Annotated in this window: 55 protein-coding genes (2 of these 55 cut by a window edge); 26 read left to right on the top strand and 29 right to left on the bottom strand. The window is 71.0% G+C overall.

Going from position 1 to position 55,933, the window contains the following annotated elements; all coding sequences use genetic code 11:
* The 3 genes from OG917_RS24170 to OG917_RS24160 form a co-directional block, all read left to right on the top strand.
* Window positions 1-692 carry the 3' portion of a sensor histidine kinase gene (locus OG917_RS24170; protein WP_328319706.1) on the top strand. 886 nt of this gene lie to the left of the window's left edge, so the window shows 692 of its 1,578 coding nt (coding positions 887-1,578); its start codon lies off the left edge, out of view; the stop codon is at window positions 690-692.
* Window positions 689-1,363, top strand: coding sequence for a response regulator (locus tag OG917_RS24165; RefSeq protein WP_328319705.1), 675 nt, complete (start codon window positions 689-691; stop codon window positions 1,361-1,363). The genes OG917_RS24170 and OG917_RS24165 overlap by 4 nt, the downstream gene beginning before the upstream one ends.
* 182 nt (window positions 1,364-1,545) lie before the next feature.
* Window positions 1,546-2,220, top strand: coding sequence for a helix-turn-helix domain-containing protein (locus OG917_RS24160; RefSeq protein WP_328319704.1), 675 nt, complete (start codon window positions 1,546-1,548; stop codon window positions 2,218-2,220).
* A 52-nt stretch (window positions 2,221-2,272) separates the two neighbouring features.
* Here OG917_RS24160 and OG917_RS24155 read toward each other — a convergent pair whose 3' ends face one another.
* Window positions 2,273-3,298, bottom strand: a complete 1,026-nt coding sequence (locus OG917_RS24155; RefSeq protein WP_328319703.1) for an ATP-dependent 6-phosphofructokinase — start codon at window positions 3,296-3,298, stop codon at window positions 2,273-2,275.
* A 353-nt stretch (window positions 3,299-3,651) separates the two neighbouring features.
* Here OG917_RS24155 and pta point away from each other — a divergent pair, with 353 nt between their 5' ends.
* From pta to pyk, 3 genes are all read left to right on the top strand, one after another.
* Window positions 3,652-5,751, top strand: coding sequence for a phosphate acetyltransferase (gene pta, locus OG917_RS24150; RefSeq protein ID WP_328319702.1), 2,100 nt, complete (start codon window positions 3,652-3,654; stop codon window positions 5,749-5,751).
* The gene (locus OG917_RS24145; protein ID WP_328319701.1) at window positions 5,748-6,953 is read left to right on the top strand and encodes an acetate kinase; all 1,206 of its coding nucleotides are present in this window, start codon (window positions 5,748-5,750) and stop codon (window positions 6,951-6,953) included. Before pta ends, OG917_RS24145 begins: the two co-directional genes overlap by 4 nt.
* An 81-nt stretch (window positions 6,954-7,034) precedes the next feature.
* Entirely contained in the window at window positions 7,035-8,468 is a 1,434-nt protein-coding gene (gene pyk, locus OG917_RS24140) for a pyruvate kinase (RefSeq protein ID WP_328319700.1), read from the top strand.
* Between the two features lie 130 nt (window positions 8,469-8,598).
* Here the strand turns inward: pyk and OG917_RS24135 are convergent, their stop codons facing one another.
* The 6 genes from OG917_RS24135 to OG917_RS24110 form a co-directional block, all read right to left on the bottom strand.
* Window positions 8,599-9,177, bottom strand: coding sequence for a dihydrofolate reductase family protein (locus tag OG917_RS24135; protein WP_328319699.1), 579 nt, complete (start codon window positions 9,175-9,177; stop codon window positions 8,599-8,601).
* Window positions 9,119-10,105 (bottom strand): hypothetical protein, encoded by a 987-nt coding sequence (locus OG917_RS24130; RefSeq protein ID WP_328319698.1) that lies wholly within the window; start codon window positions 10,103-10,105, stop codon window positions 9,119-9,121. Before OG917_RS24130 ends, OG917_RS24135 begins: the two co-directional genes overlap by 59 nt.
* Before the next feature lie 234 nt (window positions 10,106-10,339).
* A complete protein-coding gene (locus OG917_RS24125) occupies window positions 10,340-11,722 on the bottom strand; it encodes a hypothetical protein (protein ID WP_328322132.1) in 1,383 nt (460 codons plus the stop codon).
* Window positions 11,712-12,299, bottom strand: a complete 588-nt coding sequence (locus OG917_RS24120) for a DUF6114 domain-containing protein (protein WP_328319697.1) — start codon at window positions 12,297-12,299, stop codon at window positions 11,712-11,714. Before OG917_RS24120 ends, OG917_RS24125 begins: the two co-directional genes overlap by 11 nt.
* Window positions 12,300-12,393: 94 nt before the next feature.
* Window positions 12,394-13,038 carry a DUF6230 family protein gene (locus OG917_RS24115; RefSeq protein WP_328319696.1) on the bottom strand — a complete coding sequence of 215 codons (645 nt, stop codon included), beginning with the start codon at window positions 13,036-13,038 and terminating at the stop codon, window positions 12,394-12,396.
* Window positions 13,039-13,649: 611 nt separating this feature from the next.
* The gene (locus OG917_RS24110) at window positions 13,650-14,624 is read right to left on the bottom strand and encodes a tetratricopeptide repeat protein (protein ID WP_328319695.1); all 975 of its coding nucleotides are present in this window, start codon (window positions 14,622-14,624) and stop codon (window positions 13,650-13,652) included.
* A gap of 384 nt (window positions 14,625-15,008) precedes the next feature.
* Here OG917_RS24110 and OG917_RS24105 point away from each other — a divergent pair, with 384 nt between their 5' ends.
* Window positions 15,009-15,632: a TetR/AcrR family transcriptional regulator gene (locus OG917_RS24105; RefSeq protein WP_328319694.1), complete on the top strand. Its 624-nt coding sequence runs from the start codon at window positions 15,009-15,011 to the stop codon at window positions 15,630-15,632.
* Window positions 15,633-15,753: 121 nt separating this feature from the next.
* Here the strand turns inward: OG917_RS24105 and OG917_RS24100 are convergent, their stop codons facing one another.
* Window positions 15,754-16,761, bottom strand: a complete 1,008-nt coding sequence (locus OG917_RS24100) for a GDP-mannose 4,6-dehydratase (protein ID WP_328319693.1) — start codon at window positions 16,759-16,761, stop codon at window positions 15,754-15,756.
* Complete coding sequence (locus tag OG917_RS24095; RefSeq protein ID WP_328319692.1) at window positions 16,736-17,890, bottom strand: UDP-N-acetylglucosamine--N-acetylmuramyl-(pentapeptide) pyrophosphoryl-undecaprenol N-acetylglucosamine transferase; 1,155 nt, start codon at window positions 17,888-17,890, stop codon at window positions 16,736-16,738. The genes OG917_RS24100 and OG917_RS24095 overlap by 26 nt, the downstream gene beginning before the upstream one ends.
* Window positions 17,891-17,954: 64 nt before the next feature.
* Between OG917_RS24095 and OG917_RS24090 the strand changes: the two genes are divergently transcribed.
* Window positions 17,955-18,674, top strand: coding sequence for a response regulator transcription factor (locus OG917_RS24090; protein ID WP_328319691.1), 720 nt, complete (start codon window positions 17,955-17,957; stop codon window positions 18,672-18,674).
* Window positions 18,671-20,068 carry a HAMP domain-containing sensor histidine kinase gene (locus OG917_RS24085; protein ID WP_328319690.1) on the top strand — a complete coding sequence of 466 codons (1,398 nt, stop codon included), beginning with the start codon at window positions 18,671-18,673 and terminating at the stop codon, window positions 20,066-20,068. The genes OG917_RS24090 and OG917_RS24085 overlap by 4 nt, the downstream gene beginning before the upstream one ends.
* A gap of 125 nt (window positions 20,069-20,193) precedes the next feature.
* Here the strand turns inward: OG917_RS24085 and OG917_RS24080 are convergent, their stop codons facing one another.
* The 5 genes from OG917_RS24080 to OG917_RS24060 form a co-directional block, all read right to left on the bottom strand.
* Window positions 20,194-21,894 carry an acyl-CoA mutase large subunit family protein gene (locus OG917_RS24080; protein ID WP_328319689.1) on the bottom strand — a complete coding sequence of 567 codons (1,701 nt, stop codon included), beginning with the start codon at window positions 21,892-21,894 and terminating at the stop codon, window positions 20,194-20,196.
* 72 nt (window positions 21,895-21,966) lie between these two features.
* On the bottom strand, window positions 21,967-22,305 hold the full coding sequence (locus OG917_RS24075) for a DUF3817 domain-containing protein (RefSeq protein WP_328319688.1): 339 nt from the start codon (window positions 22,303-22,305) through the stop codon (window positions 21,967-21,969).
* A 97-nt stretch (window positions 22,306-22,402) separates the two neighbouring features.
* Window positions 22,403-22,909 carry a MarR family winged helix-turn-helix transcriptional regulator gene (locus OG917_RS24070; RefSeq protein ID WP_328319687.1) on the bottom strand — a complete coding sequence of 169 codons (507 nt, stop codon included), beginning with the start codon at window positions 22,907-22,909 and terminating at the stop codon, window positions 22,403-22,405.
* A gap of 117 nt (window positions 22,910-23,026) precedes the next feature.
* On the bottom strand, window positions 23,027-23,320 hold the full coding sequence (locus tag OG917_RS24065; RefSeq protein WP_164266645.1) for an MTH1187 family thiamine-binding protein: 294 nt from the start codon (window positions 23,318-23,320) through the stop codon (window positions 23,027-23,029).
* Window positions 23,317-23,664, bottom strand: coding sequence for a DUF3817 domain-containing protein (locus OG917_RS24060; RefSeq protein WP_164266646.1), 348 nt, complete (start codon window positions 23,662-23,664; stop codon window positions 23,317-23,319). The genes OG917_RS24065 and OG917_RS24060 overlap by 4 nt, the downstream gene beginning before the upstream one ends.
* 221 nt (window positions 23,665-23,885) lie before the next feature.
* Here OG917_RS24060 and OG917_RS24055 point away from each other — a divergent pair, with 221 nt between their 5' ends.
* The 4 genes from OG917_RS24055 (at window position 23,886) to OG917_RS24040 (ending at window position 26,542) form a co-directional block, all read left to right on the top strand.
* Complete coding sequence (locus tag OG917_RS24055) at window positions 23,886-24,494, top strand: AIM24 family protein (RefSeq protein WP_328322130.1); 609 nt, start codon at window positions 23,886-23,888, stop codon at window positions 24,492-24,494.
* Window positions 24,494-25,144 carry an AIM24 family protein gene (locus OG917_RS24050; protein ID WP_328319686.1) on the top strand — a complete coding sequence of 217 codons (651 nt, stop codon included), beginning with the start codon at window positions 24,494-24,496 and terminating at the stop codon, window positions 25,142-25,144. The genes OG917_RS24055 and OG917_RS24050 overlap by 1 nt, the downstream gene beginning before the upstream one ends.
* Complete coding sequence (locus tag OG917_RS24045) at window positions 25,141-25,917, top strand: AIM24 family protein (RefSeq protein ID WP_328319685.1); 777 nt, start codon at window positions 25,141-25,143, stop codon at window positions 25,915-25,917. Before OG917_RS24050 ends, OG917_RS24045 begins: the two co-directional genes overlap by 4 nt.
* Window positions 25,918-26,068: 151 nt before the next feature.
* Window positions 26,069-26,542 (top strand): MarR family winged helix-turn-helix transcriptional regulator, encoded by a 474-nt coding sequence (locus OG917_RS24040; RefSeq protein WP_328319684.1) that lies wholly within the window; start codon window positions 26,069-26,071, stop codon window positions 26,540-26,542.
* A 99-nt stretch (window positions 26,543-26,641) separates the two neighbouring features.
* On the opposite strand, the gene OG917_RS24035 is transcribed toward OG917_RS24040, so the two are convergent.
* Together OG917_RS24035 and OG917_RS24030 are read right to left on the bottom strand one after the other, a co-directional pair.
* Window positions 26,642-28,099: a sensor histidine kinase gene (locus OG917_RS24035; RefSeq protein WP_328319683.1), complete on the bottom strand. Its 1,458-nt coding sequence runs from the start codon at window positions 28,097-28,099 to the stop codon at window positions 26,642-26,644.
* On the bottom strand, window positions 28,096-28,758 hold the full coding sequence (locus OG917_RS24030) for a response regulator transcription factor (RefSeq protein WP_328319682.1): 663 nt from the start codon (window positions 28,756-28,758) through the stop codon (window positions 28,096-28,098). Before OG917_RS24030 ends, OG917_RS24035 begins: the two co-directional genes overlap by 4 nt.
* A 118-nt stretch (window positions 28,759-28,876) precedes the next feature.
* Here OG917_RS24030 and OG917_RS24025 point away from each other — a divergent pair, with 118 nt between their 5' ends.
* Window positions 28,877-29,488 (top strand): PepSY domain-containing protein, encoded by a 612-nt coding sequence (locus tag OG917_RS24025; protein ID WP_328319681.1) that lies wholly within the window; start codon window positions 28,877-28,879, stop codon window positions 29,486-29,488.
* A gap of 63 nt (window positions 29,489-29,551) precedes the next feature.
* Here OG917_RS24025 and meaB read toward each other — a convergent pair whose 3' ends face one another.
* Both meaB and OG917_RS24015 read right to left on the bottom strand, forming a co-directional pair.
* Window positions 29,552-30,547 carry a methylmalonyl Co-A mutase-associated GTPase MeaB gene (meaB, locus tag OG917_RS24020; protein ID WP_328322128.1) on the bottom strand — a complete coding sequence of 332 codons (996 nt, stop codon included), beginning with the start codon at window positions 30,545-30,547 and terminating at the stop codon, window positions 29,552-29,554.
* An 82-nt stretch (window positions 30,548-30,629) separates the two neighbouring features.
* Entirely contained in the window at window positions 30,630-31,829 is a 1,200-nt protein-coding gene (locus tag OG917_RS24015) for an acetyl-CoA C-acetyltransferase (RefSeq protein ID WP_328319680.1), read from the bottom strand.
* A gap of 134 nt (window positions 31,830-31,963) precedes the next feature.
* Here OG917_RS24015 and mce point away from each other — a divergent pair, with 134 nt between their 5' ends.
* The 7 genes from mce to OG917_RS23980 all read left to right on the top strand — a co-directional run bounded on the left by mce (window position 31,964) and on the right by OG917_RS23980 (window position 41,484).
* On the top strand, window positions 31,964-32,434 hold the full coding sequence (gene mce / locus OG917_RS24010) for a methylmalonyl-CoA epimerase (protein WP_328319679.1): 471 nt from the start codon (window positions 31,964-31,966) through the stop codon (window positions 32,432-32,434).
* A 176-nt stretch (window positions 32,435-32,610) separates the two neighbouring features.
* Window positions 32,611-36,330 (top strand): polarized growth protein Scy, encoded by a 3,720-nt coding sequence (scy, locus tag OG917_RS24005; RefSeq protein WP_328319678.1) that lies wholly within the window; start codon window positions 32,611-32,613, stop codon window positions 36,328-36,330.
* Between the two features lie 114 nt (window positions 36,331-36,444).
* The gene (locus tag OG917_RS24000) at window positions 36,445-37,383 is read left to right on the top strand and encodes a cellulose-binding protein (protein WP_164267514.1); all 939 of its coding nucleotides are present in this window, start codon (window positions 36,445-36,447) and stop codon (window positions 37,381-37,383) included.
* 196 nt (window positions 37,384-37,579) lie between these two features.
* Window positions 37,580-38,566 carry an ABC transporter ATP-binding protein gene (locus tag OG917_RS23995; RefSeq protein WP_328319677.1) on the top strand — a complete coding sequence of 329 codons (987 nt, stop codon included), beginning with the start codon at window positions 37,580-37,582 and terminating at the stop codon, window positions 38,564-38,566.
* 2 nt (window positions 38,567-38,568) lie between these two features.
* Complete coding sequence (locus OG917_RS23990; RefSeq protein ID WP_328319676.1) at window positions 38,569-39,336, top strand: ABC transporter permease subunit; 768 nt, start codon at window positions 38,569-38,571, stop codon at window positions 39,334-39,336.
* A 169-nt stretch (window positions 39,337-39,505) separates the two neighbouring features.
* Window positions 39,506-40,624: an ABC transporter ATP-binding protein gene (locus OG917_RS23985; RefSeq protein ID WP_328319675.1), complete on the top strand. Its 1,119-nt coding sequence runs from the start codon at window positions 39,506-39,508 to the stop codon at window positions 40,622-40,624.
* Complete coding sequence (locus tag OG917_RS23980) at window positions 40,621-41,484, top strand: ABC transporter permease subunit (RefSeq protein WP_328319674.1); 864 nt, start codon at window positions 40,621-40,623, stop codon at window positions 41,482-41,484. Before OG917_RS23985 ends, OG917_RS23980 begins: the two co-directional genes overlap by 4 nt.
* Before the next feature lie 33 nt (window positions 41,485-41,517).
* Here OG917_RS23980 and OG917_RS23975 read toward each other — a convergent pair whose 3' ends face one another.
* The gene (locus OG917_RS23975; protein ID WP_328322126.1) at window positions 41,518-41,850 is read right to left on the bottom strand and encodes an ATP/GTP-binding protein; all 333 of its coding nucleotides are present in this window, start codon (window positions 41,848-41,850) and stop codon (window positions 41,518-41,520) included.
* A gap of 219 nt (window positions 41,851-42,069) precedes the next feature.
* Here OG917_RS23975 and OG917_RS23970 point away from each other — a divergent pair, with 219 nt between their 5' ends.
* Complete coding sequence (locus tag OG917_RS23970) at window positions 42,070-43,101, top strand: LLM class flavin-dependent oxidoreductase (RefSeq protein ID WP_328319673.1); 1,032 nt, start codon at window positions 42,070-42,072, stop codon at window positions 43,099-43,101.
* Between the two features lie 72 nt (window positions 43,102-43,173).
* Here the strand turns inward: OG917_RS23970 and OG917_RS23965 are convergent, their stop codons facing one another.
* Entirely contained in the window at window positions 43,174-43,566 is a 393-nt protein-coding gene (locus OG917_RS23965; RefSeq protein ID WP_164267472.1) for an SCO5389 family protein, read from the bottom strand.
* A 214-nt stretch (window positions 43,567-43,780) separates the two neighbouring features.
* Between OG917_RS23965 and nucS the strand changes: the two genes are divergently transcribed.
* Entirely contained in the window at window positions 43,781-44,452 is a 672-nt protein-coding gene (nucS, locus tag OG917_RS23960) for an endonuclease NucS (RefSeq protein ID WP_164267471.1), read from the top strand.
* Between the two features lie 81 nt (window positions 44,453-44,533).
* Here nucS and OG917_RS23955 read toward each other — a convergent pair whose 3' ends face one another.
* The 4 genes from OG917_RS23955 to OG917_RS23940 form a co-directional block, all read right to left on the bottom strand.
* Window positions 44,534-47,110 carry an ATP-binding protein gene (locus OG917_RS23955; protein WP_328319672.1) on the bottom strand — a complete coding sequence of 859 codons (2,577 nt, stop codon included), beginning with the start codon at window positions 47,108-47,110 and terminating at the stop codon, window positions 44,534-44,536.
* 195 nt (window positions 47,111-47,305) lie between these two features.
* Window positions 47,306-47,629, bottom strand: coding sequence for an STAS domain-containing protein (locus tag OG917_RS23950; RefSeq protein ID WP_164264323.1), 324 nt, complete (start codon window positions 47,627-47,629; stop codon window positions 47,306-47,308).
* A gap of 146 nt (window positions 47,630-47,775) precedes the next feature.
* Entirely contained in the window at window positions 47,776-48,624 is an 849-nt protein-coding gene (locus OG917_RS23945; protein ID WP_328319671.1) for a 3-hydroxyacyl-CoA dehydrogenase family protein, read from the bottom strand.
* 130 nt (window positions 48,625-48,754) lie between these two features.
* Window positions 48,755-49,390: a TetR/AcrR family transcriptional regulator gene (locus OG917_RS23940; RefSeq protein ID WP_328319670.1), complete on the bottom strand. Its 636-nt coding sequence runs from the start codon at window positions 49,388-49,390 to the stop codon at window positions 48,755-48,757.
* Between the two features lie 101 nt (window positions 49,391-49,491).
* On the opposite strand from OG917_RS23940, the gene OG917_RS23935 reads away from it, so the two are divergent.
* Genes OG917_RS23935 through OG917_RS23925 form a run of 3 tightly spaced genes read left to right on the top strand, consistent with a single transcriptional unit; the run spans window position 49,492 to window position 51,663 of the window.
* Complete coding sequence (locus tag OG917_RS23935) at window positions 49,492-50,304, top strand: ABC transporter ATP-binding protein (RefSeq protein WP_328319669.1); 813 nt, start codon at window positions 49,492-49,494, stop codon at window positions 50,302-50,304.
* Window positions 50,305-50,316: 12 nt separating this feature from the next.
* Entirely contained in the window at window positions 50,317-51,066 is a 750-nt protein-coding gene (locus OG917_RS23930; RefSeq protein ID WP_328319668.1) for an ABC transporter permease, read from the top strand.
* Between the two features lie 24 nt (window positions 51,067-51,090).
* Window positions 51,091-51,663 (top strand): cob(I)yrinic acid a,c-diamide adenosyltransferase, encoded by a 573-nt coding sequence (locus tag OG917_RS23925; protein ID WP_328319667.1) that lies wholly within the window; start codon window positions 51,091-51,093, stop codon window positions 51,661-51,663.
* Between the two features lie 51 nt (window positions 51,664-51,714).
* Here OG917_RS23925 and OG917_RS23920 read toward each other — a convergent pair whose 3' ends face one another.
* The 5 genes from OG917_RS23920 to atpA form a co-directional block, all read right to left on the bottom strand.
* Window positions 51,715-52,161, bottom strand: coding sequence for a DUF2550 domain-containing protein (locus tag OG917_RS23920; RefSeq protein WP_328319666.1), 447 nt, complete (start codon window positions 52,159-52,161; stop codon window positions 51,715-51,717).
* A 118-nt stretch (window positions 52,162-52,279) separates the two neighbouring features.
* Window positions 52,280-52,654 carry a F0F1 ATP synthase subunit epsilon gene (locus OG917_RS23915; RefSeq protein ID WP_328319665.1) on the bottom strand — a complete coding sequence of 125 codons (375 nt, stop codon included), beginning with the start codon at window positions 52,652-52,654 and terminating at the stop codon, window positions 52,280-52,282.
* 131 nt (window positions 52,655-52,785) lie between these two features.
* The gene (atpD, locus tag OG917_RS23910) at window positions 52,786-54,237 is read right to left on the bottom strand and encodes a F0F1 ATP synthase subunit beta (protein WP_328319664.1); all 1,452 of its coding nucleotides are present in this window, start codon (window positions 54,235-54,237) and stop codon (window positions 52,786-52,788) included.
* Window positions 54,238-55,167, bottom strand: a complete 930-nt coding sequence (locus OG917_RS23905; RefSeq protein WP_328319663.1) for a F0F1 ATP synthase subunit gamma — start codon at window positions 55,165-55,167, stop codon at window positions 54,238-54,240.
* 20 nt (window positions 55,168-55,187) lie between these two features.
* Window positions 55,188-55,933 carry the end of a F0F1 ATP synthase subunit alpha gene (gene atpA / locus OG917_RS23900; protein WP_328319662.1) on the bottom strand. 850 nt of this gene lie beyond the right edge of the window, so only the last 746 of its 1,596 coding nucleotides appear in the window; the start codon falls outside the window, past its right edge — the gene reads right to left on this strand; its stop codon occupies window positions 55,188-55,190.

Raw genomic sequence — 55,933 nt, 5'->3', positions numbered from 1 at the left:
ACAGCCGCCCGGTCTCCTCGGGCGAGCACCGCGGCACGGTCGTCACCCTGCGCGACCGCACCGAACTCCAGGCGCTCGCCGGTGAGCTGGACTCCGAGCGCGGCTTCACCCGGGCGCTGCGCGCACAGGCCCATGAGGCGGCCAACCGGCTGCACACCGTCGTCTCGCTGATCGAGCTGGGACGGGCCGCTGAGGCGGTGGATTTCGCCACCGGGGAACTGGAGCTGGCGCAGGCCCTCACCGACCGGGTGGTGGGCGCGGTGGACGAGCCGGTGCTCGCCGCGCTGCTGCTCGGCAAGGCGGCGCAGGCCAACGAGCGCGGGGTCGAACTCGTACTGGCCGAGGACAGCGTCCTCGACGAGGGGCTGCTGCCCGCCCGCGATCTGGTGACGATCCTGGGCAACCTGATCGACAACGCGGTCGACGCCGCCCAGGGCAGCGACGGCGCCCGGGTCACGGTGGCGGTCCGCGCGGCCGGCGGTGAGCTGCTGATCCGGGTCCGCGACACCGGCCCAGGGGTCTCCCCGGGCGACGACGTCTTCCGGCTCGGCTGGTCGACGAAGAGCACCGGCCGCGGTCTCGGCCTGGCCCTGGTCAGGCAGACCGTGCAGCGCGGCGGGGGTACGGTCACCGCGGCGGGCGCGGAGTTCGTCGTACGGCTGCCGGTCCGACAGGAGGTGACCCCGGCGTGATCAGGGTGCTGGTGGTCGAGGACGACCCGGTGGCGGCGGACGCCCACGAGCTGTACGTGGGCCGGGTCCCCGGCTTCACCGTCACGGGCACGGCGCACTCCCGGGCGGAGGCGGTACGGATCCTGGACCGCACCCCTGTCGACCTGCTGCTGCTCGATCTGCATCTGCCCGACGGCCACGGCCTGCAACTGGTCCGCTCGCTGCGCGCCGCGGGACACACCGCGGACGTCATCGCGGTGACCTCGGCGCGCGATCTGGCCGTCGTACGGGAGGGGGTCTCGCTCGGGGTGGTGCAGTACGTGCTGAAACCGTTCACCTTCGCCACCCTGCGCGACCGCCTGGTGCGGTACGCGGACTTCCGCGGGGCTGCGGCGGGCGAGGCGAGCGGCCAGGAGGAGGTGGACCGGGCCCTGGCCACCCTGCGCACCCCTGAACCGGCCTCGCTCCCCAAGGGCCTGAGCGCCCCCACGCTGGAGGCGGTGACCCGCACCCTGCGCGGGGCCCCCGACGGGACCACGGCCACCGCGACCGCCGAGGCGGTCGGCATCTCCCGGATCACCGCGCGCCGCTATCTGGAACACCTGGTGACCACGGGCCGGGCCGTGCGCCGGCCCCAGTACGGACAGATCGGCCGGCCGGAGCTGCAGTACCGGTGGCTGAGCCATGCGTAGCGGCCCGCACCGGCTGCCGTCGCCGGGGCCCGGGCGGCTCTCCGCCCCGCGCACGTGCCGGTGCGTTACGTCCTGATCGCCCCGGCCGCGGGGCACCGCCCCGTCCCGTACGTTTCTCCACATACCGAGACTGTGCGAACAAACCGTATTCGCGGGGGCACGCTTGCCCTTACCGTGTGCCCGTGCACCAGACCCCGCCCTTCGATGCCCCCGCCGCGCGCCGTCTGCGTGAGGCGCTGGGCATGGCGCCCGGCCATGTCGCTTACGGGCTGCGCGCCCAGTACGGCCTTCTCGTCACCCCCGACGTGGTGGCCGCCTGGGAGCGGGGTCTGCAGGCACCGAGCGCGCGCGAGCTGACGGCGCTCGCCGGGGTCCTCTGGTGCTCCCCCGGCGACCTGCTGGTCGAGGCGGTCACCCTGCGGGAGCACCGGCTGGCCCGGGGGATGGCGCCGGAGGACGTGGCCCGGCAGGTCGGGATGGACACCGGCGCGTATCTCAAGGCGGAGGAGTCGGGCCGCTGGCGCGGCAACGAGCGCCAGTCGGCTGCGCTCGCCCAGGCCCTCGCGCTGACCCCGGCGGCCTTCCTCACGGCCACCGGCCGCGACGGCGAGCTGGCCGGCATCCTGACCGGCGCGGTGACGACCCGCTGGCAGGCTCATGTACGGGCCACGGCCAAGCTCGTCCCGCTCCCCCGCCCCGAGCTGGAGAAGCTGCTGGAGCGGCTGCACTCCGACTACCAGTCCCTGATGGTGACGACCCTCAACTGGGGGTCGACGGAGGCCGCGGGGACGGGGGACGCGGGCCGGGCGTTCCTGGATTCGATCGTGGTGCGGTTCTGGGAACTCGCCGGGGGCTGAGCCGGCCCCCGCCGGGCCCCGGGCCGGCAGCCCCCGGAGCAGCGGACCGGGTCTAGAAGACCGATTCCGCCTCGTACATCCGGCTCTCGTCGACCGTCTTCAGGTGCGTCACCGCGTCCGCCAGCGGCACCATCGCGATATCGGTGCCGCGCAGCGCCGTCATGTTGCCGAAGTCGCCGCGGTGCACCGCCTCCACCGCGTGCCAGCCGAAGCGTGTGGCCAGGACGCGGTCGTACGCGGTCGGGGTGCCGCCGCGCTGCACGTGGCCGAGGATGACGGGCCTGGCCTCCTTGCCGAGCCGGGTCTCCAGTTCGACGGCGAGGCGGGTGCCGATACCGGCGAACCGCTCGTGGCCGAACTGGTCGATGACGCCCTTCTCGTACGGCATGGAGCCCTCGGCCGGGTGCGCGCCCTCGGCGACGCAGATGACGGCGAAGCGCTTCCTGCGGGCGAAGCGCTCCTCGACCATCTTCACCAGGTCGTCGACCTCGAAGCGGCGCTCGGGCAGGCAGATGCCGTGGGCGCCGCCCGCCATGCCGGACTCCAGGGCGATCCACCCCGCGTGCCGGCCCATGACCTCGACGACCATCACGCGCTGATGCGACTCGGCGGTGGTCTTCAGCCGGTCGATCGCCTCGGTCGCGACGCCGACGGCCGTGTCGAAGCCGAAGGTGCGGTCCGTGCCCGAGATGTCGTTGTCGATGGTCTTGGGGACGCCCACCACGGGCATCCCGGCGTCGGAGAGCATCCGGGCCGCGGTGAGGGTGCCCTCCCCGCCGATCGGGATGAGCGCGTCGATGCCGTACCGCTGGGTCAGCTCGGCGCAGTTCTCCGCGGCCTCGCGCAGCCGGTCGCGCTCCAGCCGGGCGGAGCCGAGGATGGTGCCGCCCCGGGCGAGGATGCCGCTGACCGCGTTGAGGTCGAGGGGCCGGTAGTGGCCGTCGAGCAGGCCCTTGAAGCCGTCCTCGAAGCCGATGACTTCGTCGTTGTGCCCGGCCACGGCACGGTGCACGACCGACCGGATGACGGCATTGAGACCGGGGCAGTCGCCGCCCGCGGTGAGGACTCCGATGCGCATCGTGCTGATTCTCCTGCTCCTAGTGGTACCTGCGAGCCGTGCCGATTCTTCCACGCCCGGCCGCCCGTGGGGCGTGCCCGGCGGTCCCGTGGACCGGCCGGGCGGGGCGGAGCGACGTGGACAGGCGGCCCGGCCAGCCCCGAGGGTACTGTCAGAAGGGCGTGCCGGGCCGCTGCGGGCGGCCCCCCGCAGCCCGGCGCCACCGCCCGGTACGGCCCGGAGACCGCGGGCCGGGGCCGGTGAGGACCGCGGGGTCCACGAGACCGCGGGGCCCGCGGGAACCACGGACCCCATCGAAGACCGCGAGACCCCGAAGGCCTCGAAGACCGCTGGACCAAGGACGGAGATCACGCGTGACGCGCAGCGTGTACGTGACCGGGATCGATCGCGGCGACGGCCGCCAGGTCGTCGAGCTGGGGGTCATGGAGCTCCTCACCCGCCAGGTGGACCGGGTCGGGATCTTCCGGCCGCTGGTGCACGACGCGCCGGACCGGATGTTCGAGCTGCTGCGGTCCCGCTACCGGCTGAGCCAGGACCCGGCCTCGGTGTACGGCATGGACTACCACGAGGCATCCGCCCTCCAGGCCGAGCTGGGCACGGACGAGCTGGTCTCGCGCCTGGTCGGCCGCTTCCACGAGGTGGCCCGCGACTACGAGGTGGTACTCGTCCTCGGTACCGATTTCTCGGCCACCCAGCTCCCCGACGAGCTGGCCCTGAACGCCCGGCTGGCGAACGAGTTCGGCGCCTCGGTGATCACGGTCGTCGGCGGCAAGGGGCAGACGCCCGAGTCCGTACGCGCCGAGACCCGCAACGCCTACCGCGCCTACCAGGGGCTGGGCTGTGACGTCATCACCATGGCGGTGAACCGGGTCGCCCCCGGCGACCGCGACGATGTGGCCGGGCAGCTCGCCGGACAGCTTCCGGTGCCGTGCTCGGTACTGCCCGACGAACCGGCGCTGGCCGCGCCGACGGTCGCGCAGATCAGCCAGGCGCTGGGCGGCACGGTCTTGCTCGGTGACGAGGCGGGGCTGGCCAGGGACGCGCTGGACTTCGTGTTCGGCGGGGCGATGCTGCCGAACTTCCTGAACGCGCTCACACCCGGCTGCCTGGTCGTCACCCCCGGCGACCGGTCGGACCTGGTGGTCGGCTCGCTCGCCGCACACAGCGCGGGCACCCCGCCGATCGCCGGGGTGCTGCTGACCCTGGACGAGCGACCCGTCGATGCGATCCTCGAACTCGCGGGCCGGCTGGCGCCCGGCACCCCCGTGGTCGCCGTGTCGGGCGGGTCGTTCCCGACCGCGGGTGAGCTGTTCGCCCTGGAGGGCCGGATGGACGCGGCGACCCCGCGCAAGGCGGAGACCGCGCTGGGCCTCTTCGAGCGCCATGTGGACACCGCGGAGCTGCTGGACCGGCTGTCGGTGGCCCGCAGCGGCCGGGTCACCCCGATGATGTTCGAGCACGATCTGCTGGAGACCGCGCGGGCCGACCGCCGCCGGGTGGTGCTGCCCGAGGGCACCGAGGAGCGGGTGCTGCGCGCCGCGGACATCCTGCTGCGCCGCGGGGTCTGCGACCTGACGCTGCTCGGCGATCCGGAGACGGTCCGCAAGCGCGCCGCCGACCTGGGCATCGACCTGTCGCAGGCCGATGTCACCGACCCGGAGACATCGGAACTGCGCCAGCGGTTCGCCGAGGTGTACGCGGAGCTGCGCGCGCACAAGGGCATGACCGTCGAGCTGGCCCACGACGTGGTCGCCGACGCCTCGTACTTCGGCACGCTGATGGTCCAGGAGGGCCTGGCCGACGGCATGGTCTCGGGCGCGGTGCACTCGACGGCCGCGACCATCCGGCCCGCGTTCGAGATCATCAAGACGAAGCCGGACGCATCGATCGTCTCGTCGGTGTTCTTCATGTGCCTCGCGGACAAGGTGCTGGTGTACGGCGACTGCGCGGTCAACCCCGACCCGGACGACAGGCAGCTCGCGGACATCGCGGTCCAGGCGGCGGCGACCGCGGCCCAGTTCGGTGTGGAGCCGCGCATCGCGATGCTCTCGTACTCGACCGGCACCTCGGGTTCCGGTGCGGACGTCGACAAGGTACGCCGGGCCACCGAGCTGGTCCGGGCCGCCAGACCGGATCTACTGATCGAGGGGCCCATCCAGTACGACGCCGCTGTCGAGCCGTCCGTGGCGGCGACCAAGCTGCCGGGGTCGGCGGTCGCGGGACGGGCCAGCGTACTGATCTTCCCCGACCTCAACACCGGCAACAACACCTACAAGGCCGTGCAGCGTTCGGCCGGCGCCGTGGCGGTCGGTCCGGTGCTCCAGGGGCTGCGCAAGCCCGTCAACGACCTGTCGCGGGGCGCGCTCGTCGAGGACATCGTCAACACCGTCGCGATCACCGCGATCCAGGCTCAGGGCGAGGACCGGAGCCGCGCCCAGGAGGAATCCGTATGACCGCCACCCGTGTTCTCGTTCTCAACTCCGGCTCCTCGTCGGTGAAGTACCAGCTCCTCGACATGGCGGACGGCAGCCGTCTGGCGATGGGCCTGGTCGAGCGGATCGGTGAGGAGACCTCACGGATCAAGCACACGCTGCTCGCGGACGGCGGCACGGCCCGTGAGCGGACCGGACGCATCGCCGACCACACTGCCGCGCTGGAAGCCGTCGCGGCCGAGCTGGACACCGACGGACTCGGCCTGGACTCCCCGGAGCTGGCGGCGATCGGGCACCGGGTGGTGCACGGCGGGCTGAAGTTCACCGAGCCGACCGTCGTGGACGACGCGGTGCTCCAGGAGATCGAACGGCTGGTGCCCGTCGCCCCGCTGCACAACCCCGCCAACATCACCGGCATCCGTACCGCCCGCGCCCTGCGCCCCGACCTCCCCCAAGTGGCCGTCTTCGACACCGCGTTCCACACGACGATGCCGGAGTACGCGGCCCGGTACGCGATCGACGTGGAGACCGCGGACGCCCACCGCATCCGCCGGTACGGCTTCCACGGCACCTCGCACGCGTACGTCTCGCGCGAGGCCGCCGCCCTGCTCGGCCGGACCCCCGGGGAGACCAACGTCATCGTGCTGCACCTCGGGAACGGCGCGTCGGCGTCCGCGGTGGCCGGCGGCGTCTGCGTCGACACCTCCATGGGGCTGACGCCGCTGGAGGGCCTGGTGATGGGCACCCGGTCCGGCGACATCGACCCGGCCGTGATCTTCCATCTGACCCGGGTGGCCGGAATGTCCGTCGACGAGATCGACGCGCTGCTCAACAAGAAGAGCGGCCTGGTCGGGCTCTGCGGGGACAACGACATGCGGGAAATCGTCCGCAGGACCGACGAGGGGGACCGGTCGGCCCAGCTGGCCTTCGCCATTTACGTACAGCGGCTGAAGAAGTACATCGGGGCCTATACCGCGGTACTCGGGCGGGTGGACGCCGTGGCATTCACCGCGGGGGTCGGCGAGAACTCGGCCCCGGTGCGTGCCGCCGCCGTCGCGGGCCTGGAGGGGCTGGGCCTCACGGTCGACGCCGGGCTCAATGCCGTACGTTCCGACAAGCCCCGTTTTATTTCTCCGGAGGGGGCCCGGGTGGCCGTCACCGTGGTTCCGACAGACGAGGAACGCGAAATCGCGCAGCAGGTCTACGCCTTGGTGAAGAGTTGACACCTGAGCACCACACCGCCCATTTGTACTTTCCACCAGACGGAATATTCCGCAGGGAAACAAACCGATAGGATCCGCCTCATGCGCCGTTCCAAAATCGTCTGCACACTGGGCCCAGCCGTCGACTCCTATGAGCAGCTGAAAACGCTCATCGAGGCCGGCATGAATGTGGCCCGTCTGAATATGAGCCACGGGTCCCACGCGGAGCACGAGGAGCGGTACCACCGCGTCCGGAAGGCTTCGGAGGCCACGGGCCGCGCCGTGGGGGTGCTGGCCGACCTCCAGGGCCCGAAGATCCGCCTGGAGACCTTCGCCGAGGGCCCGGTCGAGCTGGTGCGCGGTGACGAGTTCACCATCACCGCCGATGACGTCCCCGGTGACAAGACCATCTGCGGCACCACCTACAAGGGGCTGCCGGGCGATGTCACCAAGGGCGACCCGATCCTGATCAACGACGGGAACGTCGAGCTCAAGGTCGTCGAGGTCGAGGGTTCCGAGGTCAGGACCATCGTCATCGAGGGCGGTGTCATCTCCGACCACAAGGGCATCAACCTGCCCGGTGCCGCGGTGAACGTCCCGGCCCTGTCCGAGAAGGACATCGACGACCTGCGGTTCGCGCTGCGGATGGGCTGCGACCTGGTCGCCCTCTCCTTCGTGCGCGACGCGAGCGACGTCATCGACGTGCACAAGATCATGGACGAGGAGGGCCGCCGGGTCCCCGTCATCGCCAAGGTCGAGAAGCCGCAGGCGGTCGCCCACATGGAGGGCGTCGTCGCGGCCTTCGACGGAGTCATGGTCGCCCGTGGCGACCTGGCCGTCGAGTACCCGCTCGAAAAGGTCCCGATGGTGCAGAAGCGCCTCATCGAGCTCTGCCGCCGCAACGCCAAGCCGGTGATCGTCGCGACCCAGATGATGGAGTCGATGATCACCAACTCGCGCCCGACGCGCGCCGAGGCGTCCGACGTCGCCAACGCCATCCTCGACGGCGCGGACGCGGTCATGCTCTCCGCCGAGTCGAGCGTGGGCGCGTACCCGGTCGAGACGGTCAAGACCATGTCGAAGATCGTGGTCGCCGCCGAGGAGGAGCTGCTCTCCAAGGGCCTGCAGCCGCTGGTGCCCGGCAAGAAGCCGCGCACGCAGGGCGGTTCGGTGGCCCGTGCGGCCTGCGAGATCGCGGACTTCCTGGACGCGAAGGCGCTGGTCGCCTTCACTCAGTCCGGCGACACGGCCCGCCGTCTCTCCCGGTACCGCACCTGCCAGCCCATCCTGGCCTTCACGACGGACGAGGCGACCCGCAGTCAGCTCGCGCTGAGCTGGGGCGTCGAGTCCTACGTGGTCCCGCACGTGGACAACACGGACGCGATGGTCGACCTGGTCGACGCCGAGCTGCTGAAGCTGAAGCGCTACAACGACGGCGACCGCATGATCATCACCGCGGGCTCGCCCCCCGGTGTCCCCGGCACCACCAACATGGTCCGGGTGCACCACCTGGGCGGCGAGGACACCCAGAGCTGACCCGGCTCCGCGCCGTACGGCTGTGGCCCGCGCCCTCCTGAGAGGGCCGCGGGCCACAGCCGTCTCCGCGCACGTCCGCAGGGGCCACCGGGCAGGCGGCCCGAGGCCGGTCCGGGGGCCGACCCGGCCGTCACCCGGGTGCGGCCTCACTGGGCTTCCGGTAGTGCAGGACGACGACCCCGTTGCCGAAGGTCCGGGTCTCCACGAGGTCGAGACCGACGGTGGTACCCGCGGCCGGGAAGAGCGGGGTGCCGCCGCCGATGAGCACCGGGTGGACGTAGATACGGAACTCGTCGATCAGCCCGTGCGCCAGGAAGGACGCGGCGAGACCGGCACCGCCGAGCGCGAGGTCCCCGCCGGGCAGGGCCTTGAGCGCCCGCACCTCGTCGGGGACCACCTCCCGTACGACGGTGGTGTTCCAGTCGGTGTACTCCAGGGTCCTGGAGTACACGGTCTTGGGCATCTCGCGCCAGAGGGCCGCGAACTCCTTCACCACGGCGCTGCAGCCCGGGTCGGCGTCGGCGGTCGGCCAGTAGTCCGCCATCAGTTCATGGACGACCCGCCCGTCCAGGAAACCGCCCATCGTCGCCAGGTAGGCGTTCATGTGGCGGTGGAGTTCGTCGTCGACCCGGTGCCAGCCGATGTCCCGGTCAGGGCCCTCGATGTATCCGTCCAGGGAGGTCGACATCATCAGGATGATCTTTCGCACGGCGGTCCTCACAGGGGTCGGGCCGGAATGACGCAGGCGGGCCGGACAATACGCCCGCGCGCCCCGGAAACCCGGTCACCCCGCCACGGCCCCGGGGGGCCCGCCGCCGCCGTCCGTCCGCCGGGACCGGACCGGTGGGCTCGCCGCCCGTCCGCCGGGACCGGACCGAGACGAGCGCGCCGGCGACCACCGCGAGCCCCACGGCCAGCAGATGCTCCCGCCCCGCGAGATTGGGCCTGAGCACCGACTGCACGACGATCACCCCGCTCGTCAGCACGCCGAACACCGGCGCGCGCCGGACCACGGCCAGATACGCGAAGAGCCCGGCCACCGCGGCGGAGGGGCCGGTGTCGAGGACGTGCGCGGTCCCTGGCGGCAACCCCAGCGGGCCGTGTCCCAGCGCGATCATCGCCCGTGCACCCAGGGTGCCCGCGAGGGAGGTGCCGCAGGCGATCAGCAGGGTCCGGCCGCGGCCGATGAGGAGTTCGGCGAGCGCGACAGCGAGAAACAGTCGGGGCAGCCCCGCCCACACGGGCAGCCCGGGGTCGGCGAGGACCAGCGAGACCGGGGTCCGCAGCAGGACCAGCGGGAGCGGCAGATCGCCCCGGACCTCGCCGGTCAGCCGTATCGCGAGGGCGCCCGCGTGGGTCCGCAGCAGCTCATGGACGACGATCACCGACAGGACGGCCAGCACGCCCAGCGCGACCCCGGGCGCCCCGCGCCGACGGAGCGTCCGCCACGGCTGGACCGCGATCCGCAGCCACTCGCCGCGCAGCAGGTCCTTCCCGGACGCCGGCAGGCGCTTCACGTACGCCGCAAGGCCCCACCCGCGGGCGGCGGACCGGCCTGGGCCGGGGGGCAGCAGGACCCGCTCGGCGGGCCCGCTCCCGTCGTCGCCGGTCGTACGGCAGCCGTCGACAGCCCCCACCGCTCACTCCCCCACGCTCCCCGCCCGTCACCCGGACGCACGGATCCCTGTCCGGTCCTCGTACACAGGTCCGGCAAGGGCGATTCTGCCCCACGGGCCGTCTCCGCGTGCCGGACACCGGCCGCCGGCGGACCGCACCCGGCCCCTCCGGCATACGGCTGTGGCCCGCACCCCCGGTCGGGGGGTGCGGGCCACAGCCGTTCCGCGGCTCCCGGACGTTCTCGCGCCGGCGGGTCAGGCGCCGGTGAAGTAGTTCTGGAGACCGGGCACATGGAGCGTGCCGCCGAACTGGCCTGCCTGCTTCACCGTGACGTTCGTGAAGAACGCGAACGGCACGTTGATCGGCGGCGGGGAGTCGGGGCTGAAGGTGATCGGGATGAGGCCGAAGAGGTTGCCCTTCAGCGACTCCGTGTACATCGTGACCTGCCCGTCGCGGATGGTCGACGTCGAGCCCGATGCGGCCTTCACATGGCCGGTGGCCCCGTTCGGGCCGACGGTCGTCTGGTGCAGGTCCTTGATGTCCAGTGAGGACGAGGTGAACTTGAGGACCTTCTTGATCTTGCCGCTGCCCGTCCTGACCTCGACGATGCCCTTGTAGTCCAGGCCGTTGAGGGTCAGCATCGAGCTCTTCAGCGTCCACGGGTCGTCGGGCAGGGCAGGGATGCCCGGTTCCAGATCGGCCGCGGCGAGCGCCTTCGGGTCGGCGGTCGGGCACGGGTAGGACGGCTTGGCGCCGTCCGGAATGGCGGTGTCCTTCTTGGGGTCGAGACCCTTGACGCCCGAGGGGAGGTCCTTGACCGACTTGCCGGCTTCGGCTGCGGCCTCGCGGATCTTCTCGGCGGTCTTGTCCGCCGTGCTCTTCGCCGCCCCGGTGAGCTCGCCGGCCTTCTTCGCCGCGGAGTCCCCGGCCTTCTCGTCCGCCGCCTTCTTCTCGGCGGCTTTCTTCTCGGCCGCCTTCTTCTCGGCTGCCTTCTTCTCGGCCGCCTTCTTCTCCGCCGCGGTGGGCGAAGCGGAGGAGGACGGGTCCGGGGACGGGCTCGCCGTGTCCTTGTCCGGGTTGAAGAGGTGCTTGAGGGCGTCGCCCACGCCCAGCGGATCCAGCGGGTTCTTCGACTGCGTCGCGGCCGGTGACGAGCCGGCCGAGGACGCCGCATCGTCCGATGCGGACGAACCTGACGAACCAGCCGCGGATTCCTGGGACTTCTCGCCGGACGCGCCCGCCGAGGGCGTGGCCGACGGGGACGGAGTGGCCGGGGTGCCGGCGGCCTTGTCGTCCTTACCGGCCTTGTCGTCCTTCTTGGCCGCGTCGTCCGACGCGCTGCTGGAGGGGCTCGGTGAGTCCGACGGCTTCGCCGAGGGGCTCGGGTCGTCGGAGCGGGACACACACGGTCCGGCCGCGAACGGGATGTCGCCGTGGTCGTCGGCCATCGCCAGCTTGGGGGTGAGACCCATCCCGACGAACACCGCGGTCGGCATGGCCGCCAGGGCTATCGCCTTGCTCGCGGGTATGTGCAGCTTCGTCAGCAGTGACTTCCTGGGGGCCGCGTGACGGCCCCCTCTTCTCTCCCGGATGTCGTCGCCTTCGGTGGAACTCAGCTGCGCTTCGTCACCCCGCACGGTGCCTCCCACCGTTGGCATCCACTGTCGTGTCCTTGTCGTACGCGGCCGACTGCTGCTCGGGGACGGCCGGTGCCTGGCCGAAGGCGGAGAAATCGTCCGCGGGAGCGGTGCCTTCGGGCGTACTTCCGTGCGGGGTCCCATCGACGGAACCGCCCTGGGCGGGCACCGCCGGATCAGCGTTCGGCTTGGCGGGTGCCCAGGAGAGCGAGAGCGCCCCGCCGATCATCGACAGCAGGAAGCCGACGACGAAGCCACCGATGTTCGCCACCGGGAGGGAGATCAGCGCCAGCAGGATCGCCGCTATCCCCGCGAACACCCGCACGACGCCGTGGAACCACATCGTCAGACCGAGCGTGACGAGCAGCACGCCGATGATCAGCGATCCGGCACCCGCGGTGGTGGACATCGCCAGCGTCACATTGCCGAGGTGCATGTTGGCGTACGGGAAGTAGGCGATCGGCACGCCTCCCACCATGGTGAACAGGCCCGCCCAGAAGGGACGGTTTCCCCGCCATGCGCGGAAGCGAAGCCGCCAGTGGGTGAAATCGCGGGAACCTGTGGACTCGGCGCTCATGGAAAACAGCTCCCTGGTACCGGTGTTGCTCTGAGAAGTAGGGGGGTTCGGGCGGCCGCAGTACCGCGCGGGTACTCCGGCCGCCCGGGCGTGCTTAGTAGCACTCCTTGACGCCCGACTTGAGCCTCAGGCTCAAGTTGCTGAGCTTGAAGGTGCCGGCCGTGGTCGCCCATGCCGTCTGCTTCACGTGCTGCAGCGTCGCCTCATCGGCGCGCTGCGCGAAGCCGTTCGGGTTGACGGCCTTCTCCGTGCCGTGCTCGATGCCCGTCTTGTTCGACGGGTCACCGGCCGCAACACCGATGTCGATGTTCTTGAACGTCGCATCCGCGTCGAGGCTCGCGACGTCGAGGTACAGATTCGTCGCCTCGACCGGCCTCTTGGCCTTGGTGCCCGCGTGCAGCTGCAGGGTCACGCTGCCCAGGCCGAACGGCAGGTTCGGCGTGACAACCGACTGACACATGTTGTTGATCGTGGCGCTGCTGAAGCCCGACACGGCCACCGCGTGCGCGGCGTCCTTGCCGTTCAGGTCCTTGCCCGTCGCGACACTGCCGTACTGGACGAAGTCCTGGCCGACCAGCTGGTCGGCACTGACCTTGAAGCTCTGTCCGGACACGCTGAACGAAGCGGCGAGCGCACCCTGCGCGAGGCCTACGCCCACCGCAGCGGTGGCGACCACGCTCGGCACCATGACAAGCGCGAACCGCTTCCATCTGGTTCCGCCACGTACCTGGGAACTCACTTAGTTTCCTCCTTCTCGGACGTACATCTCCGGATCGGGTTCGAAGCCCGTCCTGGGATGGGAGAAGTGCTACGTCCTCGGGAAGGAGAGCGCCCGGTTCAGAAGCGCGAACCGCGTCCGAAGCACCGGCGATCACCCCCGAGCGACAACCACTGGCCACGCCTTCGCGCAACCGCTGGACAGGCCCCGCCGGGTGGCAGGAACCCCCCTGTCCCGCAGCCGGCGTCATTGCCGCCGACCGGCTCGGTGGGGACCCAAACGGCCACGTCGCGACCGGATGTCGCGCCGGTGCGTTATTGGACCGAGCGTGGCCGATCGTGGTGCATTCGCGGCTGTGACACAAGGGGTTCGTTACCGGCTAGTAACGGCCGGATAACCGAACCGCGACCGGCCGATATCGCTCGGGCACACAGGGTGGAGCCGACACCAGCGCTACATCGGTCGGTAGGCGCCCATAACCGGGCAGAAGGAGGTACCGGATTTACTCGCAGTAACAGACGGCCGCAATAGCCAAGTTTTGGCAAAGTGCAGCCGTCTGTTATCTCCGTGTCGCCAAATCGTCAGCGGCAACCCACGGACACCGCGCGTTTAGTGACTGTTCAGAAGCAGCGTCAGAAGAGCACCCGCGCCAGGGCGGTACGGGCGGCGGTCACCCTCGGATCGTCGGCACCGATCACTTCGAAGAGCTGGAGCAGATGGATCCGCGCGCTCTCGCGGTCGTCACCCACCGTGCGCTGCACGGTCTGGACCAGACGACCGAAGGCGTCCTCCACATGACCGCCGACCAGATCGAGGTCGGCCGCGGCGATCTGGGCCGGGACGTCGGCCGGCTCGTCGGCCGCGTCCTTCCGGACCTGCTGCGGGTCCAGCCCCTGGACCCGGCCCAGCAGTTCGGCCTGGGCGAGGCCGAGCTTGGCCTCCTCGTTCGCCGGATCCTGCGCGAGGACACCGCGGTACGCCGCGACGGCGCCGTCGAAGTCATTGGCGTCCAGCGCCTGCACCGCCGCTTCGAGCTGTGCGTCGTACGGACCGGCGGGGACCTCGGCCGGCTCCTCGTCCTGCGCGGGTACGGCCTCCGGGTCGACCGCGATGCCGGTGATCCCGAAGCGCTCCTCGCCGACCTGGATCAGCTGGTCGAGGGTCTGCCGGATCTGCGTCTCGGGTGCCGCGCCCTGGAAGAGCGGCAGCGCCTGTCCGGCGACCACGGCGAAAACGGCCGGAATCCCCTGGATCCCGAACTGCTGCATCAGCATCTGGTTGGCGTCGACGTCGACCTTGGCGAGCAGGAAACGGCCGTTGTACTCGACGGCGAGGCGCTCCAGGAGCGGACCGAGCTGCTTGCACGGCTCGCACCACTCGGCCCAGAAGTCGATGACGACCGGGACCTCGGCGGAGCGCTGGATGACGTCGTGCTCAAAACCGGCTTCGTCGACGTCGATCACCAGCGAGACGGGCGACACCGCGGCGGCGCCGCCCTGCCTGGCGGTCTCGGCGCGCGCCTGCTCCGCTTTCTGCCGGGCCTCGCCGGCGGCCTTGACTGCGGCGAGGTCGACGACGCCGCTCATGGACATGTTCCTAGGCTGCATACGTACATCCTCCCCCCTCCGCCGCTCGTTCAGGAAAGCTGTTGGCGTAATCCGCCGGTGGTACAGGCCCGGCCCGTCCGTACACCCCCCGCCGGATGCGGGGCGTACGGACGGACACAGGCCGTCGGCCCGGTGAGGGGCCTGGGACGGGCGCAGGGTCCCCACCCTGGCGCCAGTGGCTCTGTCGTGCTGTTGTGCGGTGTGCGGTACCCGGTTCTCGCGTGGTCGTCGCGTGGTGCTCGTGCGGTCGGGGCGCGCTCGCGCCTCCTTACGCTACGACTCGTAGCGTAACTGGTAGGCCGGGAGCTGCGGGAGAAAAATCCCCGGCGGTTTCCCGTGATCTGACTCACGGCGGCGGAGCTACTGACCGGTATGGTCGCGGTCATGCCCCTCAGCAAGCCCACCCGAACGGGTCGCCCACGCTCCGCAGAGGCCGATACCGCGATCCTCGTGGCGACGAGAGCCGCTCTGGTCGAACTGGGCTGGTCGAAGCTGACCATGGGTGACGTCGCGACCCGCGCCGGGGTGGCGAAGACGACCCTCTACCGCCGCTGGTCGCACAAGAACGAGCTGGTCGTGGACGCCGTGGCGGTCCTCTTCGACGAACTCGAACTGCCCGACCGGGGCAGTCTGGCCGCGGACATCGAGGGTGTGGTGCTCCAGTTCGCCGCACTCCTCGCCCGGCCCGAGACCAAGACCGCGCTGATGGCGGTGGTGGCCGAGTCGATCAGCGACGAGGCGCTGCGCGCCCGGATCCGCTCGGCCATCGTCGACCGGCAGAAGCGGCTGGTGACCATCGGGCGTGAGCGGGCCCAGGCCCGGGGCGAGCTCCCCTCCGGGGAGGACCCCGAGACCTCGGCCCGGCACACCGACCTGATCTTCGACGTGGTCGCCGGTGCGGTGGTGCACCGGGCGCTGGTGAGCGCGGAGCCGGTGGACGAGGAGTGGGCCCGCGAATTCACCGTGCTGCTCTGTGCCGGACTGAGCGCTCCGCTCCCCCCGGCGTGACCACCCGCCGGGCCCGCGGCGTGACCACCCGCCGGGCCCGGGAACAGCCGGGCGGCTGCCGGACCGGGCGCCTGCCGGGCCCGGCAGTGGGCAGATCCGGCAGCCCGGACCTGGTGGCGGTTCAGACCTGGTAGCGGTCCGCCGCGAACAGGTGCAGGTGCTCGGCGATCCACTCCGAGGTGTGCTTCAGCCCCTCGGTGAGCGGGACCTCGGGCTGCCAGCCCGCCCACTCGCGGGCCCGCGAGTTGTCCGAGAGCAGCCGCTGGACCTCGCTGCCCGACGGGCGGAGCCTGGCCGGGTCGACGACGACCTCCGCGTCACGGCCGGAAGCCTCGATCAGCGCCTGCGCCAGGTCCCCGATCGAAATCTCCTGACCGGTACCGAGATTGACGCTCTCACCCAGCGCGCGGTCGCAGTCGGCCAGCGCGAGGAAGCCGCGCGCGGTGTCCGTCACATACGTGAAGTCGCGGGTCGGAGTGAGCGAGCCGAGCTTGATCTGCCGTGCCCCTGAGTGGAGTTGGGCGAGGATCGTGGGGATGACGGCCCGCGCGGACTGCCGGGGACCGTAGGTGTTGAAGGGCCGCACCACCGTCACCGGCAGCTCGAAGGCGTGCCAGTGCGAGAGGGCCATCATGTCGGCGCCGATCTTCGACGCGGAGTACGGGGACTGCGGCTGGAGCGGGTGCCGTTCGCTGATCGGGGCGGTGAGCGCCGTCCCGTACACCTCGCTGGTCGAGGTGTGCAGGAGACGGCGTACCGAGTGCCGGCGGCAGGCCTCGGCGATGTTCTCGGTGCCGACGACATTCGTGGCCACGTACGCGCCGGGGGCGTCGTAGCTGTACGGGATGCCGATCAGCGCGGCGAGGTGGAAGACCGTGTCGCAGCCCGCGACGGCGTCGTCCACCCGGCCCGCGTCCCGGACGTCGCCCGCCACCATCTCGACCCGGGAGCTGCCCAGATGGCGGGCGAGGTGGCCCTTCTCGCCGTACGGCTTGTAGTGGACGAACGCCCGGACCCGCGCGCCCCTCTCCACCAGCAGGTCGACCAGGGCCGACCCGATGAAGCCCTCGGCTCCGGTGACGAGGACGGTGCGGTTCTGCCAGTCAGTGGTGGTCGGCGAGGTGGTCATGGGTGAACTCCTTTGCGTGGGACAGGACCCGGGCGGCGAGCAGATCCGCTGCACGGGCATGGCTGGAGGGGTCGGCCGCGCCGCTCATCGCGGCGAGCCGGGCGGGGTCGGCGAGGAGCGGGCCCACCACGCCGGCGAGCCGCTCGTCCGTGGTCTCGGCGTCGGTGAGCAGCACCCCCGCCCCGGCGTCGCCGAGGACGCGGGCGTTGTGGGTCTGGTGGTCGCCCGGCGCGTGCGGGTACGGGACGAGGACCGCGGGGACCCCGGTGGTGGCGAGCTCGGCGACCGTGGCCGATCCGGCGCGGCAGACGACGAGGTCGGCCGCCGCGTACGCGAGGTCCATCCGGTCCAGGTAGGGGACGGCCCGGGCGATCCGGCTGCCGCCCTCGTCGGTGAGCCGGGCCCGTGCCGCCTCCAGGGCGGCCGGGCCGGTCTTGATGAGCAGATGGACGTCCGTACGCGCCTGCCAGCGGGCCGCGAGCCCGACCGCGGCGGCGGTGAGCCGGGCGGCGCCGAGGCTGCCGCCGTTGACCAGCAGCAGCCGTGCCCCGGCGGGGACACCGAGCGCGCGGCGGGCCTCCGCCCGCAGTGCGGGGCGGTCGAGGGCGGCGATGGGAGCGGCGATCGGCATACCGACGGTCTCCGCGTTCTCACCGCCGGAGAGGTGGGCACGGCTCCGGTCGAAGGCCACGGTCAGATGCGGGGTGAGCCGGGCCGCGAACTGGTTGGCGCGGCCGGGCACCGCGTTGGACTCGTGGATGACGCTCGGCAGCCCGGCCATCCGCGCGCCGAGAACGACCGGCGCGCTGGGGTAGCCGCCCATACCGACCGCGATCTGTGCCCGCTGCTCACGCAGGATCGTCCGGCACTGCACTCCCGACTTCAGCAGGGCCGCGGGCAGCAGATAGCGTCTGGCGCCGAGCGCCGGGTCGAAAGGGATCATGTCGACGGTGTGCAGCCGGTATCCGGCGCCGGGTATGAGCGTGGTTTCGAGGCCGCGTTCGGTACCGACGAAGGAGATCACCGCGCCGGGTACGGCCCGGCGCAGTGCGTCGGCGAGGGCCAGGCCGGGGTAGATGTGCCCGCCGGTGCCGCCCGCACCGATCACGACGGAGAGTGGTGTGCGCATGGGGAGCACACTCGCGCCGCGGGGTAAGAGGGTTCTAAGAGGCGGGTTTGGCAGGCTTTGCTCCATGAACCCGCACCCGTACCCTCCCGCACCAGCCCCACGGCAGCGAAAGATCCTGGTCGTGGACGACCAGCCGGAGGTGCGCGTGGCGGTCGAGGACGGTCTCGCGGTCGAGGGATTCGAGGTGCGGGGCGAGGCCGACGGTCTCGCGGCGCTCTCGGCGGTCTCCTCCTGGCAGCCGGACGCGGTCGTGCTCGATGTGATGATGCCGGTCCTCGACGGCCTCGCGGTCTGCCGCAGGCTGCGGGCCGTCGGCGACCGCACGCCCGTGCTGGTGCTGACCGCTCTGGACTCGGTGAGCGAGCGGGTGGACGGCCTGGAGGCGGGCGCCGACGACTATCTGGTGAAGCCCTTCGCACTGGACGAACTGGTCGCCCGGGTACGGGCGCTGCTGCGGCGGGCCGCACCGGCCGATGAGGAGCCGGGCACGCTGGCGTACGCGGATCTGAGCGTGGATCCCGCGACACGCACCGGGCATCGCGCCGGGCGCCCCATCGAGTTCAGCCGGACCGAGTTCGCCCTGCTCGATCTGCTGCTGCGCCACCCGGGCCAGGTGCTCACCCGGGAGCTGATCCTGGAGCGGGTCTGGGGCCAGGACTTCGGCCCCGCTTCCAACTCCCTCGCGGTCTACATCGGTTATCTGCGCCGCAAGCTGGAGGCGGCCGGTGAACCGCGCCTGGTCCACACGGTGCACGGGGTCGGCTACCGGCTGGACACGCCGTGACCGGCCACGGCGACCGCACCGGTTCACGGCGGGCGCCCTCCCACCGGCTCGGCGCACGCTGGCGCCGCCGCCGACCGCTGCGCACCCGGCTCGCCCTGACCGCGTCGGCGGCCGTCGCGCTGGTGGCACTCGGTGTCTGCGCGGCGGCCTTCTTCGTCCAGCGGTACGAGATCTACCACCAGCTGGACCTCAACCTCATCCAGTCGGCGGCCCTGGCGGGCGGAGGGCGTGAGCAGCCCGGGGTCGTCGAGGGCCAGTGCCGGTATCTGGCGTCCCCCGCCTGCTCGCAGATCGTCCCCGCGGATCCGGCGGCGGATCCCCGGGAGCCGTACCTGCTGCCGGTCTCGCGCCCCGTACGGGAGGTCGCCGCGGGCAGGCGCGCCCCGTACGTCAGCAACATCACCCTGGAGGGGCGCCCCACCCGGATGCTCACCACCACCTTCGGCCACCGCGAGGCGGTGCAGGTCGCCCTCCGCGCCGATCCGGTGGAGACCAGTGTGCGGCGGACCGCCCAGCTGCTCGCGGCCGTCGGCGGCGGCGGGGTGCTGATCGCCGCGGCACTGGGCTACTGGGTCTCGCGCACCGGTCTGGCGCCCGTCGCCCGTCTCACCCGGGCCGCCGAGCGGATCGCGGCGACCAGGGACCCCCGCCACCGCATCGAACTGCCCCCGGGCCCCGTGACCCGGGAGGACGAGGTCACCCGGCTGGCCACGACGTTCAACACCATGCTGGGTGAGCTGGAGCAGTCCGTCACGGCCCAGCGCAGACTGGTGGCGGACGCCTCCCACGAACTGCGCACCCCGCTCACTGCCCTGCGCACCAACGCCGAGCTCCTCTCCCGGGCCGACCGGTTGACCGAGGCGCAGCGCGACAGGGCGGCCGGCGCGCTCACCCGGCAGATCCATGAGGTGACGACGCTGGTGAACGACCTGATCGAACTGGCCCGCGACGAGGAGCCCGTACCGCTGGTGGAGAGCGTGCGGCTGGTTCCGCTGGCCGAGCACGCGGTGGCCGCGGCCCGCGGCCACTGGCCGGCGCTCGTCTTCACCGTACGGACGGCCGGCGACCCGGTCCTGAACGGTGTGCCGGCGCGGCTCTCCCGGCTGATCGCCAATCTGCTCTCCAACGCGGCGAAGTTCTCCGGTGCGGGCGGCGAGATCGAGATCGACGTCGGCGCCGCGGAGCTGACCGTGCGCGACCACGGGCCCGGGATCTCCCCCGCCGACCTGCCGTATGTCTTCGACCGCTTCTACCGGGCCCGCGCCGCCCGAGCGCTGCCCGGCTCCGGCCTGGGCCTCGCGATGGCCCGCCAGATCGCCCGGGCGCACGGGGCGGAGCTCACCGCGGAGCAGGCGCCGGGCGGCGGGGCCCTCTTCCGGCTGAGCCTGCCGTGACTCGCGGGGTGCGGGTGGCCACCGAGGGGCGGACGGTGGCGGAGGCCGCCCGTGCGGTGCGGGATGCCACCGGGTGGTGAGCCCGGGGCCCGGGGCCGTGCCCCGGGCGCCGTCGTCCGGTGCGGTCAGAAGCCCGGCGGCTCCGTGTAGATGCCCCACTCGTCCCGCAGCACGCCGCAGATCTCGCCGAGCGTCGCCTCCACCCGGACGGCGGCCAGCATCGGCTCGATCATGTTCGAGCCGTCCCGGGCGGCGGCGAGCATCGCGTCCAGCGCCGCCCGCACGCGGGCGTCGTCCCTGGCGGCCTTGCGGCCCACCAGCTCCTGGACCTGGTCGCGCTCCACCTCGTGGCTGACGCGCAGGATCTCCAGGTCGCCGGTGACGGAGCCGTGCAGGCAGTTGACGCCGACGACCCGCTTGTCGCCCTTCTCGACCGAGCGCTGGTACTGGAAGGCGGATTCGGCGATCTCGCCGGTGAACCAGCCGTCCTCGATGCCGCGCAGGATGCCCGAGGTGACCGGGCCGATCGGGTGCTGCCCGTCGGGGTGGGCCCGCAGACCGCGCTCCTTGATCTGGTCGAAGATCTTCTCCGCGTCCGCCTCGATACGGTCGGTGAGCTGCTCGATGTACCAGGAGCCGCCCAGCGGGTCCGCCACGTTGGCGACGCCGGTCTCCTCCATCAGCACCTGCTGCGTCCGCAGCGCGATCTCCGCCGCCTGCTCGCTCGGCAGCGCGAGCGTCTCGTCCAGGGCGTTGGTGTGCAGGGAGTTGGTACCGCCGAGGACAGCGGCCAGCGCCTCGACGGCGGTCCGTACGACGTTGTTGTACGGCTGCTGCGCGGTCAGCGAGACCCCGGCCGTCTGGGTGTGGAAGCGGAGCCACTGCGCCTTGTCGGTCCGCGCGCCGTAGACGTCCTTCATCCAGCGCGCCCAGATCCTGCGCGCCGCGCGGAACTTGGCGATCTCCTCGAAGAAGTCGACATGGGCGTCGAAGAAGAAGCTCAGGCCCGGAGCGAAGACGTCCACGTCCATTCCGCGCGAGAGGCCCAGTTCCACGTAGCCGAAGCCGTCGGCGAGGGTGTACGCCAGCTCCTGCGCGGCCGTCGCACCCGCCTCACGGATGTGATAGCCGGAGACCGAGAGCGGCTTGTACGCCGGGATGGACGCGGCGCAGTGCTCCATCAGGTCGCCGATCAGGCGCAGATGCGGCTCGGGCTGGAAGAGCCACTCCTTCTGCGCGATGTACTCCTTGAAGATGTCGGTCTGCAGCGTGCCGTTGAGCACGGCCGGGTCGATGCCCTGCCGCTCGGCGGCGACCAGGTACATGCAGAAGACCGGGACGGCCGGGCCGCTGATCGTCATGGACGTGGTGACGTCGCCGAGCGGGATGTCCTGGAAGAGGACCTCCATGTCGGCGGCCGAGTCGATGGCCACCCCGCAGTGGCCGACCTCGCCGAGCGCCTTCGGCTCGTCGGAGTCGCGGCCCATCAGGGTCGGCATGTCGAAGGCGACCGAGAGGCCGCCGCCGCCGTTGGCCAGAATGGTCTTGTAGCGCTCGTTCGTCTGCCGGGCGTTGCCGAAGCCGGCGAACTGCCTGATCGTCCAGGTACGACCGCGGTAGCCGGTGGCGTGCAGCCCGCGGGTGTACGGATACTCGCCGGGCCAGCCGATCCGCTCGAACCCTTCGTAGGTGTCGCCGGGCCTGGGCCCGTAGACCGGGTCCACCGGGTCGCCGGACAGGGTGGAGAAATCGGCGTCCCGCTTGCGGGCCTTGTCGTACCTGGCCTGCCAGCGGCTGCGGCCCTCTTCAATGGCGTGAGCGTCCATACCCATGAATTTACTAGGACGTCCTAGTATCTGTCGATGGCAGACCGCCCGCACATCGTGCGGGCGGCAGGATTACGCCTTGGCGGTGACCGGTACCGCCGGGCTGATCCGGGGCTCCAGCTCGCGCGAGATCTTGCGCTCGACGAAGAAGGCGGCGGTCGGGACCGTACCGGCCAGCAGCACCCAGATCTGCTTGGCCACCGGCCATTTCGCCTTCGAGCCGAGGTCGAACGCGAAGATCAGGTAGACCACGTACAGCCAGCCGTGCGCGATGCCGACGATGCTGACGAAACCGGTCGCCCCGTTGATGTCCAGCAGGTACTTGGCGATCACGCCCAGGGTCAGCAGGACCAGCAGCACACCGGTGACGTAGGCCATCACGCGGTAGCGGGTCAGCACGCTTCGTTTCATGCCGTCGAGCGTATCCGGGTGCTTTGGGCGATCTTCGGCGGGGTTGCCACTCCGGGCGGGGCATCGCACGGAGCACACCCGGCGCGCACCCCTGCGCCTACTCCTCGAAGTCGTCCGCCGCCACCCGCAGCGGCCTGAGCATCGCGAAGATCTCGCCGCACTCCTCCGCGTCGTACGCGGACAGGCCGAACTCCATCGCCATCAGATCCGCGCTGGCCGCCTCGACGACCTCGCGGCCCTTGCCGGTGATGGAGGCCAGCGTGCCGCGCCCGTCGTTCGGGTTGGGGCGCTTGTCGACCAGGCCCGACTTCACCAGCCGGTCGACGGTGTTCGTCACCGATGTGGGGTGCACCATCAGCCGCTCGCCGATCTTGGACATCGGCAGCTCGCCCGCCTTGGAGAAGGTGAGCAGCACCAGCGCCTCGTAGCGGGCGAAGGTCAGCCCGTACGGCTTGACGACCGCGTCGACCTCGGCGAGCAGGATCTGGTGCGCCCGCATGATCGAGGTGATGGCGGCCATCGAGGGCACGGGGCCCCAGCGCTGCTGCCAGAGTTCGTCGGCGCGCGCGATGGGATCGAAGGCAAGACTGAGCGGCTTCGGCACGGCATCGACCCTACCGGCCGGTCATATGACGGTCAGCCCCGTCTCGCCCTTCGGTCCGCGGACCGGAGGGCGACCTCCTCACGGCGGCCGGAACCGCGCGGAGAGCGGGCCGCCGGTTCAGGGCGCCAGGTGCCGCTCGACCGTTTCGACCTTGGAGGTCAGGCCGTCGGTGACCCCCGGCCTGATGTCCGCCTTGAGGACGAGCGAGACCCGCGGCGCACGCGCCTCGACGGCCTGGACGGCGCGCCTGACGACGTCCATCACCTCGTCCCATTCCCCCTCGATGGAGGTGAACATGGCATCGGTGCGGTTCGGCAGGCCCGACTCGCGCACGACACGGACCGCGTCGGCGACGTACTCGCCGACGTCCTCACCGACACCCAGCGGGGAGACCGAGAACGCGACGATCATGACGTCTCCACCACGCCCTCGCGGCGCGCGCGGGAGGCGATGACCGCGTTCTCCGCCTCGCGGCGCAGCTTGCGCTCGGCGAAGAAGCCGCCGGTGGGCAGCACCGAGAGCACGAAGTAGAGGATGCCGGTCCCGGCGGACCACTTGGCTCGGTTCCAGGCGTCGGCCCAGAAGATCACGTAGAGCACGAAGAGGACGCCGTGCACCATGCCCATGACCGGCACCGCGTTGAAGTCCGTGGTCCGCTTGAGGACCGAGCAGATGAGCAGCAGCAGGAAGGAGACCGCCTCGGGGGCGGAGACCAGGCGGAGGCGGCGGATTGCGGATGCGGTCTTGATGTCCACGGAGGAAACCTTCGGCAGCGGGCGGCGGGTTCGGGGTGGTGCGCGCCATCGGTCACACGGAAGCGTGATCTTGTGAAAGTGCGCACAAACTCGGAACCATTGTGGCAGCCCCGCATATCAGGGCTCTTTCAGGGTGCGTCTACGCCCCGGGGACCCTGTGCGTACCGCCTCCGGCCCGTTACCTTCGGACCGTGGCTCAGTTCCGACTCCAAGGCAGCAAGATGCTCGCCGTCGACATGACAGGCGACGCCGTCAAAGCGAAGAACGGCTCGATGGTCGCCTACGACGGCCAGATGACCTTCAAGAAGATGTCGGGCGGCGGTGAGGGGCTCCGCGGGATGGTGACCCGGCGCCTGGCCGGCGAACACATGACCGTGATGGAGGTGCGCGGCAAGGGCACCTGCTACTTCGCCGACCGCGCCACCGAGATCAATCTCGTCACCCTGCACGGCGAGAAGCTCCATGTGGAGGCGAGCAACCTCCTCTGCACGGACGCCGGGCTGCGCACCGGCACGACCTTCACCGGGCTGCGCGGGGCCTCCCAGGGCAACGGCCTGTTCACCACCACTGTGGAGGGGACGGGGCAGGCCGCGGTGATGTCGGAGGGGCCCGCGGTCGTCCTGCGGGTCAGCCCGCAGTACCCGCTGATGGTGGACCCGGGCGCCTACATCGCGCACACCGGCAGCCTCCAGCAGCACTTCCAGACCGGGGTCGGCCTGCGGACCCTCATGGGCGAGGGATCCGGTGAGTCCTTCCAGATCCGGTTCGAGGGCGAGGGGCTGGTCTATGTGCAGCCGAGCGAGCGCGACACGATCGGCGGTGACATCTGATGCCGTTCACCGAGATCAACTCGAAGATGATCGAGGCCACGGTGGTGCCCGGCCAGAAGCTCTACAGCCAGCGCGGGGCGATGCTCGCGTACCGGGGCGAGGTGACCTTCACCCCGAACATCCAGGGCGGTCAGGGCGGCGTGATGTCCATGATCGGGCGGCGGGTGGCCAATGAGGCGACGCCGCTGATGACGGTGGAGGGCCGGGGCACGGTGATGTTCGGGCACGGCGGCCACCACATCCAGGTGATCTCGCTGGCCGGCGACACCCTCTACGTGGAGGCGGACCGGCTGCTGGCCTTCGACGGTTCGCTCCAGCAGGGCACGATGTTCATGGGCTCGCAGGGCGGTGTCATGGGGATGGTGCGCGGTCAGGTCACCGGTCAGGGCCTGTTCACCACGACGCTCAAGGGACACGGCGCGGTGGCGGTGATGGCGCACGGCGGGGTGGTCGAACTGCCGATCACTCCACAGGGGCCGGTGCACGTGGACCCGCAGGCGTACGTCGCCCACCACGGGGACGTACGGAACAAGCTCTCGGCGGCGCTGGGGTGGCGGGAGATGGTGGGGCGCGGCTCGGGCGAGGCGTTCCAGCTCGAACTGTCCGGCAGCGGCGCGGTCTATGTGCAGGCATCGGAGGAGAAGCTGTGACGGGACCGGTGGTCCATGACCCGATGACGCTGCCGGCCAACGACAACGTCAACCAGTACACCTTCTGCGTGGAACTCAGCGGCAGCCAGTGGTTCCTGCAGAAGGGCAAGATGATCGCCTACTACGGGCGGATCGACTACAGCGGCTTCGGCAACGGCCGCTTCGACCATCTGCTGCGCAGCAGCTTCCACTCGCCGATGCACGCAGCGGACTGGGTGGTGGCCGAGGGCACGGGGAAGATGCTGCTCGCCGACCGCGCCTTCGACGTGAACTCCTTCGATCTGGACGACGGCAATCTCACGATCCGTTCGGGGAATCTGCTGGCGTTCGAACCGTCCCTCTCCCTGAAGCAGTCGATCGTGCCCGGCTTCCTGACCCTGATCGGGACGGGGAAGTTCGTGGCCGCCTCGAACGGCCCGGTCGTCTTCATGGAGCCGCCGATCCGCGTCGACCCACAGGCGCTGGTCGGCTGGGCGGACTGCCCTTCACCGTGCCACCACTACGACCACGCCTATATGACGGGGGTGCTGGGCGGCATCAGGTCGCTCACCGGCCTCGGGGGCGTCTCGGGCGAGGAGCACCAGTTCGAGTTCGTGGGCGCCGGGACGGTCCTGCTCCAGTCGACCGAGGCGCTGCTGCCCGGGAAACCGACCGGTTCGGTCCCGGGCGAACCGGGCGTTCCCGGTGGACAGGGGCCCCGTTCCGGCCAAAACGGCCCAGGATCGCGCTTTCCCGGCCAGGTAGGGGATCTTCAGCGCCGCTTCGGGCTGTGAGCGATAGCCTGCGGAGTGTAACGTCGAACATCTGAACACCCGGCATATGCGCCCGATCGCCACCGGGTCACGGTGGCGCGGCGCGGTGCGCGCCGGGTGATATCACTCACCAGAATTGTCCAATATTCAACTTCTTAGGTAGAATTCTCATATGGAGACCGAGACGGCCACCCGGTGGCTGAGCGACGCGGAGCAGTGCGCCTGGCGCACCTATCTGGACGTGAACAGGCTGCTGACGTACCAGATGGAGAAGGACCTCCAGCCGTTCGGACTGACGATGAACGACTACGAGATCCTGGTCAATCTCTCCGAGGCCGACGACAGGCGGATGCGGATGAGCGATCTCGCCGCCGCCACCCTCCAGTCCAAGAGCCGCCTCTCGCACCAGATCACCCGGATGGAGAAGGCCGGGCTGGTCCGCAGGGAGAACTGCGAGTCGGACCGGCGCGGGCTGTTCGCCGTCCTGACCGACCTCGGCGGCGAGACCATGCACAAGGTCGCGCCCCACCATGTGGCGTCGGTGCGCAGGCACTTCATCGACATGCTGACCCCCGAGGCGCTGGCCGGGCTGCGCGAGTCGCTGACACCGGTCGCCGACCAGCTGCGGGGACTGCGCAAGGGCTGAGCCCGCCTCGCGGATCCGCAGGCCGCTCCGCCCGGCGGGCCCACGGCCGGCCGGACCCGGCTCGGTGAGGGGCCGGCCCCTCACCCGGTCACCCGCGTCTCAGGGGGTGTCGGTACCCGACCACTCCCGGGCCCGCGCGGCGGGCAGGTCCAGCGCGAAGACGGCGCCGTCGCGCACGGTGAGCGTCCCGCCGTGCCGCTGCGCCACGTCGCGCGCGATGGCCAGGCCGAGACCGGCGCCGCCCTCGTCACGGGTGCGGGCGTCGTCCAGCCGTACGAACCGCTCGAAGATCCGCTCTCGCTGGGCGGGCGGTACTCCGGGGCCGTCGTTGGCGACCTCCACCACGAGCCGCCCGGCCCGCGCCTGCGCGGACACCTCGACCTCCGCGCGGGCGTGCCGCTGGGCGTTGTCCAGGAGATTGCCGATGACCCGCGCCAACTGCCCGCGTGAGCCTGCCACTTCGAGCCCGCCGGGGGCGCGGACCGTCACCGGCACCCGGCCCGGGCCCCGCCGTGACACCTCCTCGCGCACCAGCTCCCCCAGATCTATGCGCGCCGCTGCGGGCCGCTCCCCCGCGTCCAGCCGGGCGAGCAGCAGGAGATCGGCTGCCAGTTGCTGGAGCCGCACGGTGTCCGCGACCGCGCCGTCCACGTCCAGCAGCTCCGGATGCGCGGCGCCGACCTCCAGCTGGGTACGGAGACTCGCGATGGGGCTGCGCAGTTCGTGCGAGGCGTCCGCGACGAAGCGGCGCTGGCGGTCGACGGACTTCTCCAGGGCGGTCAGGGTCTCGTTGGTGGTACGGGCCAGCCGGGCCACCTCGTCGTGCGAACCGGGCTCCGGGACCCGCCGGGCCAGGTCCTCGGACGCGGTGATCGCCGCCATCTCCTGCCGGATCCCCTCGACCGGGCGCAGAGCGCGCCGGGTGACCAGCCAGGTGACACCCCCCACGACCAGCAGCAGGGCGGGCAGCACGATCAGCATCACGCTGCGGACCTGGCTGACGGCGCTCTGCTCGGTGGTGAGGGGCGCGCCCGCGTAGACGACCAGGGTGCCGTCGCTGCCGTTGGTCACCTCGACGGCGGCGAACCGGTAGTCGGCGGTGTCGCCGTCGACGGTCGCGGTGCCGGAGCTGAAGCGGGCGTCGTCGTGCGAGACCTTGCCGCGCGACGGATCGCCGTCATCGCCGCCATCGCCGTGATCGCCGTCGTCATGGCCGCTGTCGCTGTCGGCGGAGCCCTCCGGCCGCACCGCGGTGGTCTCCGTCCCCGTCACCGCGTCCAGGTCGTCGCTGGCGGCTCGCAGCCTGCCGTGCTCGGCGACCACCTGCACGGGGTTCTCGTCGGAGTCCGGCAGGTCGAGCTTGTCGTACGGGACGTCCAGGGCGACCTGCGAGGCGACGTCCTGGGCGGCGACCTGAGCACGCAGATCGGTCTGCCCGGTGAGATTCGACCGCAGGACGAGCAGGACGGCGAGGCCCGTGACGACCAGTGCGACGGCGACGACGCCGGTCGCACCCAGCGCCGCCCTGGCCCGAACGGAGCCGAAGAGCCGGCTCATCTGGCGACCAGCCGGTAGCCCGCGCCGCGCACGGTCTGGATACGGTCGGCGCCCAGTTTGCGCCGCAGGGCGCTCACGTACACCTCGACGATGTTCGGGTCGCCCTCGTAGGCGAAGTCCCAGACGTGCTCCAGGATCTCCGGCTTGCCGACCACTTCGCCCTGGCGTACGGCGAGTTGCTCCAGGACGGCGAACTCCTTTGCCGTGAGGGTGACTTCGTCGCCCTCACGGTGCACGCGGCGGGTGGCGGTGTCGACGGTGAGGCTGCCCGCGGTCAGTACCGGCGAGGGCCGTCCCGCGGCGTGCCTGCGCAGCAGCGCCTTGATCCGGGCGACGAGGACGACATAGGAGAACGGCTTGGCGAGGTAGTCGTCCGCCCCGGTGTCCAGCCCCTCGGCCTCGTCGTACTCCCCGTCCTTGGCGGTCAGCATCAGGATGGGCACGTCGTTGCCCGCGGCCCTGAGAGCCGCGCAGACCCGGTAGCCGTTCATCCCGGGCAGCATGATGTCGAGCATGACCAGGTCGTACGGGCCCTCGGCGGCCCGGTGCAGCCCTTCGAGCCCGTCGTGCACGACATCGACGGCGTAACCCTCGGCGGTGAGGCCGCGGGCGAGGGACACCGCGAGCCGCTTCTCGTCCTCCACGATCAACAGGCGCATGGGGACAGCCTCCCAAATCCGGGCTGAAGGATTCTTCAGCAGGGTTCAGGCTGCGTTCAGCGAGCCCCCGGCAGATTGGGAACCGTCCGAAGCAGCCGGAGAGACGGAGGAATCCCCCATGAAGCGCAACCACGTCATCGCATGCGTCGCGGCTGCCGCCCTGGCGGCAGCCGGCACGGCCACCGGGGTCGCCATCGCCGACGGCGGCGGTTCCGGCCCCGGCGCCGCCCGGGCCGGGTCCACCGCCACCACGAAGGCGGCGCCCGCACCGGCCCGGCCCGCCCGCACCGACGCCGCCTCCGGTGGCGAGGTCACCGTCGACCGGGTGGTCCGGTCGGCCCGGGCGTCCGTGCCCGGTACGGTCACCTCCGCCGAACTGGACCACGGAAGCTGGGAGGTGGACCTCTACGGCAAGGACGGTGCCTGGCACGAGCTGCGACTGGACCGGCAGTCCGGCAGGGTCGTCTCGTCACGCCAGGACCGGGGCGACCAGGACGACCGCAAGGGAGCCCCGGTCACCGCCGTCCGTGCCGCGTCGGCGGCCCGCGCGACCATCCCCGGCACCGTCACATCGGTCGAACTGGACAACGGCCGCTGGGAGTCCGACGTGACGGCCCGCGACGGCTCACGGCACGAAGTCCGCATCGACCTGAACACCGGCAGGGTCACGTCCGACCACCTGCACCGGCATCAGCACGAAGACGACGGGGACGGCGGGGACGACGACTGAACCCGGACACATCAGGCAGGGCGGGCCCGGCACGGAGCAGCCGTGCCCGCCCTGCCCCCGGTCTCAGTCCCGGTCCGGGGAGGCCTGTGTCCCTGCCGCCCCCGGAGGCCCGTCCGTCACGGCCTCCACCAGGGCGTCCGCCGCCGCGTACGGGTCCAGGGTGCCCGTCACGATCCGCTCGGCCAGGGCGTCGAGGCGACGGTCCCCGCGCAGGTCGCCGATCCGTTCGCGCAGGGCCGTCACCGCGATCGTCTCGACCTCGTGCGCCGCGCGGGCCCGGCGGCGCTCGCCGAGGACACCGTGCTCCTCCATCCAGGCCCGGTGCTTCTCCAGCGCCTCGACGACCTCGTCGATGCCCTCGCCTCGCGCCGCCACCGTCTTCACGATGGGCGGACGCCAGTCCCCGGCGCCGCGCGCCTCGCCCAGACCCAGCATGTGGTTGAGCTCCCGCGCGGTGGCGTCCGCGCCGTCCCGGTCGGCCTTGTTGACCACGTACACATCGCCGATCTCCAGGATCCCGGCCTTGGCGGCCTGGATGCCGTCGCCCATGCCCGGCGCGAGGAGCACCACCGACGTGTCGGCCTGGGAGGCGATCTCCACCTCGGACTGGCCGACGCCGACCGTCTCCACCAGCACCACGTCGCACCCCGCGGCGTCCAGCACCCGGATCGCCTGCGGAGCGGCCCAGGCGAGGCCGCCCAGATGCCCCCGGGTGGCCATCGAGCGGATGTAGACACCCGGGTCGGACGCGTGCTCGGACATCCGGACGCGGTCGCCGAGCAGCGCGCCCCCGGAGAAGGGCGAGGAGGGGTCGACGGCGAGGACACCGACCCGTTTCCCGGCCCGCCGGTACGCCGAGACCAGCGCGGACGTGGATGTCGACTTGCCGACACCCGGCGAACCGGTCAGCCCGACGACGTACGCACCGCCCGTCAGCGGTGCCAGCCGCGCCATCACCTCGCGCAGCTGCGGGGACGCCCCCTCCACCAGGGAGATCAGCCGGGCGACGGCCCGGGGCCTGCCCTCACGGGCCTGTTCGACCAGGGTGGGGACGTCCATGTCCACGTTCACAGCTCCGCTCAGTCCGATTCCGTATCCGGGTGTCCGCCGCGGCCGGGTGTCCGCGGCCCCGGCACCGCTCCTACTTGGGCACGCGCACGATCAGGGCGTCGCCCTGCCCGCCGCCACCGCACAGGGCGGCGGCGCCGGTACCGCCGCCGCGCCGCTTCAGCTCAAGGGCGAGGTGCAGGACCACCCGGGCCCCGGACATCCCGATGGGGTGACCGAGGGCGATCGCGCCGCCGTTGACGTTCACCTTCTCCGCCGGGACACCGAGGTCCTTCATCGACTGGACGGCGACGGCCGCGAACGCCTCGTTGATCTCGACGAGGTCGAGGTCGTCGACGCCGATGCCCTCCTTGCCCAGCGCGTGCTGGATGGCGTGTGAGGGCTGGGACTGGAGGGAGTTGTCGGGGCCCGCGACATTGCCGTGCGCACCGATCTCCGCGATCCAGTCGAGGCCCAGCTCCTCGGCCTTGGCCTTGCTCATCACCACGACCGCCGCCGCACCGTCGGAGATCTGCGAGGAGGTGCCCGCCGTGATCGTGCCGTCCTTGGCGAAGGCCGGGCGGAGCTTGCCGAGCGACTCGGCCGTGGTCTCGGGCCTGATGCCCTCGTCCTGCGAGAAGAGGACCGGGTCGCCCTTGCGCTGCGGGATCTCGACCGGCGTGATCTCGGCCTCGAACAGGCCGTTCTTCTGCGCGGCGGCGGCCCGCTGGTGGGAGGTGGCGGCGAAGGCGTCCTGCGGGGCGCGGTCGATGCCGAGACGGGTGTTGTGCCGCTCGGTCGACTCACCCATGGGGATGGCGTCGAAGGAGTCGGTGAGGCCGTCGTACGCCATCGAGTCGAGCATCTCGACCGCGCCGTACTTGTAGCCCTCGCGGGACTTCGGCAGCAGGTGCGGGGCGTTGGTCATGGACTCCTGGCCGCCGGCCACCACCACATCGAACTCACCTGCGCGGATGAGCTGGTCGGCCAGGGCGATGGCGTCGAGCCCGGAGAGGCAGACCTTGTTGATGGTCAGCGCGGGGACGTTCATGGGGATGCCCGCCTTGACGGCGGCCTGGCGGGCCGGGATCTGCCCTGCCCCGGCCTGGAGCACCTGCCCCATGATCACGTACTGCACCTGGTCGCCGCCGATGCCGGCGCGTTCCATCGCGGCCCTGATCGCGAAGGCGCCGAGATCGGCGCCGGAGAAGGACTTGAGCGAACCGAGGAGCCGGCCCATCGGGGTCCTGGCTCCCGCGACGATCACGGAAGTACTGCTGTTCGTTCCAGACATGAGGCGCGGCCCCTTGGAAGAGAGTGAACGAGGGTTTACTCGAATGTACTGAGCGGTACCCCGCTCGTCATCGCTCTGCCCATGTGATCGCGCGCACGTTGCGTAACCATGTGTCGGCGCGCTGCACTGGGGGAATGCTGACGCGAATCGACCACATCGGGATCGCCTGCTTCGACCTCGACAAGACTGTCGAGTTCTACCGGGCGACATACGGCTTCGAGGTGTTCCACACCGAGGTCAACGAGGAGCAGGGCGTCCGGGAGGCCATGCTCAAGATCAATGAGACGTCCGACGGCGGCGCCTCCTGTCTCCAGCTCCTGGAGCCCGTCCGCGAGGACTCCGCGGTGGGCAAATGGCTGGCCAAGAACGGCGAGGGCGTGCACCACATCGCTTTCGGCACCGCGGACGTGGACACCGACTCCCAGGACATTCGGGACAAGGGAGTCCGTGTGCTGTACGACGAGCCGCGCACCGGGTCCATGGGTTCGCGGATCACCTTCCTGCACCCCAAGGACTGCCACGGGGTGCTGACGGAACTGGTCACGGCGGCCGCGCCGCACGGCACACCGCAGGGAGCGGACCCTCTGGCCGGTAAGGAGCACTGACCTCCGGATACCCGGGCCGGTAGAGTGGGCGGCTCCGGTCCGGGGCCGGATCGGGGCCTGTGACCCATGCCTCGTCGTTGATCTGACACCATTCCCCCGGGGGCCCGTCATCACTGAGACGGCGGCGCTCGTACGGGAAGAGTGTGTTGCGACCAGGGGACGGATGGGACCGCGCAGTGCGGGGCTACGAACGCCAGGAGAGCCACCGGGCTGAAGACGACCATCTTTCGCGGTTCGAGGCCGAGATGGACCGGCTGAAGACCGAGCGGGAGAAGGCCGTCCAGCACGCCGAGGACCTCGGTTACCAGGTCGAGGTCTTGCGCGCCAAGCTCCACGAGGCGCGCCGCAATCTGGCGTCCCGTCCTGCCTACGACCAGGCGGATATCGGCTACCAGGCCGAGCAGTTGCTGCGGAACGCGCAGGTGCAGGCCGACCAGTTGCGCACCGACGCCGAGCGCGAGCTGCGTGAGGCCCGCGCCCAGACGCAGCGCATCCTCCAGGAGCACGCCGAGCACCAGTCGAGGCTCCAGGCCGAGCTGCACAGCGAGGCGGTGACGCGGCGCCAGCGTCTCGACCAGGAACTCGCCGAGCGCCGGCAGACCGTCGAGTCGCACGTCAACGAGAACGTGGCCTGGGCCGAGCAACTGCGTGCGCGGACCGAGGCCCAGGCGCGCCGGCTCATGGACGAGTCGCGCACCGAGGCCGAGCAGTCCCTGAGCGCTGCCCGCGCCGAGGCCGAGCGGCTGGTCACCGAGGCCCGCCAGCGCCTCGGCTCCGAGGCCGAGTCGGCCCGCAGCGAGGCCGAGAGCGTCCTGCGCCGGGCCCGCGCCGAGGCGGAGCGGCTGCTCACCGCCGCGTCCGCCCAGGCACAGGAGGCCACCACCCACGCCGAGCAGTTGCGTACGTCCACGACCGCCGAGTCCGACCAGGCCCGCCAGGAGGCCGCCGAGCTCAGCCGGGGCGCGGAGCAGCGGGTCCAGGAGGCCGCCCGCGCGCTGCGCGAGGCGCGCACCGAGGCCGAGAAGGTCCTCACCGAGGCGAAGGAGACGGCGGCCAGGCAGCTCACCACGGCCGAGTCCGTCAACGAGCAGCGCACCCGCACCGCGAAGGCCGAGATCGCCCGGCTCGTCGGCGAGGCGACCAAGGACGCGGAGGCCCTGAAGGCGGAGGCCCAGCAGGCCCTGGAGGACGCCCGCGGCACCGCGGAACGGATGGTCGCCGAAGCTGGTGACAAGGCCCGTACGGCAGCGGCCGAGGAGGCCGCCGCCCAGCTGGCCAAGGCCGCCAGGACCGCCGAGGAGGTCCTGACGAAGGCCTCCGACGACGCCAGGTCGACGACCAGGGCCGCGGCCGATGAGGCCGAGCGGATCCGCCACGAGGCGGAGGCGGAGGCCGCGCGCCTCAGCGACCAGGCAGCCGAGTCCGCCGAACAGCTCAAGGGCGCGGCCAAGGACGACACCAAGGAGTACCGGGCCAAGACGGTCGAGCTCCAGGACGAGGCGCGCAGGCTCCGCGGCGAGGCCGAGCAGCTGCGGGCCGACGCTGTCGCCGAGGGCGAGCGGATCCGCGGTGAGGCCCGCCGGGAGGCCGTGCAGCAGATCGAGGAGGCGGCACGGACCGCCGAGGAACTGCTGGCCAAGGCGAAGGCCGACGCGGACGAGGTTCGCTCGGGTGCCACCGCCGATTCGGAGCGGGTACGCGCCGAGGCCGCCGAGCGCGCCACCACGCTGCGCACCCAGGCCGAGGAGACGCTGGAGCGCACCCGCGCCGAGGCCGAGCGGCTCGGCGCCGAGGCCGAGGAGCACGCAGAGGAGACGCGTACCCAGGCCGAGGAGGCCGCCCGCACGCTGCGCGAGGAGAACGAACGCGGCATAGAGGGCCGCAGGGCCGAGGCGGCCGACGAGCTGGCACGGCTGCACAGCGAGGCCGAGGAGCGGCTGGGCGCCGCCGAGACGGCGCTGGCCGACGCCCGCACCGAGGCGCAGCGGCTCCGCAAGGAGACCGCGGACGAGACCGAGCGGCTGCGCACCGAGGCGGCCGAGCGGGTCAGGGCGCTCCGCACCCAGGCCGAGCAGGAGGCGGAGCGGCTGCGCGACGAGGCGGCGGCCGACGCCTCGCAGGCCCGCGCCGAGGGCGAGAACATCGCCGTACGGCTGCGCTCCGAGGCCACCGCGGAGGCCGAGCGGCTCAAGTCCGAGGCGCAGGACAGCGCCGACCGGATGCGCGCGGAGGCGGCGGCAGCGGCGGAACGCGTCGCCACGGAGGCGCAGGAGGCGCTCTCCGCAGCCCAGGACGAGGCCAACCGGCGCCGCCGGGAGGCGGAGGAGACCCTCGCGTCCGCCCGCGGCGAGGCCGAGCAGGAGCGGAACCAGGCCCGGAGCCAGAGCGAGGAGCTGCTGGCGTCGGCGCGCAAGCGCGTCGAGGAGGCGCAGGCTGAGGCCGCGCGGCTGGTCGAGGAGGCGGACCGCAGGGCAGGCGAGCTGGTGTCGGCCGCCGAGCAGACCGCCCAGCAGGTACGGGACTCCGTCGCGGGCCTCCAGGACCAGGCCGAGCAGGAGATCACCGGACTGCGTTCGGCGGCGGAGCACGCCGCCGAACGGACGAGGACGGAGGCGCAGGAGGAGGCGGACCGGCTCCGCTCCGACGCGCACGCCGAGCGGGAGCGCGCGTCCGAGGACGCGAGCCGCATCCGGAGCGTCGCCCAGGAGGAGTCCGAGGCCGCCAAGTCCCTGGCGGAACGGACCGTTTCCGAGGCGATCGCCGAGTCGGACAAGCTGCGCTCGGACACCGCCGAGTACGCCCAGCGCATGCGGACGGAGGCGTCCGACGCGGTGGCATCGGCCGAGCAGGACGCGGCCCGGGCCAGGGCCGACGCCCGCGACGACGCCAACCGCATCCGTTCGGACGCGGCCGGCCAGGCCGACGCCCTGATCGCGGAGGCCTCCGGCGAGTCGGAGCGGATGCGGGCCGAGGCGGCGGAGACCGTCGGCTCGGCCCAGCAGGCCGCCGAGCGCATCCGGCAGGAGGCCGAGCGGGTCAGGACGGACGCCGCCGCCACTGCCGAACAGCTCCGCGCCGAGGCCCAGTCCGAGTCCGACCGGGTGCTCGACGAGGCCCGCGAGGTCGCGTCCAAGCGCCGCGCGGACGCCGCGGAACAGGCCGACCAGCTGATGTCGAAGGCCCAGGAGGAGGCGCTGCGCACCGCCACCGAGGCCGAGGCGCAGGCGGACACGATGGTCGGAGCGGCCCGTCAGGAGGCCGACCGGATCACATCCGATGCGACGGTCGAGGGCAACAGCCTGGTCGAGCGGTCCCGTACGGACGCCGACGAGCTGCTCGTCGGCGCGCGCCGGGACGCCACCGCCATAAGGGAGCGGTCGGAGGAGCTGCGGGACCGGGTGACGGCCGAGATCGAGGAGCTGCACGAACGGGCCCGCCGCGAGACCGCCGAGCAGCTGAAGTCGGCGGGGGAACGCGTCGACAAGCTGCTGAAGGCCGCCGCCGACCAGCAGGCCGAGGCCGAGGCGAAGGCCAAGGAGCTGGTCGCGGACGCCGAGTCGGAGGCGGCCAGTGTCCGGATCGCCGCCGTCAAGCGGGCCGAGGCCCTCCTGAAGGAGGCCGAGCAGAAGAAGGCCGGCCTGATACAGGAGGCGGAGAAACTCAAGTCGGACGCCGCCGCCGAGTCGGACCATCTCATCGAGGAAGCCACCCACGAGCACGATGTGCTGATGCGCCGCCGGGCGGACATCCAGGCCGAAATCTCCCGTGTCCAGGACGTACTTGAGGCGTTGGAATCATTTGAGGCACCGACCGGGAGCGGCAAGAGCGCGGACGGCGTCAAGGCAGGTGCGGCAGCAGGGGGAACTCGTTCGAGTGGCAAGCCTTCTGATGGCTAGCCACTCAAAAGGCTGGACATTCTCCAGATCAAACGGGCATCCGCTCGATGACACGCCGCTTCGGCCCCTAGGATTCCCCCTATCACCTCACCGGTCTCATTCGACAGGAAACCCATGAGCGACACTTCCTCCCCATTCGGCTTCGAGCTCGTGCGGCGTGGTTACGACCGCGGTCAGGTGGATGACCGCATTACCAAGCTCGTCGCCGACCGTGACAGCGCTCTGGCACGGATCACCTCTCTGGAAAAGCGCATCGAGGAACTCCACCTCGAAACGCAGAACGCCCAGGCCCAGGTCAACGACGCGGAGCCGTCGTACGCGGGGCTCGGCGCGCGCGTCGAGAAGATCCTCCGGCTCGCCGAGGAGGAGGCGAAGGACCTCCGTGAGGAGGCCCGCCGCGCGTCCGAGCAGCACCGTGAGCTCGCCGAGTCGGCAGCCCAGCAGGTCCGCAACGATGCCGAGTCCTTCGCCGCCGAGCGCAAGGCCAAGGCCGAGGACGAGGGCGTCCGGATCGTCGAGAAGGCCAAGGGCGAGGCGTCCACGCTGCGCTCCGAGGCCCAGAAGGACGCGCAGTCCAAGCGTGAGGAGGCCGACGCGCTCTTCGAGGAGACCCGCGCCAAGGCCGCCCAGGCCGCCGCGGACTTCGAGACGAACCTGGCCAAGCGCCGCGAGCAGTCGGAGCGCGACCTGGCCTCGCGTCAGGCCAAGGCCGAGAAGCGCCTGGCGGAGATCGAGCACCGCGCCGAGCAGCTCCGTCTCGAGGCGGAGAAGCTGCGTACGGACGCCGAGCGCCGCGCCCGTCAGACGGTGGAGACCGCTCAGCGCCAGGCCGAGGACATCGTGGCCGACGCGAACGCCAAGGCCGACCGGATCCGCAGCGAATCGGAGCGCGAGCTGGCTGCGCTCACCAACCGCCGCGACTCGATCAACGCGCAGCTGACCAACGTCCGCGAGATGCTGGCCACGCTGACCGGTGCCGCGGTGGCCGCCGCCGGTACGCCGGCCGACGAGGAGCCGGCCTCCCGCGGGGTCCCGGCCCAGCAGACCCGCTGACCCGCCGCCTCTCCCGGGGCCGCGTCCGCGCCCGTCCGCGCTGCTCCGCAGCGCATGGAAAGCCCCTCGTCATTCCGGTGGCGGGGGGCTTTCCGTGCGCCTAGCCTGGCCTCCGTGCTGCCCTCAGGATTCTGCAGCCCGGCCGGGGGCAGGGGGAAGGCCAGGCGACTCACCCGATACCACGAGGCGGAACGCAGTGATCGAACTCTCGGGGCTGACCAAACGTTATGGCGAGAAGACGGCGGTCGACCAGCTCACCTTCAATGTGCGGCCGGGCATCGTCACCGGCTTCCTGGGGCCGAACGGCGCCGGGAAGTCGACCACGATGCGCATGGTCCTCGGGCTGGACAACCCCACGGGGGGTGACGTCCGGATCGACGGCAGGCACTACGCGGACCTGAAGAACCCACTGCGGCACATCGGCGCCCTGCTCGACGCCAAGACGATGCACGGCGGGCGTACGGCCTACAACCATCTGCTCTGCCTCGCACAGAGCAACGGCATCCCGGCGTCCCGGGTCGGCGAGGTACTGGAGACAGTCGGCCTCTCGGCGGTGGCGAAGAAGCGCGCCAAGGGTTTCTCACTCGGTATGGGGCAGCGGCTCGGCATCGCGGGGGTGCTGCTCGGCGACCCCGAGATCCTGATGTTCGACGAGCCGGTGAACGGCCTGGACCCCGAGGGCATCCACTGGATCCGCAACCTCATGAAGTCCCTCGCCGGGCAGGGCCGCACGATCTTCGTCTCGTCCCACCTGATGAGCGAGATGGCCCTCACCGCCGACCACCTGGTCGTCATCGGCCAGGGCCGGCTGATGGCCGACACCAGCATGGCGGACTTCATCGCGCAGAACTCACGATCGTACGTACGGCTGCGCTCCCCGCAGCAGGAACAGCTCTCCGACGTGCTGCACCAGGCCGGGTACAACCCGGTCCCGGCCGGCGACGGCAGTCTCGAAGTGGACGGCACCGCCGCGGCCGACATCGGCGAGCTCGCCGCAAGGAACCAGCTCGTCCTGCATGAGCTCAGTCCCCAGCAGGCTTCACTCGAAGAGGCGTTCATGCAGCTCACCGCGGAGTCGGTGGAGTACCACGCACACGACGGCAGCAAGAACCCACCCCCGGGGGCCCCACCGCAGCAGGGGCAGCAGCCCCGGTGGGGCCAGAACCCGCGGAAGGGGGCCTGACCATGGCGGCCGCCCAGGTGATGAAGTCGGAGTGGACCAAGATCCGCTCGGTGCAGTCCACCCTCTGGACACTGGCGAGCGCGCTCGTGGTGACAGTGGCGTTCGGTGCGCTGTTCAGCGCCCTCTCCAACGCGCAGTTCAGCAACTTGAACCGCTCGGACCAGCTCACCTTCGACCCGACGTCGGTGAGCTTCGCGGGGATCGTGCTCGGTCAGCTCGCGCTGATCGTCTTCGGTGTCCTGGTCGTCTCCAACGAGTACAGCACCGGAATGATCCGGATGTCGCTGGCCGCGGTGCCACAGCGCGCCACCTTCTACTTCAGCAAGATCGTCGTCGCCACGGTCCTCGCGTTCGTCATCAGTGTGGTGACGAGCTTCGTGACGTACTTCCTCGGGCAAGCTCTGCTCGGAGGCCACCGTTCCCACATCGGTGACCCGGGTGTGCTGCGGGCGGTGATCGGCGCTGCGCTGTACATGACGCTGATCACGATGTTCTCGATGGGCATCGCCTCGCTGCTGCGCAGCCCCATGCTCTCGCTGGGAATCCTGATGCCGTTCTTCTTCCTGATCTCCAACATCCTGGGGAGCGTCTCGGCCACCAAGAAGGTCGGCGAGTACCTCCCCGACCAGGCCGGGAGGCAGATCACGCAGGTGGTGTCGAGCAGCAGCGACGCCCCGTACGGACCCTGGGCCGGGCTGGGCATCATGGCTCTGTGGGTGGTGGCCGCGGTACTCGCCGGCTATGTGCTGCTGAAGAAGCGCGACGCCTGACGGCTGATCTGCGGGCCGGCCGGGCTGCAGGGGCGGCGGCCGGAAACCGCCGGTTTTCACGACGTGGCTGGAACCGTCAAGGCCTGGATACCCTCCTCACTCATACGGGGGTATTCGGCCGAACGCGGCCAGGCCCCGACGACACGCTGAACGTCGATGGGGCTGGAGAATGATCGAGGCAGTCGGCCTGACGAAGCGCTACGGCGCCAAGACGGCCGTGTACAACCTTTCCTTCCAGGTGCGGCCCGGCACGGTGACCGGTTTCCTGGGGCCCAACGGCTCCGGGAAATCGACCACCATGCGCATGATCCTCGGCCTCGACCAGCCGACTTCCGGCCATGTCACGATCGGTGGCCACCCCTTCCGCAAACTCCCGAACGCCCCCCGGCAGGTCGGCGCGCTGCTCGACGCGAAGGCGGTGCACGGCGGCCGCAGCGCGCGCAGCCATCTGCTCTCGCTGGCGCAGCTCTCCGGGATCCCGGCGCGCCGGGTCGACGAGGTGCTCGGTGTCGTGGGTCTGCAGGACGTCGCCCGCAGGCGCTCGAAGGGCTTCTCGCTCGGCATGGGCCAGCGCCTCGGTATCGCCGCGGCGCTTCTCGGCGATCCGCAGGTGCTGCTGTTCGACGAGCCGGTCAACGGCCTCGACCCGGAGGGCATCCTCTGGGTCCGCAACCTGATGAAGTCCCTCGCCGCCGAGGGCCGGACCGTCTTCGTCTCGTCGCACCTGATGAGCGAGATGGCCCTCACCGCCGACCATCTGATCGTGATCGGCCGCGGCCAGCTCCTCTCGGACATGAGCGTCACGGACTTCATCTCGCACAACTCGGCCGACTTCGCGCGGGTCCGGACCCCCGACGTGCCGCAGCGCGAGAAGCTGACAGCCGCGCTCACCGAGGCCGGCGGGCAGGTCATGCCGGAGCTGGACGGCGCTCTGCGGGTGACCGGGCTCCCGCTGGCGCGGATCAGCGACCTGGCGCACGGCGCGGACGTACGGCTGTGGGAGCTCTCCCCGCACCAGGCCTCGCTGGAGGAGGCGTACATGCGGATGACACAGGGAGCCGTCGACTACCGCTCCACCGCGGACCAGCTGTCCGGTTTCGGGCAGCCGGGCCACCCGCTGCCCGCGCCGCCCGAGGTCCCGCAGCAGGGCTGGTACGCCCCGCCGCCGCCCGGCGGGAACCCGTACGCCGCTCCCCCGGCCGGACCGCCCGTGCCGCCCGCGACCGGCCCCACCGCGCCGCAGGCCGCCACCCCCGCGACCGCTCCCGCCCCGAAGGACCTCCGATGACGACCCCCGCCCCCGCGCCGTTCCAGCCCCCGCAGCCGCAGCCACAGCCGGGCCGGACGCCGTCCTACGTGTCGCCGATCCCGGTGACCGACGCCCACCTCGGGCACGCCCTCGCTTCGGAGTGGACGAAGATCAAGTCGGTCCGCTCCACGATGTGGACGCTCGGCGTGCTGATCGTGCTCGTCTTCGGCATCGGTCTGCTGGCGGCCGTCGCGGTCAGGTCGTCCGGCTCCACCATGAACGGCACTCCGGTGCTGAGCATGGGGTTCTTCGGCGTGCTGCTCGGCTCCATCTGCGTGATCACGCTCGGTGTGCTGACGGTGGCTTCCGAGTACGGGACCGGCATGATCCGTACGACGCTCACCGCCTGCCCCAGCCGGGCACGGGTGCTCACGGCGAAGGCGATCGTCTTCTTCCTGCTCGCCTTCGTGATCCTGCTGGTGACGACCGCGCTGGTCGCGGTGGTCCAGTACGCCATGCTCAAGGGGACGGGCGCCCGGCCGCCGAGCGGCGCGCAGTGGATCCGGGCGACGGCGGGCGTCAGTCTCTACGTCGCCCTGCTGGGGCTGCTGTCGCTGGCGATCGGCTCACTGATCCGGCACTCGGCGGGTGCCATCACGGTCATGCTCGGGGTGGTGCTGCTGCCGCTGGTACTGGCGCTGTTCATGTTCGCCGATTCGCTGTCCACGCTGCGCGACAAGCTCTTCGAGTACTCGATCCCCAACCAGCTCAGCGCCTTCTACAGCACCTCGGTCTCCAGCACGGGCCCCTCGGGCTGGCAGCCGCTGTGGATCCTTCTGGGGGTGACGGCCGTGGTGTACGCGGGTGCGCTCGCCGCGCTCAGCAGCCGCGACGTCTGAGCCGCCCGGCCCGGCCGGGCCGGGCGCGGACCGTCAGTATTTCGGCGCGTTACGGGACCGCTGCACGCGGGAGGTGCGGCGGTCCCGCGCGTTCCAGCAGGCCTTGTGCCAGTGCCTGCGGTCGTCGACGCCGCCGTACTCGGGCCAGGCCACCACATGCGGCACCCCGGAGGGGATCTCCTGGTCGCAGCCGGGGCAGCGGTAGCGCTTGCCCTGCGCGCTCGCCCCGCTGACCATGCGGACCGACCACTCCTCGCCCTGCCAGGACTCGGTGGCCTGGAGGCCGAAGCGGTCGGGTCCCCCACCTCCGCCGACGGGCTCGCTCGGCTTCTCGCCCCCACGGGGACGGTTGCGGCGCGGGGACACGTAACACCTCACGGGGCAGACCGGACAGTTTCTCGCTCACTCCAGCCTACGGGCAGCAGAACGCCACATCCGTACCGCTCACCGTGAGAACGTGAAAGCCCGGAGCCCCTGCTTACCGGAAAATCACAACAACTTTGCGAGGGGCCGTGCCCTTGGCACGTGTCAGGCGTTGTTGCCAGTAAGGGGAGAGTCGCGTCGGCCGCAAGGAGGCAGAAGGCGATGCGTGTTGGGGCATTTGTACTGGCAGCCCAGTTCCCGGGGCAGGGGCAGGAAGAGGCGCTGCACCGTGCGGTGCGGTCCGCCGAGGTCGCCGAGGAGTCCGGACTCGACACGGTCTGGCTGGCCGAGCACCACTTCGTCCCGTACGGGGTGTGCCCGTCGGCGGTGACACTGGCCGCGCTGGTGCTGGGCCGCACCCGGCGGATCCGGGTCGGTACGGCGGTGAGCGTGCTGCCGACGGTGCACCCCGTCGCGCTGGGCGAACAGGCCGCCCTCCTGCACCTCACATCCGGCGGGCGGTTCAGCCTCGGGGTGGGACGCGGCGGGCCCTGGGTGGACCTTGAGGTCTTCGGCGCGGGACTCGACGCGTACGAGAGCGGCTTCCCCGAGTCGCTGGACCTGCTGCTGCGGTGGCTGCGCGATTCCCGGGTCTCGGCCGGCGGGGAGCGCTTCCGCTTCCGTGAAGTCCCGGTCGTGCCCCGGCCGCAGGAGTTGCGGTGCGGTGAAGTCCCGGGCCCCGAGGTCGTCGTGGCGTGCACCTCGCCGGGCGGAGTGCGGCTCGCCGCCGAGCGCGGGCTGCCGATGCTGCTCGGGATGCACTCGGACGACGAGGAGAAGGCCGACATGGTCACGCTGTGGCGGACGCACGCCCGCGCGGCGGGAGTTGCGCCGGAGCTGATCGCGGGGGCCGGGCACGTGGCGGCCGGTGTGGCACAGATCGCGGACCGGCGGGCGGAGGCGGCGGAGACCCTGGTGAAGGCGATGCCGGGCTGGCTCAAACAGGGACTTGACGCCCATGTGACCGTCGACGGCAGGCACCGCGCGATGCGGGACCCGGTCGCGTACACGGAGATGCTCTGCGGGATCCACCCGGTGGGCCCTCCCCGTCTGGCTGCCGACCGGCTGGCGGCCACGGCGGAGAGGACCGGCATCACACGGTTCGCGATGCTCGTGGAGGGTTCGGGTGATGTAGCGGCCACCGAGGAGAACCTCCGGCTGATCGGAGCCGAAGTCCTCCCGCAGTTGCACTGATCCGGTGGAACCGGGCGCTGCCGCTCCGGCAGCCAAGACACCTCCAGTGGTGCGGAGCGGCAGCCCGGCGCGTCAGCAGTCCCTGAGTTCCGGGGACTGGTTCAGGAGCTGGCCCCTGATCGAGGTGAAGCGGCCGAGCCGCTCATCGACCGAGGGATCCAGCGGGAAGACCGCCACACGGTGGCAGTTCTGGAATGCCAGGCGCACCCCGAAATGCCGCTGCAGCGCTCCACGTATGGCGTCACTCGCGAGAGCGCGCAGCAGCTGGCCGCGCGCCTGCTCATTGGGGGGAGGCGTCTGGTTGTCGGCGAACTCGCCACCGTCGACCTTCAGCTGGACCGCCAGAGAGCTGATCATCTCCCATGCGTAGGGCAGGGAGGTCCGGACGCAGTCGATGAAGTCGGCTTCATCGACCTCGCCTCGCTCGGCCTGTTCGAGTAGGGCCGGTGAGACGTCGAGCGACATGGGTTCTCCTCTCGCGGCCCCGGAGATTCCGGGGCCTTACGGGCAGGGCCTGGAGGATCGCGACGCAGAGTACACGCGTGACGACCTCCTGCTTCCACGGTATGCGTGCGCAGGCGCCCGCACCAGGAGAATGGGCACACAACCGGCCAATAACGAACGGGGTTGTTCAGGGCGAATCGCGTACAAGCCGCGGCGTCGAGTAGCGTTGCCGACCATGCGTCTCGTCATCGCCCGCTGCTCCGTCGACTATGCGGGCCGCCTCACCGCCCATCTGCCGTCCGCTCCGCGCCTGATCCTGGTCAAGGCCGACGGAAGCGTCTCGATTCATGCGGACGACAGGGCGTACAAACCTCTCAACTGGATGTCTCCGCCCTGCACTCTGAAGGAGGGGACAGGGGACGACACCGGTCAGTGGACGGTCGTGAACAAGGCGGGCGAGAAGCTCATCATCACGATGGAGGAGGTCCTCCACGACTCGTCGCACGAGCTCGGGGTCGACCCCGGACTCATCAAGGACGGTGTCGAGGCCCACCTCCAGGAACTCCTCGCCGACCGCATCGAAACCCTCGGCGAGGGTCACACGCTGATTCGGCGTGAATACATGACGGCGATCGGCCCGGTGGACATCCTCTGCCGTGACGCGGACGGCGGTACCGTGGCCGTCGAGCTCAAGCGGCGCGGAGACATCGACGGTGTGGAGCAGCTGACCCGCTATCTGGAGCTGCTGAACCGCGACCCCCATCTGGCCCCGGTGAAGGGCGTCTTCGCGGCGCAGGAGATCAAGCCGCAGGCCCGGGTACTGGCCACGGACCGCGGCATCGAGTGTGTGGTGCTCGACTACGACGCGATGCGGGGCATCGAGGACGACAAGCTGCGCCTCTTCTGAGGTGCCCTGAGGGCTGACGGCAGTACGGCGGAAGGCCCCGGCGGACGTGATGTCCGCCGGGGCCTTCCGCCGTGTGCCGGGTCAGCCCGCCGAGGGGGACGCTGAGGCGTCCTCCGGGGGCGTGGACGCACTCTCGCTGTCCACCGGCCCGCCGGAGGCCGTGGAGGGCCGCATGACGCTCTGGGTGGACGAGGGCGAGCCGGCGGGCGGCGGGTCCTCGGACGTGGAGTCCGATGGGGTGGGCGTCGGACTGGAGGGCGGATCGCTCGGCGACGTGGACGGTGAGCCGGAAGGCGAGTGCGAGGGCCTGCCCGACGGTGAGTGCGACGGCTTCGTGGGCGGCTTCCCACTGGACCCGGAGGGCTTGCCCGACGGTGACGTGGGGTCGTCGCCCGGGGACGAGGCGCCGTCCGACGGTGAACTGCCCGGGGAGGGCCGCTTGCTGTCCGAGGCGTCCGGGGTGCCTGAGGACGAAGGGCGGGCGGTGCCGCCGCCGGCGGACCCGTCCGAGCTGCCGGGTGTGCTCCGGGTGGGCTCGTCCGCGGTCATCCCGTCCTTGCCGCTGCCGTCGTCGGCCGACCGGCCCGGGCTGCCGTCACCGGTCCGGGAGTCGTCGTTGCTCGTCGCGCCGAGGGTGACCACGGTGCCGAGCACACCCGCGAGCAGCACACCGGCGCCGGCCGCGACCAGATTGCGCCGGGCGCCGCCCAGGACCGTACGGCGCCTGCCGCGCGCGGCAGGCGGAGGCACCTGCCGGGTGACGAGTGTGACCCGCTCGTCGGGTGCCGGGGAGAGCGAGACGACCGCGCCCGCCGCACCCGGGCCTGCGGGCGTCGTGGCCGCCTCCTCGTGCGCGGACCGCAGCATCTCGGCGCCCTGAGGCGGGGTGTCCCCCGCACCGCCCGGCACGTAGCCGCCCAGTGAGGCGGCTCCCGAACGGTCGGCGATGAGGGCGAGCGCCCTGCGGCCCGCGACCGTGCCCGCCTTGTCGGCCAGCGCACCGCGCAGCGCTATGGAGGCCTCCAGCTCGGCCAGCGCCCGGTCCGGGTTGCCCGTGCAGAGCGCCAGCACGCCCAACTCGTGGTGGAAATAGGCCTCTTCGGCTACCTCGCCGGAGAGCCTGGCCGCCTCCTGTCCGGTGCGCAGCGCGCGCTCCCAGGCGCTCCAGTGCAGCCCGGCGGCGAAGGCGGGGGCAGCGCTCCGGGCCAGCAGCACGGCGGCGCTGGGATGTCCGGCCTCCGTGCCGGGCACCAGCGCGCTCATCGCGGCGAGCACGGCGTCGGCCTCGGCGGCCGCCCGCTCGGGGGCCACCGAGGGGTGCCCGGCCCACCAGGCGTAGTGCTGTGCGGCGGTCAGGGCGTGGCCGGTGGACTCGTCGGCGTATCCCCCGGCCTCCAGCTGCTGGACGACACCGGCGGCCAGCCGGTAGTGCGAACCGGCCGGGGAGAGCAGCCCCGACCCGGCCAGCTCCCCCATCGCCGCGTCGGCATGGGTGTCGCCGACCAGCGCCGGCAGATGGGCCTGGTGCGGCACCTCGCCGCCGAGCGCCACGGCGAAGGCCAGCGTGGCACGGGCCGCGTCGCTCAGCCGCTCGGCGAGCAGGTGGGCGGGGGCCGCGCCCTGCCCGAGGGTCGGCAGCGGCACCTCGGGGGCGTCGTCCTGCGTCCCGGGGGCGTCGGACACGTCGGTGAGGACATCGTCGGTACGAGGGCCCGGGTACGTGCCGGAGGCGCCGGGAGCCGTACGCAGCAGGTCGCGCTGGCGCAGCAGCGCACCGGCCTGGACGAAGCGCAGCGGCAGCCCCTCCGACTCGAACCACAGGTCACCCGCCCAGTTGGCCTCCTCGTCGGTGAGCGGGCGCTCCACGGCCCGCTCCAGGAGGACGAGCGACGCGCTGCGCCCGAGACCGCCGAGGAAGACCTCCTCCAGGTGGGATTCGGGGAGCGGGGCAGTGACCTCGGGGGTCGCGGCGAACAGGAACGCGCACTCGGGGGTGGCGCCGAGCAGCTCCTCCAGCGCGGCCCCGCCGAACTCCAGGTCGTCGAGGACGACGATCGCGCCGATGCCGTGCACCAGGGTGAGGAGCTCGGCCCTGTCGGGCCGGTGCAGGGGGGCCCGGTGGACGGCGGCGAAGAGTCCGTACAGCAGGTCGGCGGGGGTGCGGTGGTAGCCGGAGAGCCGGACGACACCGTCGGGCGCGAAGCCCCCGCAGTCCCGGGCCACGGCGTCGAGGAGCGAGGTGCGCCCGGATCCGGCGGGGCCGGTCAGCCGGACGGACCGCCCGCGCGCCAGCAGCCGGACCAGCCGTTCGTGCTCCTCCTGCCGCTCCAGCAGCGGGAGTTCCGGCCCCGCGGGTCCGGGCAGTACGGGGGGCCCTGCGGCGCGCAGCAGGTCCGCGCGCTCCCCGGGGCCGTACCGCTCCGGTGCGCCGGGGTGCTCCCCCGGCGGGCAGTGTTCGATCTCACTGCCGTCGACCGGGTTCACGGTGACCAGGAACTCACCGGTGACGAGCCGGACGGTGCGGGCGCGGGCGGGCGCCTTCTGTCCGAGGTCCGGCGCGAGCGGGTCCCGCGCGGGTCTGGGCGACGCCGGGCCACCGGCGCGCCCCGGGCGGTGGTCCTGGCCGTACTCGTCCGGTCCGTCGTTCATCGGGTCCATAGGTGAAAGCCCCCAGCTGGCGTTGTGCGCGGTCTGCCTTCCCGGCCTCGCACACCACGCTGTCGCTTCTGGTCCGGCGCCTACCGCACATGGGTTCGTCAATCAGCAGGCGACCGAACCTTAGACCTTCGGCCAGTATCCGTCACCACTCGGGGTCCCCGGTGCCACGGCCGGGAGCGCTGTTCCCGGGATCCGTCAGACCCGGGGCAGGCATTCGGCGGCGATTCCGCCCTCGATGGCCAGAATGCGGTGCAGCCGGGTCGCCACCAGGAGGCGCTGCATCTGCGGCGGCACTCCGCGGAGCACGAGCCGGCGGCCGCATCTTCCGGCCCGCCGGTGGACGCCCATGATCACCCCGAGCCCTGTGGCGTCCCAGGAATCGAGTTCGGTCAGGTCGAGCACGAGATCGCCGACACCGTCGTCGACAGCCGAGTGCAGGACCGTACGGGCGTCCGCCGCGCTGCGGACGTCGAGGCGGCCCCCGACAACCAGCTCGACGTGGTCGCCCCTGATATGCATATGCGCTCCCCGAGAGTTCTCGGACTCCGTCACGTCTTTCACGTCTGTCACTGAACTGACTGCCCCGCCGGGAAAGAAGTTGCCGTCCGTAAGCGAACCGATACCCAATTCACCCAACCGGGTGATCGCAGGGCGGGCTGTGCGATTCAGTGCTTGTAGAACCCCTGCCCGCTCTTCCTGCCGATGTCACCCGCGTCGACCATTCGGCGCATCAGCTCCGGCGGAGCGAACTTCTCGTCCTGGGACTCCGTGTAGATGTTCTCCGTGGCGTGCAGCAGGATGTCGACGCCGGTCAGGTCCGCGGTGGACAGCGGGCCCATGGCGTGGCCGAAGCCGAGCTTGCAGGCGGTGTCGATGTCCTCGGCGGTGGCCACGCCCGACTCGTACAGCTTCGCCGCCTCGACGACGAGCGCGGAGATGAGCCGGGTGGTGACGAAGCCGGCCACGTCGCGGTTGACCACGATGCAGGTCTTCCCCACGGACTCGGCGAACTCCCGGGCCCTGGCGAGGGTTTCGTCGCTCGTCTTGTAGCCGCGGACCAGCTCGCACAGCTGCATCATCGGGACGGGCGAGAAGAAGTGCGCGCCGACGACCCGCTCCGGGCGCTCCGTCACTGCCGCGATCTTGGTGATCGGGATGGCCGAGGTGTTGGAGGCGAGGACCGCGTCCTCGCGTACCAGCTTGTCCAGCGCACGGAAGATCTCGTGCTTGACCTCCAGCTTCTCGAAGACCGCCTCGACGACGACATCGGCGTCGGCGACCGCGTCCAGATCCGTGGTGGCGGTGATCCGCGCGAGAGCGGCGTCGGCGTCGGCACCCTCCAGCTTGCCCTTCGCGACGAACCGCGCGTAGGACGCCTCGATGGCGTCGGTCCCGCGGGTCACGGCCGCATCGGTGACATCACGCAGGACCACGTCCCAGCCGGCCTGTGCCGACACCTGCGCAATACCGGAACCCATGAGTCCGGCTCCGATGACAGCGAGCTTCCTGGCCACTTGGCACCCCTTCAACGGCTTCCTGCAAACGACTCTGGGGCGGAGGCTATAGGGAGCGGAGCACCTTGTGGTGGCTAAGAGATGCGCGTCACGTCCCACATGGCGGACATCACACTCCGGGGCGTCACCCTCAGGCCCGCACTGCGTAGTTGAGCACTTTCTCCCCCAGGACCTCTTCCATGTCGTCGAGGAGATCCAGCGCACGCCGCGAGACTTCGTCCGGCGCACGCCCCGCGATCATCTCGTCCCCGATCCACGCCATCAGGGTCGACTGGATCCAGGAGAGCTGGCCGGCCACCAGGGTCGGGAGCGTGTCGGAGGCGTCCGCACCTGTCTCCTCGCGCAGCGCCGCCTCCACGTTCGCGAGCGACTCCTGCTGGATGTGCCACATCCGGGAGCGGAGCGTGTGCGCGTGCTGGACCACCCCCAGGAAGCGGTCATAGCCGTCGAGGAGCCCCACCGTGGGTGAGACCGCCTCCACCTGCCCGCGCAGCTCCCGGAGCACCGCGCCCGCAGCCGACTCCCCGCGGTCCCGGGCGCGCACATAGCGGGCCAGGCGTTCCACCACACCCTTGCTGCGGTCGAGGAACAGGTCCTCCTTGGCCGGGAAGTAGTTGTACACCGTGTTGACGGAGACCTCGGCGGCCTCGGCCACCTCCGCGACGGTCACCGCGTCGAAGCCGCGTTCCAGGAACAGCCCGGTCGCCACATCGGAGATGTACTGCCTGGTCCGGCGCTTCTTGCGCTCCCTGAGCCCCTCAGCCATGCCTGCATCGTATGCGGACCACTGGGCTCGGTGAAAACTTGGGGCAGCCCCAAATTTCATATGCATTGCAAATTTGAAGCGCCTCTGTTTTTCTGGATCCCATGCCACTCAGCCCCACCCCACAGAGCGCCACACCCGTCATCAGCACGTCCGGGCTGGCCCGGACCTTCACCACCAGGGCCGGCCCGGTGGACGCCGTACGCGGCATCGACCTGGCCGTCCGGGCCGGCGAGATCCTGGGCTTCCTGGGACCCAACGGCGCGGGCAAGACCACCACCCTGCGCATGCTCACCACCCTGCTGGCGCCCAGCGCGGGCACCGCTACCGTCGCCGGCTGCGACCTCGTGCGAGACCCGGCGGGGGTCCGCCGGAGGATCGGATACGTCGCCCAGGGGGGCGGGGTCGACCACCAGATGTCCGTACGCGAGGAGCTCGTCACCCAGGGGCGGCTCTACCGGCTGAGCCGGGCACGCGCCACGGCGCGCGCCGCCGAACTCGCCGCCGAGCTGGACCTGACCGCGCTGCTCGACCGCAAGTGCGCCTCGCTCTCGGGCGGCCAGCGGCGGCGCCTCGACATCGCGATGGGCCTCACCCACCGGCCGGATGTGCTCTTCCTCGACGAGCCCACCACCGGGCTCGACCCGGGCAGCCGTGCCGACCTCTGGGAGCTGGTGCGCGGACTGCGCGAGGAGCACGGCACCACCGTCTTCCTCACCACGCACTACCTCGACGAGGCGGACGCCCTGGCCGACCGGGTGGTCGTCGTGGACCGGGGCGCGGTGGTGGCCGACGGCACGCCCGGCGCGCTCAAGCTCCAGTACGCCGGATCCATCGACGCCACCCTCCAGGACGCCTTCCTCGCCATCACCGGCCGTACCGCCACACCCGGCGAGACCGCCCCCGTAGCCGTCTAGGAGCCCCTTCACATGTTCGTGCACGACACCACGCTGATCTTCGGCCGCTACGCCCGGCAGACGGCGCGCTCCCCGTTCCAGATCCTCTTCGGCGTGCTGATGCCGCTGCTCTACCTGCTCTTCTTCGGCCCCCTGCTGACCGGCCTGCCACTCGGGTCCCGGGGCGACTCGTGGCAGGTGCTCGTCCCCGGACTACTGCTCCAACTCGCGCTGTTCGGCGCGTCGTTCAGTGGATTCGCCATCATCATCGAGAACCAGACCGGGGTGTTCGAGCGGATGCGGGCCACCCCGGTGAGCCGGCTGGCGCTGCTGCTGGGACGCGTGCTGCGGGACGCCGCGCTCTTCGTCCTCCAGTCCGTCCTGCTGGTCCTGACGGCGCTGCTGATGGGATTGCGGGCGCCGGTCGGCGGTGTGCTGATCGGCTTCGCCTTCGTGGGCGTCCTGACGGTGACGCTCGCCTCCCTCTCCTACGCGCTGGCGCTGAAGGTCTCCAAGCCGCACGAGTTCGGCCCGGTCATCAACGCGGTGACCATGCCGTCCATGCTGCTCTCGGGGCTGATGCTCCCCATGGCGCTGGCCCCCGGCTGGCTGAACGTGCTGTCGCACTTCATGCCGTTCCGCTATCTGGTGGACGCGGTACGCGCGGGCTATGTGGGCGACTACACCGGTACGGCGATGCTCTACGGCGTGCTCACGGCCGGGGCCCTGGCGGCCGCCGCAGTGACGGTGGGCACACGTGTGTTCCGCAGCGCCGGCGGCTGACCGTGCCCCGTTAGGCTCGGCCGCATGGTCAATCTGACGCGTATCTACACCCGTACCGGCGACAAGGGCACCACCGCACTCGGTGACATGAGCCGGACCGCCAAGACCGATCTGCGGATCTCCGCCTACGCCGACGCCAACGAGGCCAACGCGGCCATCGGCACCGCCGTCGCACTCGGCGGTCTGCCGGACGAGGTGGTGAAGGTGCTCGTCCGCGTCCAGAACGACCTGTTCGACGTGGGGGCCGATCTGTGCACGCCCGTGGTGGAGGACCCCGAGTTCCCGCCGCTGCGGGTGGAACAGTCCTACGTCGACAAGCTGGAGGCCGACTGCGACCGCTTCCTCGAAGACCTGGAGAAGCTGCGGAGCTTCATCCTGCCGGGCGGCACACCGGGCGCCGCGCTGCTGCACCAGGCATGCACGGTGGTACGCAGGGCCGAGCGGTCGACCTGGGCGGCGCTGGAGGTGCACGGCGAGGTGATGAACGCCCTCACCGCGACCTACCTCAACCGGCTGTCCGACCTGCTGTTCATCCTGGCCCGCGCCGCGAACAAGGAGATCGGTGACGTGCTGTGGGTCCCGGGCGGCGAACGGTAGAGGACACCGCGTCGCCGTACCGGCCCGTGACTTCCGGGAGAGCGGGCCCGCTCAGGCCACGTTCACCCGCTGGCCGGGCGGCGCCGCTTCCAGCCAGGCGAGGAAACCGGTCAGTGCGTCCTCGCTCATCGCGAGTTCCAGACGGACACCCTGGTGCGCGCACCGGAGCACGATCGCGTCCGAGAGCAGCGCCAGCTCCTCCTCGCCCTCCGGCGTACGCCGGGAGACGACCTCGATGGACTGGCGCTCCAGAGTCCGGCGCGGGCGCGGGGCGTAGGAGAAGACGCGGAACCACATGATGCGGTCGCCGCTGTAGCGGGCCACCCCGTACACCCAGCCCTTGCCCGATCCGTCCGGTTTCTCCGGCAGGTCCCAGCGCACACTGCAGTCGAAGGTGCCCCCGGAGCGCTGGATCAGCCGCCGGCGCAGGCCGAAGACGAAGAGTCCCACCGCTACCAGTACGACGACCAGGCCGCACACAAGCAGAGCGAGGATCATCTACACCGACCTCCTCGCCTCATGCCGTAAGGGAACTGGTTCTGCATCGCCTCAGCCGCGACCCGGTCCGGATGGTTCCGGACGGGCCGCGGCTGAGGTCAAATCTCGGTGGGAGGCGTCAGTTCCCCGTCACCGCACGCAGTCGGACATCGGCGCGCCGCTCGGCGGCCGAGTCGTCATCCGACTTCGCACTCTCCAGCGCACGCTCGGCGCGCTGGACGTCGATCTCGTCTGCCAGCTCCGCGATCTCGGCGAGCAGCGAAAGCTTGTTGTCGGCGAACGAGAGGAAACCGCCGTGCACAGCGGCAACGACTGTCCCGCCCTCGCTCGTACGAATGGTCACCGGGCCCGATTCCAGCACACCGAGCAGCGGCTGGTGACCGGGCATGACGCCGATGTCGCCGGACGTGGTGCGCGCGACAACCAGTGTCGCCTCGCCGGACCAGACACTACGGTCCGCCGCGACCAGCTCGACGTGCAGCTCAGCAGCCAAGGGTGGCTCCTCGGGTCACCACCCGGCACTGCTGCCGGGTGTTGGGTCAAAGTCTAATGGGCGTGAGGAGAGGGACGGGACGCGCCCGCCCCTCTCACACGAGTCGGATGACTCACACGAGTCGGTATGACTCAGGAGACGCCGAGCTTCTTGGCGTTGGCCTTGAGGTCCTCGATGCCACCGCACATGAAGAACGCCTGCTCGGGGAAGTGGTCGTAGTCCCCGTCGCAGATCGCGTTGAACGCGGTGATCGACTCGTCGAGCGGCACGTCCGAACCGTCCACGCCGGTGAACTGCTTGGCGACGTGGGTGTTCTGCGACAGGAAGCGCTCGACGCGACGGGCACGGTGGACAACGAGCTTGTCCTCCTCGCCCAGCTCGTCGATACCGAGGATCGCGATGATGTCCTGGAGGTCCTTGTACTTCTGAAGGATTCCCTTGACGCGCATACCGGCGTCGTAGTGGTCCCTCGCGATGTACCGCGGGTCCAGGATCCGGGACGACGAGTCCAGCGGGTCGACCGCCGGGTAGATGCCCTTCTCCGAGATCGGACGCGACAGCACGGTCACCGCGTCCAGGTGGGCGAAGGTGGCCGCGGGGGCCGGGTCGGTCAGGTCGTCCGCAGGGATGTAGATCGCCTGCATCGACGTGATCGAGTGACCGCGGGTCGAGGTGATGCGCTCCTGCAGCAGACCCATCTCGTCGGCCAGGTTCGGCTGGTAACCCACCGCGGACGGCATACGGCCGAGCAGCGTGGAGACCTCGGAACCGGCCTGGGTGTAACGGAAGATGTTGTCGATGAAGAAGAGCACGTCCTGCTTCTGCACATCGCGGAAGTACTCCGCCATGGTCAGACCGGCGAGCGCGACACGGAGACGGGTGCCCGGGGGCTCGTCCATCTGACCGAAGACAAGCGCCGTCTTGTCGATGACGCCGGACTCGGCCATCTCCTCGATGAGGTCGTTGCCCTCACGGGTACGCTCACCGACGCCCGCGAACACCGACACACCGTCGTGGTTGTTGGCGACGCGGTAGATCATTTCCTGGATCAGGACGGTCTTGCCGACACCGGCACCGCCCATCAGGCCGATCTTTCCACCCGTGACGTACGGGGTGAGAAGGTCGATGACCTTGATCCCGGTCTCGAACATCTTGGTCTTCGACTCAAGCTGGTCGAAGGCCGGGGCCTTGCGGTGGATGGGCCAGCGCTCGGTGATCTCCGACTCGGCCTCGGGCTTGTTCAGGATCTCACCGAGGGTGTTGAACACCTTGCCCTTGGTGATGTCACCGACGGGCACGGTGATGCCGGTGCCGGTGTCCGTGACCGGGGCCTGGCGGACCAGACCGTCGGTGGGCTGCATCGAGATCGCGCGGATCACGCCGTCACCCAGGTGCTGGGCGACTTCGAGGGTCAGCGTCTTGAGCTTGCCGTCCTCGGCCGGGTCGGCGACCCGGACGGTGAGGGCGTTGTAGATCTCCGGCATCGCGTCGACGGGGAATTCCACGTCGACGACCGGGCCGATGACCCGGGCAACGCGGCCCGTGGCGGCGGCCGTCACGGCGCTTTCGGTAGTCGTCGTCATTTACCTGTCACTCCCCGCGGTCGCGTCGGCCAGGGCGCTCGCGCCACCGACGATCTCGCTGATTTCCTGGGTGATTTCGGCCTGGCGGGCCGCGTTGGCAAGCCGGGTGAGGCTCTTGATGAGATCCCCGGCGTTGTCGGTCGCCGACTTCATCGCGCGGCGACGGGCGGCGTGCTCGGAAGCGGCCGACTGAAGCAGTGCGTTGTAGATACGGCTCTCGACGTAGCGCGGCAGCAGGGCGTCGAGGACGTCCTCCGCCGATGGCTCGAAGTCGAACAGCGGAAGGATCTCGCCCTTCGCGCTGTCCGCGGGTGTTCCGCCCTCAGCGGCCTCGTCGAGCGAGAGAGGCAGCATCCGGCTGTCGACCGCGCTCTGCGTGATCATCGACACGAACTCCGTGAAGACGATGTGCAGTTCGTCGACGCCACCCTCGGCCGTCTCCTGCTCGATGGACTCGATCAGGGGTGCGGCGACCCGCTTGGCGTCCGCGTAGGTCGGGCTGTCGGTGAACCCGGTCCACGACTCCACGACCTTGCGCTCGCGGAAGCCGTAGTACGAGACACCCTTGCGGCCGACGATGTACGCGTCGACCTCCTTGCCCTCACCACGCAGTCGCTCGGTGAGCCGCTCCGCCGCCTTGATGGCGTTGGAGGAGTAGCCGCCGGCCAGACCGCGGTCGCTCGTGATGAGCACGATCGCGGCACGGACCGGGGACTCGGCCTCGGTGGTGAGCGGGTGGTTGGTCGTGGAGCCGGTCGCCACCGCGGTCACCGCGCGGGTGAGCTCGGTCGCGTACGGCATCGACGCCGCCACCTTGCGCTGCGCCTTGACGATGCGCGAGGCGGCGATCATCTCCATCGCCTTGGTGATCTTCTTGGTCGCGGTGACGGATCGGATGCGACGCTTGTAGACCCGGAGCTGGGCTCCCATGAGTCAGGTCCCTTCCGTCGTCACTTGGAGACGTTGACGGCCGGCGCGTCCTCGCCCAGGAGCTGGCCGTCCGAGGTCTCGAACTGCCGCTTGAAGGCGGTGATCGCGTCGGCGATCGAGGTCAGCGTGTCGTCCGACATCTTGCCGCCCTCGGCGATCGAGGTGAGGAGCTCCTTGCGCTCGCGGCGCAGGTACTCCAGCAGCTCGGTCTCGAAGCGGCGGATGTCGCCGACCGGGACGTCGTCCATCTTGCCGGTGGTACCGGCCCAGACGGAGACGACCTGCTCCTCGACGGGCATCGGCTCGTACTGGCCCTGCTTCAGCAGCTCGACCATGCGCTTACCGCGCTCCAGCGACGCCTTCGACGCCGCGTCCAGGTCGGAACCGAAGGCGGCGAACGCCTCCAGCTCGCGGTACTGGGCGAGGTCGACACGGAGCCGGCCGGAGACCTGCTTCATGGCCTTGTGCTGGGCGGAGCCACCGACACGGGAGACCGAGATACCGACGTTGAGCGCGGGCCGCTGGCCGGCGTTGAACAGGTCGGACTCAAGGAAGCACTGACCGTCGGTGATGGAGATGACGTTGGTCGGGATGAACGCCGACACGTCGTTCGCCTTGGTCTCGACGATCGGGAGGCCCGTCATCGAACCGGCGCCCATGTCGTCGGAGAGCTTCGCGCAGCGCTCCAGCAGACGGGAGTGCAGGTAGAAGACGTCGCCCGGGTAGGCCTCACGGCCCGGCGGGCGGCGCAGCAGCAGCGACACGG

The organism is Streptomyces sp. NBC_00388, assembly GCF_036061255.1.
Taxonomy (GTDB): Bacteria; Actinomycetota; Actinomycetes; order Streptomycetales; family Streptomycetaceae; genus Streptomyces.
Note: the sequence above shows the minus strand (reverse complement) of the source record. Positions and strands in the feature narration are given on the sequence as shown.

Bases quoted from the DNA above. Each gene is read 5' to 3' on its own strand.
- meaB (WP_328322128.1), bottom strand. From the start codon at position 30,547: ATGGACGTCCCCACCCTGGTCGAACAGGCCCGTGAGGGCAGGCCCCGG.
- OG917_RS24105 (WP_328319694.1), top strand. From the start codon at position 15,009: ATGCCCCTCAGCAAGCCCACCCGAACGGGTCGCCCACGCTCCGCAGAG.
- OG917_RS24040 (WP_328319684.1), top strand. From the start codon at position 26,069: ATGGAGACCGAGACGGCCACCCGGTGGCTGAGCGACGCGGAGCAGTGC.
- pyk (WP_328319700.1), top strand. From the start codon at position 7,035: ATGCGCCGTTCCAAAATCGTCTGCACACTGGGCCCAGCCGTCGACTCC.
- OG917_RS23980 (WP_328319674.1), top strand. From the start codon at position 40,621: ATGACGACCCCCGCCCCCGCGCCGTTCCAGCCCCCGCAGCCGCAGCCA.
- OG917_RS23940 (WP_328319670.1), bottom strand. From the start codon at position 49,390: ATGGCTGAGGGGCTCAGGGAGCGCAAGAAGCGCCGGACCAGGCAGTAC.
- nucS (WP_164267471.1), top strand. From the start codon at position 43,781: ATGCGTCTCGTCATCGCCCGCTGCTCCGTCGACTATGCGGGCCGCCTC.
- OG917_RS23970 (WP_328319673.1), top strand. From the start codon at position 42,070: ATGCGTGTTGGGGCATTTGTACTGGCAGCCCAGTTCCCGGGGCAGGGG.
- OG917_RS24100 (WP_328319693.1), bottom strand. From the start codon at position 16,761: ATGACCACCTCGCCGACCACCACTGACTGGCAGAACCGCACCGTCCTC.
- OG917_RS23925 (WP_328319667.1), top strand. From the start codon at position 51,091: ATGGTCAATCTGACGCGTATCTACACCCGTACCGGCGACAAGGGCACC.
- OG917_RS23920 (WP_328319666.1), bottom strand. From the start codon at position 52,161: ATGATCCTCGCTCTGCTTGTGTGCGGCCTGGTCGTCGTACTGGTAGCG.
- OG917_RS24095 (WP_328319692.1), bottom strand. From the start codon at position 17,890: ATGCGCACACCACTCTCCGTCGTGATCGGTGCGGGCGGCACCGGCGGG.
- mce (WP_328319679.1), top strand. From the start codon at position 31,964: ATGCTGACGCGAATCGACCACATCGGGATCGCCTGCTTCGACCTCGAC.
- OG917_RS24120 (WP_328319697.1), bottom strand. From the start codon at position 12,299: ATGAGCGCCGAGTCCACAGGTTCCCGCGATTTCACCCACTGGCGGCTT.
- OG917_RS24055 (WP_328322130.1), top strand. From the start codon at position 23,886: ATGCTCGCCGTCGACATGACAGGCGACGCCGTCAAAGCGAAGAACGGC.
- OG917_RS24075 (WP_328319688.1), bottom strand. From the start codon at position 22,305: ATGAAACGAAGCGTGCTGACCCGCTACCGCGTGATGGCCTACGTCACC.
- OG917_RS24015 (WP_328319680.1), bottom strand. From the start codon at position 31,829: ATGTCTGGAACGAACAGCAGTACTTCCGTGATCGTCGCGGGAGCCAGG.
- OG917_RS24080 (WP_328319689.1), bottom strand. From the start codon at position 21,894: ATGGACGCTCACGCCATTGAAGAGGGCCGCAGCCGCTGGCAGGCCAGG.
- atpD (WP_328319664.1), bottom strand. From the start codon at position 54,237: ATGACGACGACTACCGAAAGCGCCGTGACGGCCGCCGCCACGGGCCGC.
- OG917_RS24000 (WP_164267514.1), top strand. From the start codon at position 36,445: ATGAGCGACACTTCCTCCCCATTCGGCTTCGAGCTCGTGCGGCGTGGT.
- OG917_RS24035 (WP_328319683.1), bottom strand. From the start codon at position 28,099: ATGAGCCGGCTCTTCGGCTCCGTTCGGGCCAGGGCGGCGCTGGGTGCG.
- OG917_RS23985 (WP_328319675.1), top strand. From the start codon at position 39,506: ATGATCGAGGCAGTCGGCCTGACGAAGCGCTACGGCGCCAAGACGGCC.
- OG917_RS24050 (WP_328319686.1), top strand. From the start codon at position 24,494: ATGCCGTTCACCGAGATCAACTCGAAGATGATCGAGGCCACGGTGGTG.
- OG917_RS24155 (WP_328319703.1), bottom strand. From the start codon at position 3,298: ATGCGCATCGGAGTCCTCACCGCGGGCGGCGACTGCCCCGGTCTCAAT.
- OG917_RS23930 (WP_328319668.1), top strand. From the start codon at position 50,317: ATGTTCGTGCACGACACCACGCTGATCTTCGGCCGCTACGCCCGGCAG.
- OG917_RS23950 (WP_164264323.1), bottom strand. From the start codon at position 47,629: ATGCATATCAGGGGCGACCACGTCGAGCTGGTTGTCGGGGGCCGCCTC.
- OG917_RS24110 (WP_328319695.1), bottom strand. From the start codon at position 14,624: ATGCAGCCTAGGAACATGTCCATGAGCGGCGTCGTCGACCTCGCCGCA.
- OG917_RS23965 (WP_164267472.1), bottom strand. From the start codon at position 43,566: ATGTCGCTCGACGTCTCACCGGCCCTACTCGAACAGGCCGAGCGAGGC.
- OG917_RS24025 (WP_328319681.1), top strand. From the start codon at position 28,877: ATGAAGCGCAACCACGTCATCGCATGCGTCGCGGCTGCCGCCCTGGCG.
- OG917_RS23935 (WP_328319669.1), top strand. From the start codon at position 49,492: ATGCCACTCAGCCCCACCCCACAGAGCGCCACACCCGTCATCAGCACG.
- OG917_RS24030 (WP_328319682.1), bottom strand. From the start codon at position 28,758: ATGCGCCTGTTGATCGTGGAGGACGAGAAGCGGCTCGCGGTGTCCCTC.
- OG917_RS23955 (WP_328319672.1), bottom strand. From the start codon at position 47,110: ATGGACCCGATGAACGACGGACCGGACGAGTACGGCCAGGACCACCGC.
- OG917_RS24145 (WP_328319701.1), top strand. From the start codon at position 5,748: ATGACCGCCACCCGTGTTCTCGTTCTCAACTCCGGCTCCTCGTCGGTG.
- OG917_RS23905 (WP_328319663.1), bottom strand. From the start codon at position 55,167: ATGGGAGCCCAGCTCCGGGTCTACAAGCGTCGCATCCGATCCGTCACC.
- OG917_RS23990 (WP_328319676.1), top strand. From the start codon at position 38,569: ATGGCGGCCGCCCAGGTGATGAAGTCGGAGTGGACCAAGATCCGCTCG.
- OG917_RS24065 (WP_164266645.1), bottom strand. From the start codon at position 23,320: ATGATCGTCGCGTTCTCGGTCTCCCCGCTGGGTGTCGGTGAGGACGTC.
- OG917_RS24090 (WP_328319691.1), top strand. From the start codon at position 17,955: ATGAACCCGCACCCGTACCCTCCCGCACCAGCCCCACGGCAGCGAAAG.